The organism is Corynebacterium sp. TUM25020 (assembly GCF_056388495.1).
Window position 1 is genome coordinate 173014 of the sequence record NZ_JBWJFG010000004.1, and the last position, 57671, is coordinate 230684.

Below are 57671 nucleotides of genomic sequence, written 5' to 3' on the forward strand. Positions count from 1 at the left end.
CTCGAGGCGAGACACTGGGTGTGTTCCAGCTGGACTCGGCGGGTATGCAGAAGCTACTGAAGCGCATGCGACCCACCGGCTTTAATGACATCGTCGCCGCATTGGCACTGTACCGACCTGGCCCTATGGGTGTGGACGCGCACTGGGAGTACGCCGACCGCAAGAATGGCCGCAAACCCATCGTGCCGATTCACCCTGAGCTGGAAGATGCGCTAAAGGAAATTCTGGAAGAAACCTATGGCCTGATCGTGTACCAGGAGCAGATCATGAAGATCTCCCAAAAGGTCGCGAACTACACCGCGGGTCAGGCCGATGGCTTCCGTAAGGCCATGGGTAAGAAGAAACCGGAGGTGCTCGAAAAGGAATTCGTCACCTTCGAATCCGGAATGAAGGAAAACGGCTATTCCTCCGATGCGATTAAGACGCTGTGGGATACGATCCTGCCCTTCGCCGGCTATGCGTTTAACAAGTCCCACGCCGCGGGCTATGGTCTCGTTTCCTTCTGGACCGCCTACCTGAAGGCCAACTATGCGCCGGAGTACATGGCCGCACTCTTGACCTCCGTGGCCGACAAGAAAGACAAGTCCGCTATCTACCTGGCCGACTGCCGCCACCTGGGCATTCGAGTGCTGTCCCCCGATGTCAATGACTCGCGTTACACTTTCCAATCCGTCGGCGAGGATATTCGCTTCGGACTGGGTGCCGTGCGCAACGTGGGCGAAGACGTGGTGAACTCCATCATTGCCTCCCGTGAGGAAAAGGGCGCCTTCAAGGACTTCTCTGACTACCTGGACAAGATCGACCTCCCCGCAGCAAATAAGCGCGTGACCGAGTCCCTGATCAAGGCCGGTGCTTTCGATTCCCTGGGGCATCCGCGCAAGGGACTAGTACTGGTGCACGAGGATGCGGTGGACGCCGTAACCGCCACCAAGAAGGCCGCAGCCAAGGGACAATTCGACCTCTTTGCCGGACTTGGCGGCGATGACGATGCAGGTGATGTCTTCCGCGTCGAGGTGCCCGACCAGAAGTGGGAGCGAAAGCACGAACTGGCATTGGAACGCGACATGCTGGGGCTCTACGTCTCTGGCCACCCACTCGATGGCTTCGAGGAAGCCCTGGACGCCCAGATTGATACGCCCCTGACCACTGTCTTGTCCGGGGAAGTTCCGAACAACAAGGATCTCAAGATCGGCGGCATTATTTCGTCCGTGGAACGTCGCATCGACCGCAACGGCAATCCGTGGGCAATCGCCACCGTGGAAGATCAACACGGCGCGCAGGTGGAACTGTTGGTCTTCCCGAAGACCTATCAGATGGTGGCCCCGCAGATCGTCGAGGACAACATCGTCCTAGTGAAGGCGAAGATCAATTATCGAGAAGACGACATGCGGCTGTTCTGTCAGGATCTTAAGTCCGCTGAGCTCACCGTCGGTGCCGGTTCCGGAGTGCCCCTGCGCCTCAACATTCGCGTGGATCAGGCAACCCCCGACAACATGGCCAACCTGCGCCGGGTTCTAAGCCAGAACAAGGGCGATTCGGATGTCTACCTCACCCTTATCGACGGCGAACAGGAGGTGCAGTTCCTGCTGGGGCCGGAAATGCGCGTCAATAAATCCCCATCCTTGATGGGGGCACTCAAAGCGTCGACGTGGGAGGGAATTTTCTCGTAGCTCCTCGCGCCGAGTACGTTGCCGAGCATAAACCCCGCAGAGCTGTCACGATAGAGAAGACACACCTACATGCGCGTCCTCTGGCTCGGCTGCGCATCTTTCCAGGAGATGCCTTTTCATCATGCAGGTCAACAAGCAAGCGGTTCTAGAAACCATCGAGGAACTCCTCGACGACCTCGATAACCAGACATTGCACTGGTACTCAGAGATCCGAGCTACCGCACCCACCCACTTTGTCGGCGCCCGCAACCTCGTGCACTATATGACGCTGCGTGCCCACGACCGCCGAGGGGTGCAAGGCAACTTGGAAAGCCTGGGTGCTACGCGCCTGTCCACCGCGGAGCCTGCGGTGAAGGCACGTCTGCAGGCAGCGCACAACGTGGTCTCTGCCCTGGATGGTTGCTCGCCGCAGTTCGACGAGGAAGATGTAGCCGACGCCATCGTGGGGGCAGATGAACTTCTTGAGCAACACACGGAAGCTCTCTTCGGCCCGCGGGTTTTGCCGGGGGATTCCTCGCGCATCATGGTCACCCTGCCCGCCGAGGCTGCCTTTGACGAAGATCTAGCGGCTCGCCTTGTGAGATCCGGTATGGAGCTCGCGCGCATCAACTGTGCTCACGATGGGCCGGACGTGTGGAAGCGAATGATCGATAACGTCCGCACCGCCGCCAAGGCCGCAGGGCGGGAAATCCCTATCAGCATGGATCTAGCCGGACCGAAAATCCGGACTGGGCGTATCGCGCCGGGGCCTGCGGTGGTGCGTGTACGCGTGCAGCGCGACGACGCGGGCACGGTAATTCACCCCTGCCGGTTGTGGATGATCCCAGAGGATCAGGAGCTGGAACCGGCACCCATGGCGGCCACCACTGAAGGGCGGCCGATCGTGAGCGTGCACGTTTCTCGGGAGTTCTTTGATTCCCTTGCCGTGGACGACGTAATCCATGTCGTTGACGCACGCGGCAAGCGGCGGAAACTCGGCGTCACAAAGAAAGACGGGGCATCCGGCGGCAGCGAAGGGGCGCTGGCAGAGGGACAGCAGAATATCTACCTGCAGCTTGGGGCGGAGCTGCGGACGGACACGGCGACAACCACGGTGCGTTCGGTGCCGCCAACGATTCAGAAGCTTCGCCCGTTGACCGGGGATCGATTGATCCTGACCAGCGCCGATGTGGTCTGTAACCCGCAAGACGGGGGAGTTCCCACTATCAGCTGTACCTTGCCGGAAGCGGTACAGGCCCTCGAGGTGGGCCAGCAGGTGCTCTTCGACGATGGGGCAATTGCGGCGCAGGTCGTGGAGACCCGAGATATGGCTGGCACAGCAGAAGCTGAGTTGGAGATCACCCGTGGCGGAGCAAAACTAGCCGAGTACAAAGGCATCAATCTGCCCGATACGGAATTGCCTTTGCCGAGCCTGACCGAGGAGGACGAGGCCGCGCTGGCCTTCGTCGCAGAGCATGCGGATATCGCGGCAGTGAGCTTCATCCGTACCCGCGAAGACGTCGCATACGTGTTGGAAAAGTTCCGCGACCTGGGGGCCGACGACCTGGGGCTGGTGCTGAAGATTGAAACGATCCCGGCGTTTGAAAACCTAGCGCCCATCTTGCTGGAGGGCATGCGGCACGCGAGGTTCGGTGTGATGCTCGCGCGTGGCGACCTAGCCGTGGAATTGGGATTTTCCCGCATGGCAGAGGTTCCGGGGCAGGTGCTGGCGATGGTGGAGGCAGCGCATGTGCCGCTGATTATCGGCACTCAAGTGCTGGAATCCATGGCGAAGTCGGGCCTACCGACGCGCGCGGAGATCACCGACGTGGCTTTCGCCCTGCGCGCCGAATGCATCATGCTGAACAAGGGGCCACACATACCGGATGCAATTGGAATCCTGCGGGAAATCGGTGCGAAGATGGACCGCTCGCAGCGCAAGAACCGTATGCTGCTGCACCGGGTGCGCAGCTGGCGTTAGCTATTCTGCGGTGTAGCGAGCCTCCCATGGCCCCAGCCCCAGTGCCTCTTGTGGCTCGTCGCTCAAGTTCACGGTGACCTTCACTAGAGACTCCGGTGCTTGGTAAGTCAGCTGGATCCAGCGGCCCTGTGCTTCGGCCGTATCCACGCTGATCGGTGACACTGTCGGGTTTGTTCCCGCCAGCTTCTCTGTCACCGGCTCTTCGGCATCCGCCCACCAGCTCACGTCCAGCAACTCGGCCTCAGCCAGGCGGTGAGTACGCCGGAACTCCAAAAGCTCGGTGTAGCCCCGCAAAACTTCTGCGTGCGGGGCATCGTTGCGCTCGGCCCAGTTCAGTACGCTAGAGCGGAAGGTCTCTTCGGCGGCTGGGTTTGGCACGTCCTTTGGGTTCCAACCGGCACGGGCAAACTCGCGCATTCGGCCTTCCCGAGTCGCCTGGTTTAGTTCCTCATTCTCGTGATCGACGAAGAACGCGAACGGGGTAGAGGCGCCCCACTCTTCGCCCATAAACAGCATCGGGGTGAAAGGACTCGTTAGTACGAGGGTGGCCTTGGCTAGTTGTTGAGAGACGGTGAGGTTCATGCTTGGCCTATCACCCGCGGCGCGGTTACCCGTCTGGTCATGGGTAGTCGTGTATGTCACAAAGCGCCATGTTTGTGGATCCGTCACCGGCCTGCCATGAGTGCGCCCGCGGAAAGAACTAAAGCGGCCGTCGTGCCAAAACACTCGCTGGAACGTAGTAGCCAGTACTTCGAGCGTCCCGAAGTCCGAGTAGTAGGCATGATCCTCGCCGGAGACGACGGTGTGGATCGCATGGTGGATATCATCGTTCCACTGCGCCACCTTGTATCCCTCGGTGTACACGGGATCATTCTGGTCGGTTTCGGCAATGATCCAACTCGGCTCCGCAGCGTCGCGGATCTGCTCGATGATGCTCACCGCGCCCGTGTCGTCCAAAGCGTGCACCGCATCCAGGCGCAGGCCGTCGATGCCGAATTCCTGGGTCCACAGTCGTACGGCCTCTAGGATGTATGCGCGTACCTCGTCGGAATCTCTGCCTTGCAGATTCACCACATCACCCCAGCCGGTGGAACCGCCAGCGGTGTAGGGGCCGAACACTCCGGTGTAGTTCCCGTCCGGGCCGAAGTGGTTGTACACCACGTCGAAAACCACGGCCAGGTCGCGGTCGTGGGCGGCGTCAATAAGCCTTAACAGTCCGTCCGGCCCGCCGTAAACATCCGTGACCGCATGCCACATCACGCCGTCGTAGCCCCAGTTACGCTTGCCACCGAAAGGCTGCACAGGCATGAGCTCGATAGCGGTGACGCCCACAGCTTTGAGCTCATCGAGTTTGTCAATGGCAGCGTCGAACGTACCTGCTTCGGTGAATGTGCCGACGTGCAGCTCGTAGAGAACCTCACCCTGAAGCGGGCGCCCCAGCGGGCGGCGTGGACTATCGATCTGCCACACCTCTGATAAACCGTGGATGCCATCGGGTTGGCGCCTGGAACGCGGGTCGGGGAAGACTGGCGAACCGTCGACGGAAAAGCCATAGCGATCGCCAGCAGCGGCAGGCACATCGGCATGGAACCAGTCATCGGTTCCGCGCGTCATCGGCAATCGCTGTTCGGAATCGTGCTCGGATTCGGTACCTGATTGTGCTGGTCGGAGGACTAGATCTACGTTTTCGGCCAGGGGAGCCCACACGGAATACATGCGTCCTACCCTAGCTGCGATAATGGGAGCATGCTCGCTGATATTGCCTCCCGACCCGAACCCTCGTACGTCCGCCCCCAGGCGGGTAGGTACACCGCAGAAGTGGAGATCAAACGTTCCCGCTTTATCGCGCTTGCCGAGCGATGCACCAGCGAGGACGAAGCCCGCGAGTTTATCGGCGCAATTCGCCGCGAATATCCCGATGCGCGCCACCACTGCAGCGCCTTTGTCGTGCATGTCGACGCGGCACAGCCGATTGAACGTTCCAGCGATGACGGTGAGCCAGCCGGCACCGCAGGCCAGCCGATGCTGGAGGTACTGAAAGGGTGGAGCAGCTCCAAGCCGCTTCAGGATGTAGCTGTAGTGGTGGTGCGATACTTCGGAGGGATAAAGCTAGGCACCGGCGGGCTCGTGCGCGCCTACCAAGATGCCACCCGCGAGGCCTTGCAGCAGGTGCCGTTGACGCTGCGACGTCAGCTGGACCTATACACCTGCGAGGTGCCACATGCGGATGCCGGGCGAGTGGAGGCCGAGGTGCGCGCCGCCGGATATACCGTGGTGGGCGTGGAATACAAGGCTGCGGCGGAACTGGCTATTGCCTGCGAGCCCGGCGCACCGCTGCCGGACTTCCTCGCCAGCATCACCAGCGGGGCGGTAGATCCCCAACTGGAAGGTCAGCGCTGGATTGAAGACGCGCTCTAGAAACCGCGCGAATGCACCAACTCCTAATAACTACACGGCGCTTAACTACACTGTAGAAGCATGAGTAACTACGGCAACCTGCCCGCCCGCCGACCGGGCACCGACCCGATCGCCCAGCGCAAGGCTGAAGTTCGCAAGCACTCCCGGAATATCCAGATCGCCGGTGGCGTGGGTGCGGTAAGCCTCGTCGGTGGCCTGACGATCCTGCCCACCACCTTCTTCGCAGTTATCGTGCCGATTCTGGCTGTGGCTTTCATCGTCTACAGTGGCTTCAAGATCAAAGGCATCGTCGAGCACAAAGATCAGTGGTGACGCACTCCGTTGGCCAACACTCCTTCCAGCAAGGTTCGCATCGACGCATGGGTGTGGGCCGTCCGCCTCTGTAAGACTCGCGCCCAAGCAGCGGAGGCCTGTCGCGCGGGACACGTGAAGATCAACGACGTATCGGTAAAGCCCGCCCAGCCCGTGGTGGTGGGGGATACAGTGCGCGTGTGGATACATCACCGCGAGCACATTGTGGAAGTCACCCAGCTGCTGTCTAAGCGCGTGGGTGCGGAGCTCGCACGCAAAGCCTATATCGACCATTCTCCACCGCCACCCGTAATTCCCGCGATGCCGCGCCGGGATCGGGGAGCAGGCCGTCCGACGAAGCGGGAGCGGCGCCAATTGGAACGCTTCAAACGCGGTGAGCTCTAGGTAGCTCTTGCCGGCTCTAGCCCGTCTTTTGCCCCAGCTGCTGCCACCTATTGCCCAGCCTTCCGGGGCGCGATTGCGCATTGTCGCCGATGTGCACCGTCTTGCGGATGTGCTCGCGCCCGTAGGCGAATAGCAGCATATCGTCGATCAGTCGGACTTGGCCGGGGTAATAGGGGTAGTTCATGGCCTTGCGCAGCGCCTTAAGCCGCTTCGGTGCCAAAAGCTCGCGCAGCTGGGGGATCGTCGTAATGTCGTGGGCCGCCAGCATCTCGATTGCATAGTGGTAGTAATCCACACGAGAGGTGGGGTATTTCTCGCCGACGATGCGAGTGAGTACTCGTGGCAATGAAGCCGCGTCCAGCGCTCCGTCCACATCTGCGTCGGAGCGAGCCGTATCCAGCACAGCGGCAATCTTGTCGAACTGCTCATCCGCCAGCTCGATCAGCCCTGCAGCCAGCGTAAAAGCACGCTGAATCTCCGGCGCGCTCGTTTCCGGATGCTCCTGGTTTTTGTAGCGCACGTCATGCTCGAACTCCGCCCATGCGTGCTGCAGAACGGTACGTAGTTGGATCTCTATGTACTTTGGTGACGCCCCATCCTCCGCTGCCCAAGGTTCATTCTTAGCGGAGACGATAAGGTGCTGGCTGGCGTAACCAAAGCGTCCCTCGCGCGCAGTCTCGGCGGCCTTGTCGATAACTCTCACCACCTCGAAAAGGTCGGAGAGTGCTTCTTTAAGCTGCGGTATCTCCGAGGAATGGAAGGTAATCACGCGCACGCCGATAACGTCGTGGGCGTCGACAAATGAGTTGTACTCGGGGTAGGCCTCGTTGGACAGTTTGCGAGCGAAGCTCATTCGATCCTTGATTCGCACGCTGACCCGATCAAACGTCAGGCCGGCGTCATCAAGAACATCAATAATGCGCGCCTCCAGGGCGCCGGCGACGTTGGGGCGGGACTGGATCCAGGCGTCGTAATCCGCCAAAGCGGGGTGCGCGGACTTTTTCGGCATTAGGCTCCCATGCGCGTGAGGATCGCCTGACCGCGCTCGCTAAACAGGCTGTTGAGTGGCACTTCGCCTTCCCACATGCTGCCGGAGAGACGATCCTCCCACACGCCCTCGGGCAGGGCCACAGTCGTGTCACCCCAGCCATCGCGCAGCACGTCCAGCGGGCGGCGGGTGACCAGCGTGATCACGTCCTCGCCCCGCATAGTTCCCAACAGGTGGCGCTCCATGGTGCCGGTAGCCATGACGGGCAGGTAGCTGGCTGCATCGAGCTCGAATTGGTTGCGGATCTGCAAAGCAGTCGCGATGACGTAGAGGCGCTCGTCGTCGGCGTTGCGGATATCTCCGCGGGAAATGCGATCCAGGGCTTCCAGCCGCTCGGCAAAGTCCACCTTGCGGCGGTTATCCGGATCCACGAGGGAATCCGTAAAGAACTCTGTGCCCTGGTAGATATCCGGAATTCCAGGGCCCATGATCTGCAGCAACTTCTTGGAAATGGAGACCGTGTTGGCCGCCGGGGCGATGTGGTTGACGTAGGAGGTGATGTCCTCGCCGAAGTTGTCGATCGTGGAATCTATCCATGCGTGAATAGAGTTCTCGAAATCCTCATTGACCTCGAACCACGTGGTGTGCACTCCGGCTTCGCGCATGGCCTTTTCGGCGTAGGCATGCAGGCGCTCCCGCAGTTCGTCGGAAACAGTACCGTCGACGGGCCACACGCCAATCATGTTCTGTAGCAGGAAGTGGCAGGTAGCGCCGTCGACGTATTCGATGCTGTCGCAGAGCTCAGCGAAACGCTCGGCGGATTCCGTGATGCAGCCAATACGGCTGCGCACGTCCTCGCCACGCTTTGTGTCATGCGTTGTCAACGCAGTCATGGCCTTGGGCCACAGGCGAGCACGCTCTGCCTGCAGCAGGTGGAACTCGGCGGGGGAGACCCCGAAGCGGCTTGGAGCACCGCCGACTTCCTGCAGGCTCACTAGGCGCGAGCCACGGTAGAAAGCGGTATCTTCCACACCCTTGGCCATCACAGCACCACACACCTGGGCGAAGCGGATATTCGCCTCGCCACGGGAAATCAAAGCAGTGGCGATCAAATCCAGCGCATCGGCGCGCTCCGGATAGCGAATAATCATCTGGGCGATAACGGTGCTGGTTACGCGGGACAGCGACTCATAGTCCGCACGGTATACCGGCATGGCGGCAATAAGATCGATGAGGGCTTCACGCAGTTCCTCATCCGATACTGCCTCGCCAGAGGTGGACCAGTTGTCATTGCGTACCGCGCGGGCCAGGCGACGCACCTCGGCGGCGAGTTCCTGGCGGGCGACCTCGCTTTTGAGCTCGTACTCGGCTTGTTCGAAGGCTGCGGCATCCCACTTGGATCCCGTCATGTCCAGTGCGAGCTCAGCCATGGTGCCGACGGCAGGGCGGTGGACGAACACGCCATCGAGCTCGCGCAATGCGTCGTAGCCCGTAGTGCCATCGACAGCCAGACGCGGATCGAGTGGTTCGGTGACCCCCAGGATCTTCTCCACGAGCAACCAACGCTCGTCGCCGATCAGCTTGCGCAGCTGCTTTAGGTAGTTGAATGGATCTGCGAGGCCATCCGGGTGATCTACGCGCACGCCATCGATGATGTCAGCCGCGATCAGCTGGTTCAGAATGCGGTGGGAGTGTTCAAACACCACTGGGTCTTCCTGCCGCAGGCCAGCCAGACCGTTGATACTAAAGAATCGGCGGTAGTTAATCACTCCGTCGCGCCAGAACATCAGGCGGTAGTGCTGGCGGTCGTGTACCTCCTGCGGGGTGCCGCCCAAGGTGCCCTCGGCAATGGGGAAGCAGTTGTCGTAGTAGCACAACTTAGGCTCGGAGCCCTCGGCGTCATCGCCAGGCTCAATGCGCAGCTCCGCAACGTCATCCTCGCTGCCCAACACCGGCAGCCCCAGCCGCCCGTTTGCGCCATTGTCCTCCGACCAGTCAACGTCGAAGTAGGTGGCGTACTCCGATTCCTTGCCCTTTTTCAGCAGATCCCACCACCACGGGTTGAGCTGTGGATCGTCCACGCCCACATGGTTCGGCACGATGTCCAGCAATAGTTTGATGCCCACCTCGTGCGCCTTATCGGCCAGGGAACGCAGCCCCTCAATACCGCCGAGCTCGGGGTTAATGGTCGCCGGGTCGGTCACGTCGTATCCGTGCGTCGATTCCGCCGGAGCCTGCATTACAGGGGAGAGATAAAGGTGTGAAACACCCAGGCGAGAGAAGTACGGGAGGTGCTTCTCCGCGTCGGCGAAGGTGAATGCTTGGGTGGGGTCGGATCCAGGTCCACGGAGCTGAAGGCGATAGGTCGCTGACATGACTCCTAGGCTACTTGGCTACTTAATAAGCTGCAGAAACTCCTGGAACCCAATGATCTGCAGCTCCTGCCCCGTATCCTGCAACTCCCGTGCCCGCTTCTCCTTGGACGTCATGGAGTGCCATTCGCCGACAATCAACATCGTCGTCTTCTTCGTCACGTTCTTCGCCACCACGCCGCCCCGCGAGGCAATCATGTCCCATACCTCGCCCTTGTCGTAGGGCTCCACGTCGCCGGTCACACACACAGTCTGCCCGTAGATCGGGCCGTCGATATCCGCTTCCTCGTTCGCTTCGGGCACGACGTCCGGTGTGGCCACCTTCGCCCATGGTGCGGGCGAGCGGCGCTGTTTGTTGTCTGATGACGCCCCCTCGTCCCCGTCGCTTGAGGCCTCTGCAGAACTAACCCATTCCTCCGCGGAGATGTCCTCGTGGCCTTCTGTGCTGGCAGGGGAGCTGACCTTAGTGCCTTCCTCCAATGGGTATCCCGCCTGCAGGTTGGTGAGCTGGCTATCCAGCGCGGCGAACTCCTCGGTCTGCGAGGGGGAAAAGTTCACCCGCGGGCGCTCGGCGTCAAAAAGTAATTGGATAAACCCCGGTGAACAGCCCTCGGGAGGCTGCTTGTACCAGCCAATAAGTTCGGAGGCAGGGCGCGTGACGTCCGGGTACAGCGAGGAGCCAAGTGGCGAACGAGTCACTCGAATCTCCTGCTCAGTGAGCGTGACCTCCGCCCCGCGGGCGGGGAAGGTGGAGGAACCAGTCGGCATGTTTAGAGCTTGACCTCCGTGGTGATCGGGCGCTGCAGAATGACGGTGCTGCGGCCAGCGATCTCCAGAGTGTCCCCGCCGGAGAAGCTGCGGGTTTCCTCCGGCACGCCGGTCGGCTCGGCGGTATCGACGACGACGGTCCAGTTTTCCTCGTCACTGGGCTCGACGTGCATCACATTGTGGCGCCGCGGCAGAGTGAACGTGATCGGCTCGTGGTGGGCGTTGAAGCAGAAGATAAAGGAATCGTCCTCGACAGGGCGCCCCTGCGGATCCGGCTCGTCGATTGCCATGCCATTGAGGTGCACCATCAGGGACTTGCCGAAGTCCGCATTCCAATCGGATTCAGACATCAGATCGCCATTTGGAGTGAGCCAGGCGATATCGCGCTTGGCCACATCCTGACCCAGTGGACCGCCGGCCAGGAAACGGCGGCGACGGAAAACCGGGTGCGCCTGGCGCAGGTGAATGAGGTAGCGCGTGAATGCGTGCAGCCCCTCATCCATGTTTTCCCAATCCATCCAGGAAATCTCGTTGTCCTGGCAGTAAACGTTGTTATTTCCGCCCTGGGTGCGGCCGATCTCATCGCCGTGCGAGAGCATCGGGGTGCCCTGGGAGAGCATCAGGGTGGTGAGGAAGTTACGACGCTGCTTGTTGCGCAGCTGCAGGATCTCCTCATCATCCGTCGGGCCTTCCACGCCACAGTTCCAAGAACGGTTGTGGCTCTCACCGTCGCGATTTTCCTCACCGTTGGCATCGTTGTGTTTTTCGTTGTAGCTGACCAGGTCGTTCAGGGTGAAGCCGTCGTGGGCGGTGATGAAGTTGATCGACGCGGTCGGGCGACGGCCTGTGTAGAGATCCGAGGAGCCCGTCAGGCGGGAGGCGAACTCGCCCAGCGTGGAAGGCTCGCCACGCCAGAAGTCACGCACCGTATCGCGGTATTTACCGTTCCACTCGTTCCACAGTGCGGGGAAGTTACCCACCTGGTAGCCGCCCTCGCCGACATCCCAAGGCTCAGCGATGAGCTTGACCTGGCTGACGATCGGATCCTGCTGTACCAGGTCGAAGAATGCGGAAAGGCGATCGACATCGTGGAACTCGCGGGCCAGAGTGGAAGCCAGGTCGAAACGGAAGCCGTCGATGTGCATCTCCGTGACCCAGTAGCGCAGCGAATCCATAATGAGCTGCAGCGTGTGCGGGTGGCGCACATTCAGGGAGTTACCAGTGCCCGTGTAGTCCATGTAGTGGGCCTCGTCACCGTCGACGAGACGGTAGTAAGCGGCGTTATCGATACCGCGGAAGTTCTGAGTCGGGCCCATGTGGTTGCCCTCGCTGGTGTGGTTGTAGACCACATCCAGGATCACCTCAATGCCCGCGTCATGATAGCTGCGCACCATCTGCTTGAACTCTGCGATGGCGCCTTCAGCGCTGGGGGAGGCAGCGTAGTCGCGGTGTGGAGCGAAAAAGCCCAGGGTGTTGTAGCCCCAGTAGTTGCGTAGTCCCAAATCGCGCAGACGATCGTCGTGGACGAACTGGTGCACCGGCATGAGCTCCACGGCAGTGACACCCAGATCCTTGAAGTACTCCACGATGGAGTGGTGACCCAGCCCGGCATAAGTGCCGCGCAAGTGCTCCGGGACATCCGGGTGCGTCATCGTCAAGCCCTTTACATGGGTTTCGTAGATGACAGTCTTGTGCATCTCAATATTCGGACGGCGGTCATGGTTCCAATCAAAGTATGGATTGATGACCACTGAACGCATTGCGTGCGGAGCGGAGTCTTCCTGGTTGCGCTTCTCCGGGTTATCCGGATCGTTGATGTCGTAGCTGAACAGCGAGGCATCGCCATCGAAAGCACCATCGAAGGACTTGCCGTAGGGATCCATGAGAAGTTTCGATGGGTCACAGCGCAGCCCCTTGGCCGGATCCCACGGGCCGTAAACGCGGTAGCCATAACGCTGACCGGGAACGATACCGGGGAGGTAGCAGTGCCAAATGTCTGCGTCGACCTCTTCCATCTTCACCCGGGTTTCCGCACCCTGGCTATCGAAAAGGCAGAGTTCGACGGATTCAGCTACCTCGGTGAATAGGGCAAAATTGGTGCCGTTGCCATCGAAGGTGGCGCCGAGTGGGTAGGGCTTTCCAGGCCAACCGACCAAAGGCTCACCGGGCGCACGCAATCCACTTTTATCTGACAGTCCGAAAGTCATGGGCACCATTCTAACGGCTAAAACCGCGGAGTATTGTTTCTACTCCTATCACTGCTTGTCGGTGCGCATCCTCCCGTGAAACCGCCTCTGATTCGGCCTTCCCCGTAGGCGACCCCAAGTTCTGCAGCACGTTCTGGCGTGCCTGAAGTTCTAAGGCAGAACCGAAGACAAAACGCAGCAGGAGCTTCGCTGCGTCTTCGGCGCTGGAGTGGGCGCCACCGGACTGTAGCTCAGCAGCGAGTTCTGAAGTGAGATCCCTTTCCAACGTGCCGCTGGCCACCGCTGCCAGCGTGATATCAGCCCCGTCGCGCAGGGAGGTGAGGGCGTCAAAAAGTAAAGAACAATACGTCGCCGCGCATCCGGGGCAAGCAGGGACTTCCGCGAGGATTGATTCGGCGATACCTCCCAGAAGCGCTTGCTTATTGGGAAAATGCCAGTACAACGCACCCGGTGCGACATCGAGGGAACGAGCGAGTCGCCGCATCGTGAGATCGGCCAGGCCATACTGCTGCAGGATGTCGACGGCGGTACTCACGATTTTCTTGCGGTTTAGCTGCACGATGTACAAGGGTAGTGGACGCGATTGCCGTAGGGTGTGCCACATGAAGATTCGAAAGACATGCGTGGCTGCCTTGTGCGCGGTGAGCCTTCCCCTCGGTCTGACGGCCTGCGGATCCGACGGCGCAGAAGACGCAGAACAAAACGCGGGTAATAACGCGGACAACGCCGCGCCCAAGGACAATCAAGGCGAACAGGCCGGCGAAGGGGAAATCACGCAGGCTCCGGTGCAGGGGCCGGAGTACAAGACGGCTGCTAGCGAGGAAGATCAACAGCAGATCATTGACCTGCTGCACGGACTGTCCGACGGCGCGCGACCAATGGATGTGTACCTGAACTGGACCATCGACAACACCTGCCGCGCGGATATCGACCAGCAAGGGGGCGAAGAGGCTGCACGTCAGCAGGCTAAAGACTCCGCAGGTCAGGGCAACTTCGACGAACAGCCGGGTAGAACGCCGAATATCACCGACATCAAAGATGTCATGGCCGAGGGCGACAATGCGCACGCGATGGTCACCATCGTTGAGGGGGAGCGCAGCGACACCAATCGCATGTACTTCAAGCGCGAGGATGCGAAATGGAAGTTCTGCCACACCCTAGGAACGCAGGGGTCGCAGGGCTAGGACATTTTAGGACATTGAAGAAAGTAAAAAATGCGCAACGGCACCAGCTGATTCCTCGGCCAATCGGGGAGGCAGCACTCGTTCTTTTCGTCACGCTGGTGGTGTTTATCCTGTTGGGACTGGTGTGGGGGCTCATCCACCCGACCACCCAACTGACCGTGGCAGCGGACGGTGGGGCGGATACCGTCCCGGGTACCGAGGATGCCTCGTTTAAAGCCCTGGCCTATTTTTTGGCCCTGACTGGACTTGGTGGCCTGGCAATTGGGCTGTGGGTCTTTCGCACCCGCATGAGGAGCCTGCTGATGATGCTGTGGGTCGGTGTGGTCACGCTCTGGGGCTCGGTGACGTGCTGGACCGTTGGAACGTGGTTGGCAGAGAAACTGCATGCCGATCCATTGCCTACCGATCCGCACCCAGGGGATCTATTTCACCTGGTAGAGGAAACTAATCCCGGTTCGGGAATGCTCGTAGCCACGGCACTGGCGCTGGTGGTGTACTGGTTGGCGGCGACCTTCGTCGACCCAGAAGATTTCTAAACCTTTAGTGATCTGGGGCCGCGGGGGACTAACGTAGCAGGAATGCTAGACAAGATCTTAGAAAGCATCACCCGCGTAGACGGCCGGTGGGAAATGCCAGATACCATCACCACCGACGAGTGGGCCGCGGAGGTGCAGCGGCTGAAGAAGGAGCGGAACGCGCTGATTCTGGCTCACAACTATCAGCTGCCAGAGATCCAGGACATCGCCGACCACACGGGCGATTCCCTCGCACTATCCCGTATCGCCGCGGAAACGGACGCTGACGTGATCGTTTTCTGCGGAGTGCACTTTATGGCCGAGACTGCGAAGATCCTGTCACCGGAAAAGACGGTGCTTATTCCCGACGCCAATGCGGGGTGCTCCCTAGCCGACTCCCTTACAGCGGAGGAACTGCGTGAGTGGAAGGCCGAGCACCCAGAGGCTGTGGTCGTCAGCTACGTAAACACCACAGCTGATGTGAAGGCGTTGACGGATATCTGCTGCACCAGTTCCAATGCAGTAGACGTCGTGGCGAGTTTGCCGGAGGATCAGGAAGTGCTCTTCGGTCCCGATCAGTTCCTCGGCGCTCACGTGCGCCGCAAGACCGGGAGGGACAATATTCACGTGTGGGCGGGCGAGTGCCATGTGCATGCGGGTATTTCTGGGAAGGACTTAAGCCAGCAGGCGCACGATAACCCGGAGGCCGACCTGTTTATCCACCCGGAGTGTGGTTGTGCCAATTCGGCGATTTACCTCGCAGGCGAGGGGGTTGTGGAGTCCGAGCGGGTGAAAATGCTATCCACTGGTGACATGATCTCGCAGGCGAAGTCCACCAGCCAGTCCACGGTTCTGGTTGCCACCGAGGTGGGCATGCTGCACCAATTGCGCCAGGCCGCCCCCGGCGTTGATTTCCGTGCCGTCAACGACCGCGCGTCCTGCACCTATATGAAGATGATCACCCCAGCCGCGCTACTGCGCTGCCTGGCTTTGGGGGAGGACGAAGTAACGGTGGACGAGCAAACCGCCGCCAAGGCCCGTCGCTCCGTGGAGCGGATGATCGCCATTGGTAACCCGGGAAGTGGGGAATAACGATGGAGACCACCCTTGAGTTGCCTTTCCCCGCCCAACTATCCGACCCCTCCCGCATTCGCGCAGCTTATCTCCGCATGGCAAAGGTCGCATTGGAAGAGGACTTTGGCGACGGTGCGGATGTCAGTACCCTAGCCACCGTCCCTGCCGATGCGACGGGCACGAAGGTGATGCGAGCACGCCAGTCTGGAGTGATCAGCGGACTCGAAGCCCTGACAATCGTCGCGGAGGTTGCCGCCGACCGGCACATCGACATCACCCCGCTAGTCGCCGATGGGGATCGGGTCGATGCCGGCGCGGACATTGCGCGAGTGGAGGGGACGATCCAGCACATCCTCATGCTGGAACGCACCCTTTTGAACATTCTGAGCCATGCTTCGGGCATTGCCACTCAAACACGCGCGTGGGTGGATGTCGTCGCAGCCGCCGCCAGCAGCCCGGGCGGATGCTTGGTGCGTGACTCGCGGAAGACCCTGCCCGGAATGCGCATGCTGGAAAAGCGCGCGGTCGTTCACGGCGGCGGCTACCCGCACCGCTACAATCTGGGCGATCAGGTGATGGTGAAGGACAATCACGTGGAGCTCTCCAACGCCGCCGAAGCCTATGCGCGGGTAAGAGACTTTTTGGGTGATGACGCCACCACGTGGGTAGAGGTCGAAGTGGATACTCTGGAGCAACTCTCCGACCTGCTTGGTGCGGATCGTCCTCATCCGCCTCAGGTGCTACTGGATAACTTCAGCGTGGAGGATACGAAGAAGGCTGTGGAGTTGCGCGATAATCAAGCCCCGGAGGTGCTTTTGGAATCCTCAGGCGGGTTAACTCTCGATGTAGTGGCTGACTATGCAGCCGCGGGCGTGGACTCCGTGGCGGTGGGTGGGCTGACCCACAGTGTGCGTGCCCTCGACATCGGGTTGGACTAACCCTCCCAGCGTTCCAACGCCGCTCGCCTGCGCTTGTCGAGTTCCCAGGCCACCTCTTCGTGGCCAAGCTCCCTGGCAGCCACAAGTGCCATGGTGTAGCCACCGATAGTGCGCTCGTCATCGGCGCTGAACTCGGACCATTCCGCCACCAGGCGGGCATTCGCCAAGGCCTCGTCAAAAAGCCCACAGTTCAAGGCAGCTTCGGCAAGGGCGTAGCGCAGGTTGAGGATCGCGGGGGACAGTGGGCACCCTTCTGCACCTTCCAAGGCAGAACTGGCAAGCTCCCAGGCCTCGCCCTCGCGTCCTTCGCCCAACAGTGCCATTGCCGCTAAACCGGCATTGTGCAGGGCAATTACTCCGGCATCCAGCTTGCGCGCCAGGCGCACGCAGGCCTTCCAATGCTCAGCCACAGCAGCCAGCGAATCCGCGTCTTCGCCCTCCGCTGCCCGGAACATCTCGAAATGCGCCAGCATGTCATGAGCCTCGTACAGGGAAACCGTGCGCGCATCCGTGGTCGCGCCGTCTTCTTCCAACCTGTCGATCAGTGCCGTTACCCGCTCTAAAGCCTCCGTCCGCCGCCCGCGGAACCACGCTTCCTGCGCGAACCACAGCTGGCGATCCGCCGCCGAAGGGGGCTTCGACCCGAACCTCCGTACAAGTTGGGCGAAGATGCTTGCAAAGTCGAAGCCTTCGGCGTCATCCTCGAAAGAACTAGGAAGATTCGTGGCCACCGCGAAGCCTGTCGTGGCCGCGGAAGTTAGGCGCGCAGCGATGGCAGGGGCAATGTCTCGGTGCGTCAGCTCGGGAGTTTCCGCGAGAGTGGGGGAATCCGGATCCGGGCGGAAATCATCAAAACCCTGGGCCAATTGCGCCAGCATTTCTTGCGGTGAATGCAGCTCCGTCAGGGTGCCGGGGCGACCTTCCTGTGTTAGAGCCTGGTGAGCAAGCAGCGCCAAGGCCTCCAGAGCCAGCGCGTGGTCGTTGTTGCTGCGCGCCCACGTGCGCAGATCCTGCAAGGCAGCGATGGTCTCATCGGCGAAACCCAGGTGATCCGCCGCGCTGGCGCGCATGCTGTAAAACTCGCCCACCAGCTCTTGCGGCACCTCATCCGGGGTGGCTAACCAGTACTGCCTGGCGAAGTCGCTGGCCAAGCGCCAGCTCGCCGCTGCAGACGCCCCCGAATGCGCGGCGCGACTGCTGTCCTGGAGCAGTGAAAGGAGTGTCTGGGCCATGGCGTAAACTTTAGCCCAGCATAAGAATGCTCCCAAGAATCACTCGGAAGGATGCGGCGTACACGATGACTAACGCTGAGCTGGACTTTAGCCGGATCGACCTGCGGGGACAGACCCCGACTACAGCTGAGCTGCGCCATCGTCTTCCCCGTGGTGGCACGGACGTGGACTCGGTGATTCCCACCGTCCAGCCGATCGTTACGCAGGTACGCGAGGGCGGGGCTCGCGCGGCTTTGGAGATCGGGCAGCGCTTTGACGGCGTAACCCCGGATTCAGTGCGGGTTCCAGCCGAGGTTATTGACGCCGCCGTGGGGACGTTGGATGACGACGTCATCGCAGCGCTGAAAGAAGCCATTAACCGAGTGCGTGCTTTCCACTCCGCCATCCGCCCAGACGATAAACAGGTGGAGGTCGCGCCGGGCGGCACCGTGACGGAGCGATTCATTCCCGTACAGCGCGTGGGCTTGTACGCACCGGGCGGCAACGCGGTGTACCCGTCGAGCGTGATTATGAACGTTGTGCCTGCTCAGGAAGCTGGGGTGGAATCTCTCGTAGTGGCCTCCCCGCCGCAGGAGGGCGGCTGGCCGCACCCGACCGTGCTGGCTGCTTGTCAGCTGCTGGGCGTGGATGAGGTCTGGGCAGTTGGTGGCGCGCAGGCCGTGGCTCTGTTGGCTTATGGTTCGACAGCCGCAGGTGGTGAGGAGCTGGAGCCGGTGGATATGGTCACCGGTCCGGGCAATATTTTCGTTACCGCAGCCAAGCGACTGTGTCGTTCGGTGGTGGGCATTGACTCCGAGGCAGGCCCCACCGAGATAGCCGTTTTGGCCGATGACACTGCCGATGCGGTGGAGATTGCCTACGACTTGATTAGCCAGGCGGAGCACGACACGATGGCGGCCTCTGTACTCATTACTGACAGTGAAAAGTTGGCCGATGAAGTAGTGGCGGAAATGAATAAGCGCTACCACATCACGCAGAACTCCGCGCGTGTCGCCGAAGCCCTGGAAGGCCAGCAGTCCGGTGTGGTGCTGGTTGACGATATCGCTGCGGGCATCCGCGCTGCCAACGCATATGGGGCGGAGCACTTGGAGATTCACTGCGCGGATTCTCACGCAGTGGCCGCGCAAATCACCAATGCCGGCGCGATCTTCATTGGACGTTTTAGCCCGGTTCCGCTGGGCGATTACGCTGCGGGTTCCAATCACGTACTGCCGACCTCCGGCACGGCACGTCACTCTTCGGGGCTGTCTACCCTGACGTTCCTGAAGTCTGTGCACGTCATCGACTACAACGAGGAAGGGCTGCGCGGCGTGGCGGATACTGTCATCACGCTGTCCAAGTCTGAGGGACTTCCAGCCCACGGCGAGGCCATCAGCGCTCGCACAGGCGGCACTGAGAGGTAGTGAGGAATCATGGCTGAGAACAACAACGCAGCAAACACCAATAAACAGAACATTTCGCTGGCCGACCTGCCGCTGCGCGAGGAGCTGCGCGGTAAGTCCGCCTATGGTGCACCACAGCTGACTGTGGCGAACCAACTCAACACCAATGAAAATCCCTACCCACCGTCGCCGGAGATTGTCGAAGGCATCGCTCGGCGCGTGGCAGAGCTGGGCACCAAACTGAATCGCTATCCCGACCGGGACGCAGTGGGATTGCGTAAGGCCCTTGCGGCTTATGTGAGCCAACAGACGGGTGTGGGCGTCACTAAAGAACAGGTCTGGGCGGCCAACGGTTCCAACGAGGTGCTGCAGCAACTCCTGCAGGCATTCGGTGGGCCCGGGCGCAGCGCGATGGGGTTTGTGCCGAGCTACTCGATGCACCCGATCCTGGCTGCGGGCACACAGACCGAGTTCGTGACCGTTGAGCGAAAGGCCGAGAATCGCTTCGACATTGATGTCGACGAGGCCCTCACTGCCATCGCCGAACAGCAACCCAATGTGGTCTTTATTACGACGCCGAATAACCCCACTGGCAATAGCACTCCACTCGCCGACATTGAGCGCATTGTGCAGGCTGCCCCTGGCATCGTCATCGTGGATGAGGCCTACGCGGAGTTCTCCGATGAGCCGAGTGCAGTGGGACTAGTGGAGCAGTATCCGACGAAGTTGGTCGTCTCCCGCACCATGTCCAAGGCCTTCGACTTTGCGGGCGGGCGCCTGGGCTACTTCGTTGCACACCCGGCGTTTATCGAAGCCGTGATGCTGGTGCGCCTGCCGTACCACCTGGCAACCTTGTCGCAGGCGGCAGCGGAAGTGGCGCTCGAGCATTCCGACGCCACGCTGCAGACGGTGGCGAAGCTGCGTGCAGAACGCGACCGAGTGGTTGCTGGTTTGCGCCAACTGGGCTACGACGTCATCGATTCGCATTCGAACTTCGTATTCTTCGGCAACTTCGACAAGCTGGGGGACGCGCACACGGTGTGGCAGCGTTTCCTGGACCAAGAGGTGCTGATCCGCGACGTTGGCGTGCCCGGCTGGCTGCGCGCAACTGTCGGCCTGCCGGAAGAGAATGATGCTTTTCTTGCCGCCGCTGCGCAGATGATGGACGATTAGACGGACGCTTCAAGAACTTTCAAGAGAACAAGACCAGAGAGGCAGGTGCAAAGCTACTGTGGCAACGAATCCCGCTCCGCGCATCGGGAAGGCCCAGCGAGCCACCAAAGAATCCGATATTAAGGTCGAGTGGAACCTAGACGGAACCGGCAAGACCGATATTGATACCGGCGTGCCGTTTTTCGATCACATGCTGACCGCCCTCGGCGCACACGGCTGCTTTGATCTCACCGTGCATGCCCGTGGCGACGTGGAGATCGACGCACACCACACCGTGGAAGACACAGCCATTGTGATGGGCCAGGCGCTCGCACAGGCATTGGGAGACAAGGCAGGAATCCGCCGCTTCGGCGATGCTTTCATCCCGATGGACGAGACACTGGCACACGCGGCGGTGGACGTATCGGGACGTCCGTACTACGTGGGCGTGGGGGAGCCAGAGCAGATGCTCAGCGCGGTGATCGGCGGGCACTACGCCACCGTCATTAACCAGCACTTCTTTGAGACCCTGGCGCTGAACTCGCGTATTGCGCTGCATGTTCGCTGCCTCTATGGTCGCGATCCGCACCACATCACGGAAGCGGAGTTCAAGGCAGTGGCCCGTGCACTGCGGGCCGCCGTGGAGAACGACCCGCGCGTGGGCGGAGTCCCGTCGACTAAGGGAACGCTGTAGTGGCGCGCCCACAGGCGCTGACCATTGAAGAGCTAGAAAAGATCGATTCCGTGTGGCAGGCTCCCGGCCTGAAAGCCACACTGGTCTCGGTCTTCTGTGCGTTTGGCGGTTGGGCGCTGCTACTGCCGGTCATCCCCCTGGCCGTGATCGATGGGGGCGGGACGGACGGTATCGCCGGTCTATCCACCGGTGTATTTATGGCTGCGACGGTTCTGACGCAGGCTTTCACCCCGCGTCTGCTGCGTGCGGTTGGATATTCGCCCGTCATGCTTGTTGCCGGTTTGCTGTTGGGCTTCCCGGCGCTGGTGTACATCGCCGATATGTCCGCAGTGACGGTGCTGGCCATCGCGGCTGTGCGTGGTGTGGGCTTCGGCGCGGTAACCGTGACGGAAGCCGCGCTGATCGCGGAGCTCGTTCCACCAAGACTGGTGGGACGTTCCTCCGGTGTGTTCGGCGCGACGGTGGGTGTGACCCAGCTAATCAGTTTCCCTTTGGGAATGTGGCTATATGGCAGCTTTGGCCTGGTGAGCGTGTGCTTGGCTGCGGCGGCCTACTCTGCCGTTGGAGCTTTGGCCGCTTTGCAACTGCCGAAGGTTGAGCGCGAAAACTCTCCCGGTGTGGCCTCGGATATTCCGGCTAACGCGACCGCGCAGTCGGATTACACCCCGGCTGCGCCGCGTGCAGCGACGTGGAAGCTGGCAACTGTGCCGGGTCTATCCATCGGCGCAGCTGCTGTGGGCTTCGCCGGGTTTAGCACCTTCTTGGCGCCCGCCGCCGGGGAAATCGACGCGAGCGTGGCGGCCACGATTTCCGGCTTGGCGCTGAGCATCGTGGGGTTGATGCAGATCGGCTCGCGCCTTTTCAGCGGCTGGTATGCCGACCGTGTGGGCGAACCGGGCCGTTTGAACGCACTCGGCTTGGTGCTGTGCGTAGTGGGTTTGGGGTCGGCTGCCGTCATGCTGGCCGTGCACCCGAGCGGTGGGCTATTGCTGATGTGGTCGCTGGCATCGGCTGCTTTCTTCGGCGTGGGTTTTGGCATCAACCAGACAGAGGCGCTGCTGATGCTGTTCGACCGCCTGCCCCGGGCCGAGTCCGCCAAGGCCTCCGCGCTGTGGAACATGACTTTCGATGGCGGTACCGGTGTTGGTGCTGTCTTGCTGGGGTTCGTCGCAGGTGCACTGACGTATCAGGGTGCGTTTATTACTGCTGGCGCGGTCGCTCTGGCGGGCTTTGTCATCGCGGTTCTTGACCGAATCGTAGGGCGTCACCGCCTTACCGATCACGGCAATGTTCGCGAAACACTACGCCGTGTCCGAAAGCGAGAATTGCGCCCAGGTAAGTCCGGCTAAACTAGCTAGCTATGACTTCTTCTCTTTCTTCTCGACGCCCACATGTCGCCCTCTTGGACTATGGCAGCGGAAATGTACGCTCCGCCCAGCGAGCGGTAGAAAGGGCTGGCGCCGAGGTTGAGGTAACCCGCGATCCGGAGACCGTCCAGCGAGCCGACGGGCTTTTGGTGCCGGGGGTAGGGGCATTTAGTGCCTGTATGAAACAGCTGCACAGTGTCCACGGCGACCGCATGATTGGGCAGCGCCTGGCAGGCGGGCGCCCGGTGCTGGGAATCTGTGTCGGCATGCAGATCCTTTTCGAACAGGGAGCCGAGTTCGCCGAAGGTGCAGGCGAAGGATCCGCGGCTTATACCGAAGGCATGGGTGAGTGGCCCGGAACGGTGGGAAAATTGGATGCGGACGTACTACCGCACATGGGGTGGAACACCGTGGAGGTGGGCGACGGTACGTCCGCGAGCGCACTGGGAGCGCCCGCTACTGAAGGATCGAAGATGTTCGCCGGGATCAAGGATTCCGAACGATTCTATTTTGTGCATTCCTATGGCGTGCAGGAGTGGGAGCTCATGACCGACGGGCGGACAGAACCGCCACTGGTGCATTGGGCACGTCATGGGCGCAGCCGCTTCGTTGCTGCAGTGGAAAACGGCCCGCTGTGGGCCACACAGTTCCACCCGGAGAAGTCAGGTGATGCGGGGCTGCACCTGCTGCGGAATTGGGTGGAAACACTCTAGATCTGAAAGTAGTACTTCTTTGACCGATTCGAGCTTCGCTGACCTCTCTACACGTTAGGATTCTTCCTATGGCTTCTACTGAAAACCCCCGTGCTCTAACCCTGCTACCCGCCGTTGATGTGGCCGACGGCCAAGCCGTCCGACTGGTACAGGGTGCCGCAGGCACAGAGACCAGCTATGGAGCGCCGATCGAGGCAGCCCTGGCCTGGCAGAACGCGGGTGCGGAGTGGATTCACCTGGTGGACCTCGACGCAGCCTTTGGCCGAGGCAGCAACTTTGAGCTGCTCAAGGAGGTCACCGGTCAGCTAGATGTGAACGTCGAGCTTTCCGGAGGCATTCGCGATGATGAATCGCTGGAGCGTGCTTTGTCCACCGGTTGCCGCCGAGTGAACATTGGCACCGCAGCGTTGGAAGATCCGGAGTGGTGCGAATCCGTCATCTCTCGTTATGGCGACAAGGTAGCTATTGGCCTGGATACCCGAGAGGTCGACGGTGAATGGCGCTTGCGTGGCCGCGGCTGGACCTCCGATGGAGGCGAGCTGTGGGAGGTACTGGAGCGCCTGGACTCCCAGGGAGTATCGCGCCTCGTCGTCACCGATGTCAGCCGCGACGGCATGCTGGACGGCCCAAACATCGACCTGCTGCGCGAAGTGGCCGCGGCCACCGATGCTCCAGTTGTCGCCTCTGGCGGAATTTCGAGCCTGGACGACATCCGCGCTCTGGCGGCGGTCGTGGACGAGGGCGTGGACTCCGCCATCGTCGGCAAGGCACTATACGCAGGCAAGTTCACCCTGGAGCAGGCTCTGCAGGCAGCTCGAGAAGGCGGTAACTAATGACAGCCTTCCACGGAGTACACCCTGAGGAGTTGGACACGCGGTCGCTGCTGGCCATCGCTGAGGCCGCCGTGGACGAAGCCGAGACGACGTTCACCGCAGCAGTCGGTGCAGAGCCGGAGGTCATTAAGTCTCCTGGCGACTTCGCTACCGAAGCCGATCTGACCGTCGAACGGCAGTTGCGTACACTGCTGACCCAGTACACCGGTCTGCCCGTGCACGGCGAGGAATTCGGTACCGTACGCCCCGGTGAAGTCCCGGGGGAGAACGTCACTGAGCCCAACCCCAGCGACGCCATGGCCGATGGCTTGGATGGTCCTAGGCGTAAGTCCCTCGAAGCTGGCGACCAGGAGCTGCCGGAGACGTTTTGGGTGGTTGACCCTATCGACGGCACCGCTAACTACGCAGTGGGTAATCCCTTCGCCTGCATCCTGGTCTCCCTGGTACACCAGGGGCAGACCATGATTTCCGTTACTGAAATGCCACTGCTGGGTAAGCGCATCACCGCTCGTCGTGGACACGGATTGCTCGTCGATGGGCACCCGTCGCGCGCTATGCCGCCGTCCGACCCAGGTGTCACCCAGATCAGTTTCGGCTCCATCCTCTCGCAGCGTCGCGGAAACCTGCCGATTTCATACCGGCAGGACATGCTCAACGAAATTGGTAAGTCCTACCCGCGCATGCGCGTGACCGGTTCGGTCGGCATCGACCTAGCTTTCACCGCCGCCGGAGTGTTTGGTGGCACGGTGACGTTCAGCCCCAACCTGTGGGACAACGCGGCGGGCATCCTCGCTGTAGAGGAAAACGGTGGTATTGCCACTGACTTTGCAGGAAATCCTTGGCGCCCGGGCGTCTCTGGTCTGGTCGCTGGTGAGCCGGAGGTTCACGCCACCCTTCTGCAGCACATCCAAGCAGTGCCGATCGGCACCGCGGCCCGCAATGCCCAAGAGATCCGCGACCGAGGGGGCATCCGATGAGCGTCACTGTGCGCGTCATCCCTTGTCTAGACGTAGATAACGGCCGGGTAGTGAAAGGCGTGAACTTTGAGGGCCTACGCGATGCAGGAGATCCCGTCGAGCTGGCCAAGCGTTATGACTCGCTGGGTGCTGACGAACTGACGTTCCTGGACGTCTCTGCCTCCAAGGATGGCCGCGGCACCATGCTGGATGTGGTGCGTCGCACCGCAGACCAGGTGTTTATTCCCCTGACCGTCGGCGGGGGAGTACGCAGCGAGGAAGACGTGGATGCATTGCTGCGCGCAGGTGCCGACAAGGTCTCCGTGAACTCTTCCGCCGTCGCTCGCCCCGAGTTGCTCAGGGAGCTCTCACAGCGCTTTGGTGCTCAGTGCATCGTCCTATCTGTAGACGCGCGGCGCGTACAGAACCCAGATGAGGCAGACAAATACCCCTCCGGCTTTGAGGTCACCACCCACGGCGGTACCAAATCCGCTGGAATGGATGCTGTCGAATGGGCCCGCACCGGTGAGGAACTGGGAGTGGGGGAGATCCTGCTGAACTCCATGGACGGCGACGGCACGAAGGCCGGCTTCGACATCGAGATGCTGCAGGCCGTGCGTTCGGCTGTTTCCATCCCCGTCATCGCCTCCGGCGGCGCCGGCGCCCCGGAACACTTCCCACCCGCAGTGGAGGCCGGGGCCGATGCCGTACTAGCCGCCTCCATCTTTCACTTCCGCGAAGTGGAAATCAGCGAGGTCAAGCAGGCACTCGCCGACGCAGGATACGAGGTGCGGCTGTGAGCAGCACCGACCCGGCAACCTTTGAACTAGACCACGCCATTGCCGAGCGGGTGCGCTTCAACGCTGACGGTCTCGTGCCCGCCATCGTGCAGGATGCCACGAACGGGGATGTGCTGATGATGGCGTGGTTGAATGACCACGCCCTGGCGCATACCCTAGCCACCCACAAAGGCACCTATTGGTCCCGATCGCGCCAATCCTATTGGATCAAAGGCGAAACAAGCGGCCACACCCAGCGCGTCGAAGAAGTACGCCTGGACTGCGACGGCGATACGGTGCTGCTGAAAGTCGAGCAGACGGGTGCTGCATGCCATACCGGCGACCGCACTTGTTTCGACGCCGACCGCTTGGCCTAACATGTTTGGCATGGGTGACAACACTTCCAGCCGAGCCACCGGCGACCTGACGAGCCGTGAGATTTTCCGCAGGCTCGCCGCTGACCACCGCGTGGTGCCCGTTGTACGCAAGGTTCTCGCCGATGGAGAAACAGCACTGTCGGCTTATCGCAAGCTCGCCGATGGACGCCCCGGCACTTTCCTGCTGGAGTCCGCCGCCCACGGGCAGTCGTGGGATCGATACTCCTTTATCGGCACTGGCGCCCGTTGCGCCTTGACCGCTAAGAGCTCCGTGGACGACGGTGCCGCCCGCTGGATCGGCCAGCCGCCTGTAGATATTCCAGAGGGAACCGACCCGCTCGACGCGATCCGTAATACCCTTGCCCACCTGCAGACCGCCCCGATGCCAGGCCTGCCGCCGTTAACGAGTGGTCTGGTGGGGTACATGGGTTATGACATGATCCGCTATATCGAGCGCATTCCCGATACCTGCACCGATGATCTGAATATTCCCGATATGGTGCAGCTCCTCGTCGAGGATATGGCCGTCGTGGATCACTACGAGGGCACCATCTGGCTGATCGCCAGTGTGATCAACTGGGATAACTCTGATGCGCGCGTGGACGAGGCATACGACGAGGCAGTGGAACGGCTCGACGCCATGGTGGAACGGCTGGCTAGGGGAGTAGCAGGGGGCGTCACTACCTTTAACGACCCCACGCCCGACTACCGTCGGCAGCGCACCTACGACGACCACCGTCAGCGCATCGGCAAGGTGAAAGAGCATATCAAGGCCGGCGATGCGTTCCAGGTGGTGCTGTCGCAGCGCTTCGAGATGGACACTGACGTCGATGCGATCGATATTTACCGCATGTTGCGCGTATCAAACCCTTCGCCGTACATGTTCTTGCTCAACGTTCCTACCGAGGATTTTGACGCCACAGCATTCCACATCATCGGTTCCTCCCCGGAATCGCTGGTGCAAGTCCGTGACGGAAATGTCACAACGTTCCCCATCGCCGGATCCAGGCCGCGCGGAGAGACAGTGGAGCAGGACTTCGCCTTTGAACGCGAGCTGGTAAACGACGAAAAGGAAAACTCGGAGCACCTCATGCTGGTGGATCTGGGACGTAACGACCTCGGGAAAGTCAGCGAACCCGGCACCGTGGAGGTGCACGACTTCCGTCACGTTGAGCGCTACTCGGCGGTAATGCACTTGGTCTCCGGGGTGTCCGGCAAGTTGGCTGCGGGGCAGACGGCAGTGGATGCGTTCAATGCGACCTTCCCAGCAGGGACGCTATCGGGTGCACCGAAGCCCTCGGCGTTGAAGATTATTGATGAGCTGGAGGACACTCGCCGCGGAGTATACGGCGGAACTGTCGGCTACTTTGATTTCTCCGGAAACACGGACCAATCCATCGCGATCCGCACTGGGCTGTACAAGGATGGCACGGTGTATGTGCAGGCAGGCGGAGGAATCGTCGCGGATTCAGATCCGGAAGCCGAGGATTTGGAAACGCGCAATAAAGCCGCCGCAGTGCTGCGGGCCGTTGCCGCCGCAGAGACCATCGAGAGTGCGAGTGCAGAGGTAGGACAGTGAGCAAGGCGAGCAAGGTAGAGGACAGCAAAGTAGAGGACAACGGCATCACGCAGAAGGCCAAGCGTATCCGGCAAATTGCCCTGCTGTGTGTTGTACTGAGCGCCGCGGGGCTGTGGGGAGCGAGCCGACTGAAGTTCGTGACCGTGGCCATCGATGACGACAAGGCCGGCGCCTCCACCAAGGAGCTCGTGGGTTCCGTGTGGGATCCGGCACTAGTGCCTCTAGCGCTGGCGATGCTTGCTTCGCTGATCCTCTCGATTGCGGTGCAGCCTATGATCCGGCGAGTGCTGGGGGTGGTGATTGTTGCCCTGGCGGCGACGGCCAGCTTCCGGGCAGTGCAGCTGCTGACCAATGATGTGGATCTGGCTAGAGCTAAGAGCATCTTGACCAGTGGAGCGGCAACCCAGAAGCAATCGGATCCGGTGCAGATCTCGGACTGGGCACAAGTAATTAGCGGCGAAGTACATTCGCTGGGAATCGTGCTCGTGCTTCTCGCGGCGGCGGTGGGAGTCGTCGGTGGTGGCATCCTCATCTTGCGCCCCGGTCAGGAGTCCAAGGGACACAGTCGATACGAGACCCCGGAGGTACGTCGCGCCGATGCGGAGGAGGACCTCGCGGAGAATCCAGATTCAGCTCGCGTGCTGTGGGATGCCCTCGATGCGGGGGTGGATCCGACCGAAGAATCCGATTTCTCCCGCACCAAGCGCGGGCGATAAGCTCATAAATGTGACACACATGACTGTTCTCGACCAGATCATCGCCGGGGTGCTAGAAGACCAGGCCGAGCGGGAAGCCAAGATCCCATACAAGGAGATCAAGGCCATGTCCCTGGACGCACCACCGGCGCTCGACGCCCATTCCGCGCTGGCCGCCCCGGGGGTCAGCCTCATTGCCGAGGTAAAGCGCGCCAGTCCTTCCAAAGGGCATCTCGCCGAGATCGCCGAGCCCGAAGTGCTGGCCAAGGCCTACGAGGACAATGGGGCAACAGCCATCAGCTGTCTCACAGAGGAACGACGCTTTAAGGGCTCCCTGGCGGACTTCGATGCAGTTCGGCGCGCGGTGAATATCCCGCTGCTGCGCAAGGACTTCATGATGAACCCCTATCAAATCCACGAGGCTCGGGTACATGGCGCGGACATTATCCTCCTCATCGTCGCAGCCCTTGAACAGCAACGGTTGGAATCTCTGTTGGATCGCAGCGAATCCTTGGGCATGACTGCCTTGGTGGAAGTACACACCGCCGAAGAGGCAGAGCGCGCCGTTGCAGCTGGAGCGAAGGTTATCGGCGTCAACGCGCGAAATCTGAAGACCCTGGAGGTGGATTCGGAGGTGTTCGGCAAGATCGCCCCGACGCTGCCGGATGACGTCGTGAAGATCGCAGAATCGGGCGTCAAGAATAAACACGACCTCAATGCATATGCAGCAGCGGGTGCAGACGCAGTGCTCGTCGGCGAGGGACTCGTTACCGCTGGTAACCCCGCACAGGCGTGCCGGGATCTTGCAGCGGCAGGAAAACACCCCGCTTGCCCACAAAAAATTCCTAGACGATAGCATGTAACACTGTGACTACCGAAAAGAACTCCAAGAATGCCGATGCACAGGGCAAGCCCCTGCCGACGGTAGGCGAGATCCTGGGTACCGCCACCCACCACGAGCCTGACGAGCGTGGGCATTGGGGAGAATTCGGTGGCCGATACATCCCCGAAGCCCTCATGGCCGTGATCGACGAGATCACCGATGCCTGGGCGAAGGCACGTTCCGACCAGGGATACCTCGATCAGCTCGACGAGCTACACCGCACCTACACGGGGCGGCCGTCCCCGCTGTACTACGCGGCACGCTTCTCTGAGGACGTGGGCGCGGAGGTATGGCTGAAGCGCGAGGATCTTAACCACACCGGCTCCCATAAGATCAACAACGTGCTGGGGCAGGTGCTGCTGGCCAAGCGCATGGGTAAGACTCGCGTCATCGCTGAAACCGGTGCAGGCCAGCACGGTGTGGCCACGGCGACGGCCTGTGCGCTACTCGGCATTGATTGCCGTATCTACATGGGGGCTGTCGACGCCGAACGCCAGGCCCTCAACATTGCCCGCATGCGCCTGCTGGGTGCCCAGGTGGAGGTAGTGGAGATTGGCTCCCGCACGCTGAAGGACGCCATCAACGAAGCCATGCGCTTCTGGGTATCCAACGCCGATGACACGTATTACTGCTTCGGCACCGCCGCAGGCCCACACCCATTCCCGCAGATGGTGCGCGACCTGCAGCGAATCATTGGAGTGGAAGCGCGCCAGCAGTTGCTGGCCGAAACCGGCAAGCTACCCGATGCGGTGATTGCCTGCGTGGGTGGCGGTTCGAATGCTATCGGTCTGTTCCACCCGTTCATCGAGGACGAAGGCGTGGACATCGTCGGTGCCGAAGCCGCCGGAGATGGCATGGAAACTGGCCGCCACGCTGCGCCGATCACCCTGGGGCTACAGGGCGTATTCCAGGGTGCGTACGCCGATCTTATGCAAGACGAAGACGGCCAGATCATCGAATCGCACTCCATCTCCGCGGGTCTGGACTACCCGGGCGTGGGGCCGGAGCACTCGCAGCTGCATGCTGAGGGTCGCGCCCGTTACCTACCTATCACCGACGCCGAGGCTATGGACGGCTTTAAACTGCTAACCCGCCTGGAAGGCATTATCCCGGCCATCGAGTCCGCTCACGCTGTGGCCGCCGCGGTGAAGGTCGCGCAGGAAAAGCCGGGTGCGACGCTTATCGTGAACATTTCCGGCCGTGGTGATAAGGACGTCACGACAGCTGCGAAATGGTTCGACATTCTGGATCAGACAAGCGAGAAGGATGGCTAAGGCATGACCTCCCGACTTTCCCAGGTGTTCCTCGACGCCCGCGCCGAGGGGCGGGCTGCGCTGGTGGCCTATTTCCCCGCCGGCTATCCCACGGTGGCTAAATCTAAGGAGCTTGTCACCGAGCTGGCTCGGCACGCCGACCTTATCGAGGTAGGCGTTCCTTTTACCGACCCGATGATGGACGGTCCCACTATCCAGGATGCAGCCAATGAGGCTCTGGCCAATGGTTTCCGAGTGAAGGACACGATGGATGTGGTTCGCACCGTCACCGAGGCCGGTGGCAAGGCCGTCATCATGTCCTATTGGAACCCGATCCTGCAGTACGGCCCCGAGAAATTCGCCGAGGACCTGGCCGCTGCCGGGGGATTGGGGTCCATCATTCCGGATCTTCTACCTGAGGAAGCCGACCGGTGGGCACAGGCCTGCGCCGCGAATGATCTGTCGCCCGTGTACCTCGTAGCTCCCTCCACCACGCCCGAGCGCATGGCTATCACTGTTGACGCCGCCGATGGCTTCATCTACGCCGCATCCCACATGGGAGTAACCGGTGCGCAGGATGAGGTTTCCCACTCTGCAGAGGAACTCGTGGCGCGCGTGCGCGAAGCAACGGAACTGCCGGTGGCAGTGGGGCTGGGTGTGAAGACCGGGGAACATGCCGCAAGCATTGCTGCCTACGCCGATGGCGTGATTGTCGGCTCCGCCCTGATCCAAGCCGCAGCTGCGGGCAACTTAGGTGAGCTAGCGGCTGAGCTGGCACAGGGAGTGCGCGCATGACGGCGGTCATTCCGTCGCCGCCCCAAGGGGTATGGGAGCTAGGCCCCATACCCATCCGCGCCTATGCGCTATGCATCCTCACCGGAGTGGTGGTGGCCTATTTCTGGACACGCCGCCGCTACGCAAAGCTGGGCGGGGATCCAGAAGTTACGGTCGACGCTTTGCTTGTCGCCGTGCCCGCGGGCATTATCGGCGCCCGCTTGTACCACGTCATCACCGATCACCAAAAGTATTTCGGGGAGGGGAAAGACCCGAGCCAGGTGTTTAACATCACCAACGGTGGGTTGGGGATCTGGGGTGGCATCGTCCTCGGTTCCCTGGCAGTGTGGCTGCTCTTTAGAACAAAGAAGCTGCCTTTGGGAACCTTTGCCGCGGCCGTCGCGCCCACGATTCCACTTGCACAGGCGATTGGCCGGTTTGGGAACTGGTTCAACCAAGAGCTTTACGGCGGGCCTAGTGATGCCCCCTGGGCGCTAGAGATCTACCGGCGCGTCGACGAGAATGGGTATTCCGCGCCCGTCACCGGACACTCGACCGGGGAAGTACTGGCTACCGTACAGCCGACGTTCCTCTACGAGCTGCTGTGGAACCTGCTCGTCGTAGTTCTGCTGCTAGTCGCTGAACGCTACTGGCGAGTAAGCGGGGGAAGGTTATTCACCCTTTACGTGATGGGGTACACGTTTGGGCGATTCTTTATCGAAAATATTCGCACCGATGCAGCCACCACCGTCTTCGGCGATATACGTATCAATGTTGTGGTTTCGGCAGTGGTGTTCCTGGCCGCCACGGCGCTTTTCGTGTGGTGGACGCTGAAAGAGCGCAGGGCTAAGGGCGTCACACCCAAGGAGTAGCGAGGACCACGGCGCGGGGCTATTCTCGAACTCGTGAATAGAAGAACCAAGATTGTTTGCACCCTGGGTCCTGCGGTTGCCTCGAAAGAGCAGATCCGCGGGCTCGTAGACGCCGGAATGAATGTTGCGCGCCTGAATTTCTCCCACGGCGAGCACGCTGACCACGAGCAAAACTACAACTGGGTTCGAGAGGCGACCGACGAGTCCGGCAAGGCGGTCGGCGTGCTCGCTGACCTGCAAGGCCCGAAGATTCGACTGGGGCGCTTCGCAGAGGGCGCTACCGTCTGGGCGACCGGTGAAACCGTGCGCATCACCGTTGATGACGTACAGGGCACCCACGACCGCGTGTCCACCACCTACAAGGGACTCGCCCGCGACGCGCGCCCTGGCGACCGCCTGCTCGTCGACGACGGCAAGATCGCCTTGGTGTGTAAAGAAGTCGACGGCAACGATGTCGTGTGTGAGGTCACTGAAGGCGGCCCGGTTTCCAACAACAAGGGTGTCTCCCTGCCAGGCATGAATATCTCGGTGCCTGCGCTGAGCGAAAAGGACACCGAGGATCTGCGCTTCGCTCTGCAGCTGGGCGTGGACTTCATCGCCCTGTCATTCGTGCGCAGCCCCTCTGATGTGGAGCTTGTCCGCGACATCATGGACGAGGTGGGCCGTCGCGTACCGGTGATCGCCAAGCTGGAGAAGCCTGAGGCCGTCGATGCACTGGAGCCCGTCATCTTGGCCTTCGATGCCATCATGGTTGCCCGCGGTGACCTTGGCGTGGAAGTACCGCTGGAAGACGTGCCGCTGGTGCAAAAGCGTGCCATCCAGATCGCCCGCGAGAACGCGAAGCCGGTGATCGTGGCAACGCAGATGCTGGATTCCATGATCGAGAACTCCCGCCCGACGCGCGCGGAGGCCTCCGACGTGGCCAACGCCGTGCTCGACGGTGCGGATGCCGTGATGCTCTCCGGCGAGACCTCCGTCGGCAAGCACCCAATCACGACCGTCGAGACGATGGCGCGAATTGTTGCCGCAGCCGAAGTGGACGGTGAAGTACCGCCGCTGACGCACCGCCCGCGCACCCGCCGCGGCGTGATCTCCTACGCAGCCAAGGACATCGGCGAGCGCCTCAACGCAAAGGCACTCGTTGCCTTCACCTCGTCCGGCGATACCGCTAAGCGTGTTGCGCGCCTGCGCTCCCACTTGCCTCTGCTGGTGTTCACCCCGTCGCAGGCCGTGCGCTCTCAGCTGGCGCTGACGTGGGGCGTGGAGACGTTCCTGATCGAGGACGTGAAGTCCACTGACGAGATGATGGACACCGTCGACCACCACCTGCTGGCTATGCCGCAGTACAAGTACGACGACATGATGGTCGTCGTCGCCGGCTCCCCACCCGGAATCTCCGGCAACACCAACATGATCCAGGTGCACCTACTGGGTCAGGAGCGGAAGAGGTAGCTCAAGGTCGCGGCCAACGCCGCGTCCGTGGAGGTGCCCAGCGCCTCGATACGTGGAGCGAAGCTCCCGTGGTGATTGCCCGGCACTGGCTCGCCGGAGTTCCACAGCTCCGGATCAGTCGTGCCGATCGTCCAAAAAAGATACGGCACATTGAAGTGGCGGGGGATCTCCGAGAAATCTTCGGAGGCCGTCCACGGTTCGGCGTCAATAGAATCCTCGCCGAAAACCGCATCGAAAACCGGGCGCACCTGCTCGAATACGCTAGGGGTGTTATCCGTTAGTTCGCCGTGGGCGGAATAGACAAACTCTGGAGGAACCTCGCACCCCGACGCAGCGCACTCGCCGCGCACGACACGCTCGATCGCGACGTAGGTCTTATCGCGCACATCGGTGTCGTAGAAGCGGCAGTTCAGTACCAGCGTTGCCGTATCGGGGATGGTGTTATTCGTATGCCCCGCAGAAAGCGTGCCGACGGTAATGACCGCGAAGTCAGACGGCGCGACCTCGCGGCCGACGATGCCCTGCAAACGCACGACAATCAGCGCAGCGAGGAACGTTGGGTCGATTGCATCCTGCGGGCTCGAACCGTGTGCGGACTTGCCATGCAGCGTGATGGTGATCGTGTCGCACGCCGCCAGCACAGGCCCGGGCGCGGACATTACCGTGCCCAAACGACCCGGCAGAATATGCTGGCCCAGGCACACGTCCGGGGTCGGGATCTTGTCGGCCAAGCCGTCGTTGATCATATTGCTGGCACCGGCGGTGACTTCCTCCGCAGGCTGGAACAGTGCAATAAAGGTGCCGTGCCACGCATCGCGGCGTTCGTCGAGGACCGCGCACAGTCCCATCAAGGCGGTGGCGTGCATGTCATGGCCACACGCATGCATCACTCCATCGTTCTTCGAGGCATAGGGCAAGCCGGTGGTCTCCTGCACCGGGAGCGCATCGAAATCGGCGCGCATTAGCACTGTTGGCTCGTCTGCCCCTGCGCCGCTTGGGTTACGGAACACTGCGGTGACGCCATGTCCGCCGATACCGGTGGTTACTTCGCAATCCATTTGCGCCAACCGGGCGATGATGTGCTTTGCCGTCTGTTCTTCCTGCAGAGACAACTCGGGATTTTCGTGCATCCACTGGTAAAAGCTGTCCTGCCAGCTCAGATCCACACCGTGGTTCGAGATGAACTCTGCAATATCTGCGTTGCGCATTTACGGGGAAGTCCTTTCTAACGGATGGCCGGGTTGTACTTCAGCATGTTGGGGCGGGTGGCACAGTCTTCGCCGAGGCGGATTCCAGGCGCGAGCTTCCCCTCCTCCTGTGCAGTGAGCAGTGCATTGAGTACGCGTTCCCTGAGATCAGCGGGGGAAATCGTGTTGATGAAGATCTTCGTACCGCCTTCGAAACCAGCCATGGTGGATACACGCCATTTGATCACGATGCGCCAGGGCATGGGCACGTCCACGTCCAAGGGACGGTGAAGCCATTCTTCGTTGCAGGGAATGTGTGGCCCGGCGGCGACGTGGCAGGCGTGAACTAGATCCGAGACAGCATCGCGTTCGGCGTCGGTCATAAGCCACGGCTCAGTCGTCGCGGATTTGGAGAAGACTTCCAGCGTCGGCCAGCGGTGTCCGAAGCCCGCGAAGGCGATGGCATGGTCGTTTTCGGCGAAAACGAGGTTGTGGCGGGCAGCGTAGTCGACGGCCCATTCGTTGTACATGTTTGGGTTCGCGCGGACCTGGGCGATCTCGAGTTCGTTTTGCAGGCCGTGTTCGTCGATAGCGACGAGTTGCTTGTGCAAGTGTTCGAAGCTGGCTCCCGCCGGGGCGAGCCAGTTTTGGAAGGCGGCGACATAGCGCACATAGCGGTTGGCGCGGTACAGGCGGTCCATGCTGTCGACGGTGAAAGCGATGAAGTGGCGGTGGTTTTCCCAACCCAGTGTGCCGCTGGATGCCAGCTGGTCGGTGGATTCTGCACCGGGGACATAGTGGTCGCGGGCGATGATTACGTCGTGACCACCGGCGAATAGTGAGCCGCTTTCTTCGTAGAGGGTCTGTAGACGGCGGTCGGGGGAGAAGAGCTCATCGAGTTCTTCTTGGGTCTTCCCACCGGCGGCCCATTTGGTGCGCAGGATCTGTTCGACGTGATTCTGGCCGGCTTCCTCTGCCAGATAATCGGCCATGTGCTTGGCGGCTGTGGGGTTCATTCGGTAGCCGTAGTTCAACAGCCAGTAGTCGTACGTCAGGATCTCAAACAGGTTCGCGACACGGCGGAACAGTGGTTCGGTGTTCTCTAGCTCGCTGACGGGAAGGCCACGGAGGATGCGTGGCTTACCGTCCTCGTCCAGCACCAGGCGTGCCTTCTCCGGCGGAGTGTCCAGCTTACGGTTGAGCCCGAATGCAGTAGCAGAGTCGCGGTCGGCCACGGTGCGTACTTCTGGTCGGTGCTCTGCGATGGGGCGGTTACCCCGTCCGGGGACTGTCCACACCTCGGTGCCGGAAAATGGGTTGACCTGTTTGATCGTCCCGTCTGGCAGGGTCGTCAGGGGTGGTACGGGCGCGGGGTGCGAAGTATGGGAACCAATCACGGCACACAGTCTAGTCGTTTTGAAGTTCTGTCGATCACACCACTAACCCCACACCGTGCTTGCCGTTCACCGCTGCGTGCTGCCACACTAGGGGAATGCCAAAGATTACTTTTCGGCTGCTGGCTAACCATGAGCAGCTGGCCACAATCGAGCAGGATTTCCGCTCCATGATCGCAGCCCTCGGCGAGGCGTTTGAAGGCACGCTGAATTGCCAGTCCGGGCTTCCCACTGATCCCGAACTGGTCACTACTTGGGTGGAGCTTTTCGGCGAGAGCCCCGACGAAGGATCCGACCCGGCCACCGGCGCCGAACTTACCGTCGACGTCGCCCGTTACGACATCGGCTCTGTTTCTGGGCTAGCCATGCATTTCGCGGAGCTTCTCACTATCCGCGAAAAGGAACCCGCCGAGCCGATCCTGCGCCAGGTCCACGACGATCCCGGTTCGCCCCGCGTGCCGTGGCACGTCACTGTGGCTTCGGTATAACACCCCTTGCGTGCGTGGTGAACTCCTCTCCGTGGTGGTTCACCCACTTGATAGTCCAGCCGCCGTCCTGCGTACTCGCCCTCCACTGGCCATTGGTCTTTAGGTTGTGGTGGGTTCTACAAAGGCATTGCATGTTTCGCACATCCGTCGGTCCGCCTTCCGCAGGCTCCGAGTGGATGTACGGCACAATGTGGTCTTTGTCGCACATCGGCGCCGGGTGTTCGCACCCGGGGAATCGGCATGTCCCGTCCCGACCAACTAGAAATTCTTTCATCTCCCTGCTGGGCGTGTACTGTTCTACCGCCGGCGGCACCGTCACACTCTCCACTCGCGAGGCGAAGCTCTCATAGTAGTCAGCCTGCTCAGTGCTGATCGTGCCAACACCGGGGATGAACCCGGGCCCATGCTCCCACCGGAACACGTGCACGTGCACCACAGCATTGGACTCTTCGCCGCCGATCAGTCCTGCAATCACATCCATCCGTGCCTGTGCCAAGTCACAATCCAGCTCCCCGGCCAGCACTTTCGCCTTCTTGGTCACCGCTTCCCACATCCGCTGCGATTGATCATTTGGCATGTTTAGTGTCCAGCGCGAAAACTCCGCTGCTCCGCCCAGCGTTGCCACCGAACTCCGCGTTGCGGAGCGTTCCTCCGCCGCTGCCTTCTCACCGGTCGCGAAGGGAGCGGGGAAGTCCCGCGCAATCACTTCGCACAGATATTCCCCAAGTTCTTTCGCAGTCGGCCCATCTTCCCGCGCGCTGATGCAATCCACTGCGTGCTTTTCCAGGTAGCGGTTGAGCTGTTCTAGCTCCATGATCGCCCGCCCTGTTTCGTCGGGTTCCGTCAGCGCTGCTGCGTAAGCGTTTCGTACACGCCACACCTGCTCTAGGTGCCGCACGCCAATTATCCCTGCCTTCAGCGCGGCAAGTCCCAATAAATTCATCACTGCGAGTATCTGTGCCGCGTGTGCGAACACTGTCGCATCTGCCGTCCCCGCCTTCCGCTGCGCTTGTATCCGCGCCACGGTTGGGTCGTCGATCACGCTGTACGCATACGCCGCGTCGACCCTATTGCACATTCGCCGCATCTCGTCGGCATCCATTTTTGCCCCCCTTTGTGTCCGAGCGCCGCTTACCTTACACACGGCCCCGGACACCCCCTCTCCCTTCTTATCGACGCCCCCTCGTTTTCGCCCCTAGAGCAGGCTCGATAGGAACTCTTGGGTGCGTTTGTGCTGCGGGTTTCCAATGACCTCCGCGGACGGTCCGTGCTCTACGATCACGCCGCCATCCATGAATGCAACTTCGTCGGCTACTTCGCGAGCGAATCCCATTTCGTGGGTCACTACAAGCATGGTCATGCCGTCATCGGCCAGTCGGCGCATTACCCCCAGTACTTCGCCAACCAGCTCGGGATCCAGCGCACTTGTCGGCTCGTCGAAGAGCATCAGCTTCGGGCGCATTGCCAGCGCACGGGCGATGGCTACGCGCTGCTGCTGGCCGCCAGAAAGTTGCACAGGGTAGGCGTCGGCCTTGTGCGCGAGCCCGACCTGGTCCAGGAGCTTGTGTGCGTGTTCGAGGGCTTCGTCTTTATTTTCACCGCGCACCTGCACCGGGGCTTCGATGATGTTCTCGATAACGGTCCGGTGGGTGAAGAGGTTAAAGTGCTGGAACACCATTCCGATGTCCACGCGTTGTGCTGCCGCTTGCTTTGGCGTCAGCTCGTAGAGGTTGCCGTTCTTTTCGCGGTAGCCGATCAGTTCGCCGTCTACTTCGATCCGTCCGGAGGTCACCTTCTCCAGGTGGTTGACGCAGCGCAGCAGGGTGGACTTGCCAGAGCCGGAGGGGCCGATCAGGCAGGTCACGCCGCCGCGGGGAACGTCGAGGTCGATGCCTTTAAGGACGTCGAGTCGACCGTAGCGCTTCCACACGTTCTTGATGGCGATCATCGGCGCGTTGTTGTCAGACATGGTGGCTCCTAGTCCTTCTTATCGTTCGGCGTGACGGTGACATTGCGCGGGGGCACGCCTTCGGCGTCCGCAAGGGCAGCGAGTTGACGCTGCGTGAGCTGGCGCGACGATCCGCGAGAGAAGTAACGCTCTACGTAGAACTGCGCGATCATCAGCAAGCTAGTGATCACCAGGTACCACGTGGCGGCAACCAGCAGCAGGGGCACGGGCTGGAACAGCGAGTTCGAGATGTCGGTGGCACGACCGTAGAGCTCGGCGGCGTAGGGCACGGCGATGACCAGAGAGGTGGTCTTCAGCAGCGAGATAAATTCGTTGCCCGTCGGCGGGATAATGATGCGCATGGCTTGCGGCATGACGGTGCGGCGCATGTTCTGGCTCCAGGTCATGCCCAGTGCCTTCGACGCTTCGGACTGTCCCTCGGGCACGGCCTGGATGCCGGCGCGCACGATTTCGGCCATGTAGGCCGCCTCGTTCAAACCGAGTCCCAAGACCGCCAGCATAAAGGCATTCTGCAGGATCGTTTCGAGGTTGATCTCGGCGAATCCAACATTGATGGACTGGTACAGGGAGCTCAGCAGACCCCAGAACACCAGCTGTACATACACGGGCGTACCGCGGAAGATCCACAGGAAGAGCCACGCCACGCCCTGAAGCACCGGGTTCGGGGACATACGAAGTACCGCGACGATAGCGCCGATGACCACACCGATGATCATCGCCAGAATCGTCAGCGCAATGGTGTGCATCGCGGCTTTCACGATGCGCGTGTCCAGCAGGTATTGGAAGTAGGTATCCCAGTGGTAGGCCTCGTTCCGCGCCGCGGAGAAGATGAACCATACAACCAGCACCAGCAGAATTGCCGCTGCGATCCAGCGTCCGGGGTGGCGTAGTGGGATCGCTTTGTTTTCGGTCGGGCGCCTACGCTGCGTTTCGGGGGAGGCTTTCGGAGTACTCAATTGGTGCCTTCTTTCGTTTGGAGCGTGCGGGGCAGCTGGTACGGCTTGAGGTTGAACGTCACGGCGTCAAGCCCACCGTCTTCTAGCCCCCACTGCTTCAGGATCGCTTCGTAGGTGCCGTCGTTCATCATGGTTTGCATCGTCGCTGCCAGTGCTTTTCCTAGCGGGTTGTTCTTTTTGACGCCCATACCGAACGGGGCGGTGTCAAAAGGTTCGCCCACTCGCACTAGCTTGCCTTCAGAACGGGCGATGGCGAAGTCGATCACCGGCGAGTCAGAGCTGTACGCCTGCGCTTTTTTCAGGATGGTTGCGGTGGCGGCGGCGTCGGCCTTTTCATAGACGAGCTTTTCGATCGGGGGTTTGCCCTGGGCCTCGCATTCTTCGGATCGTCCCTGCACCTCGTCCGTGTCGGAGTAGGTGCCCTTTTGGACGGCGACCTTCAGGCCGCAGGCGTTGTCGGGGTTGATGGTGTTTTCGTTGCCCGGTTGGGTGGCCCAGGAGATGCCGGCGCTGTAGAAGTCGACGAAGTCGTAGTTTTTTTGTCGTTCTTCGGTGTCTGTGAAGGCGGTAGCTCCGACGTCGACGGATCCTGCGCTGATAGCGGGCAGGATCAAATTGAAGTCCATCTGCTGCACATCAACCTGGAGCCCCATCATGGCGCCGGCGGCGCGGATGAGGTCCATTTCGAAGCCAATGATGTTGCCGTCGGAGTCTTTAAACTCGTTGGGCGCGTAGGGCGGGTTGGTGCCGACGGTGATTTTCCCTTTTGCTTGAATTTCTGGGGGCACAAGGGCGGCTAGCTGGGGGTTCTTTGCTGGGAGGATTTCCTCCCATCCTTCCGGATTGCCGAGTTCTTCGTTGGTCACACACCCCGCCAGCGATGCTGAAAGAAGGATCGCAAGGGTGCCCTTGGCCACTGTACGGGCCAGGGAGCGCGGGTGGCTATGTTTCATACAGTGGATTATATCGGAGTATGTGAATATTCTTTAATGGCTTTCGACCGAAACGGGCTCTTGTTTTTCGCCGTCTAGGTCTGCGGAAATCCGGGGCTTGCTATCGCGCTTGTTTCCTGCACGGAAGTCCAAAGCCCAGGCAAGGACGAAGAGGATGGCACCGCTGACAGCAAATAGGGGAGCGACCACGCTGTATCCACCGAGCAGGACGGCCAATGTCAGCCAGTGCATCCAAGTAAGGGAGCTGAGGTCGACGCGGTTGCCGGTGTTCTTTCCACCGCGGCGACGCCACCACATGATGTAGCCGTACACAACAAGCGCACCAATGCCGAGTGCCAGCAACGCGAGTGCGATCTGGCTGACCAATCCGAACAGTGTGCCCATGTGTAGCTGAATAATCCAGCTGGTCAGCTGTGCTGCAATCGGCCACGACTTAAAGGGCAGGCGGTCAACGACGGCGCCGGTATCTCCGTCTACGGTGATGGCATCGTTGTACATCTTGTATGCCTGGCGTGGTTCGCTGACGGTCCATGCCTGGCCAACCTTGCTCGGAGGCTCCAACTGCAGCGTTCCGGTGAGGCCTTCATTGCGACCAACCTGCAAAACGGTGTCTGCGTTGTCTGTATTGACCGGTGTGGCATCTGCGTCGGTGTGGGCGCTTCCGCCGTGATCACCGTGACCTGCGTGACCTGCGTGGTCGCCATGACCGGAGTCGCCGTCCGCACTTGGCTCGCCACCGATGGTGGTATTGGGCTTGGGAGTCATCCAGTTCAGCTGTTCGCGGACAGTAGCGATGTTATCTCCTGCAAAGTGGGACCACGTGAGGCCAGAGACGCACAGGAAGATCAGGCCTGGGGCTGCGACGAGGCCGATGAGAGTGTGGCGCTTCATGGCTTCACGACGGGACTTCTTTTTGGGCTTGCGTTGGTTCTTCTGCTTGCGCATGATCCACCACATCGCCACGCCAGTGACGGCCATCGGACCCAGCCAGGTAGCTGCGGTTTCGGAGTAGATGCGCCCGGGCTCGTCCAGCCACAGGTTTCGGTGGCCTTCGGAAAGCCAGGAACGGAAAGGTAGGGCAGCGGCGCTTCCGTACTGCACGAGTTCGCCTGTGACATGGAGATCACCCGGGTCGACGAACACCGCGTGGGTGTAGCTTTCGGAGGGGAGTTCCGGGTCGGCAAAGAGCACACGAGTGGTCTTACCTTCCTTGTCGGAGATTTGTACCTTCGCGACGTCCAAGTCCGGATGGATGCGCTTGGCAGCCTCGATCTGCTTAGCTACGGGTTGTGCTGGACTGGTTGAGGTGGCTGTCAGTTCGGCGTCATAGACCCAGCTTTCGATGGTGGGCGCGAGCGCGTAGAAGAAGCCCGATAGCGTGGCTACGAGGATAAGAGGTGCGATAAAGAGTCCGGCGAGAGTGTGGACTCTGCGAATGATTCTGCGAGACATGACTCATTAGTCGAATGTCTACCGGGATCGGTTCCCAATAGGGGCCTGCATTGGGGGAATGCGGGGGTAAAGAAACAAAAACTCCCGCTGCCTTCTGCGAAGAGAGGCGCGGGAGTTTTCCGGCTAAAGCTAAAGCTAAAGCTTATTGCGGGTTCTGCTGACCGAAGTTGTTCTGGTCGAAGCCGTTCTGCTGTGGCTGACCGTAGTTGTTGTTCTGGTCGAAGTTGTTCTGCGGCTGCTGGCCGTAGCCCTGCTGGGACTGACCGTAGCCCTGCTGGGGCTGGCCGTAGCCCTGCTGGGGCTGGCCGAAGCCTGCCTGCTGGACTGCTGGAGAATTCTTCCTGTCGTTAAGCAGCGTCAGAACACCAAAGGCGATGATTGCAATGGAAGCGAGGAGGATCAAAATCAGACCGGCACCCACGCTCACTTGGGCGACGTCCTTGTCCACTTGGCCTGCCTTGGAACCGATATCGGTCCAATCCATTACTGAAATCAGCAGCAGAACGGCACCGATGGCGATCACTGGGATGCCGCGCCACCACATCTTGGTGAGCTTTTCTACAAACAGGTAGGCAGCGATTCCACCGATCAGGATCAGGGAAAGGAACATCGTGAGCATGCCATCGCCGTCAGTACCGGAGACTGTGATGGTTCCATAGAAAGGAACAGTGACTTTACCCCACGGCATGAAGCTGCCAATGAGGCTGATCAGAGCGGCACCGGCTGCGCAGACCATCCACAGCACGGACTTGTTGGAGAAGTCCAGGTACTGCTTGATGTCGAACTGGCCTGCCTGGCCGTTCTGTCCGTTGAATCCCTGCTGGTTCTGGAAGTTGTTCTGGTAGCCGTTCTGGCCGTTCTGCGGGGCGCCGTATGCGTTCTGTCCCTGCTGAGGCGCAGCCTGCTGGTTCCAGTCCTGCTGCGGTGCCTGGTTAGGCTGGCCGTACGGGTTCGGGTTCTGGTTCCAATTGCCCTGCGCCTGCGCCTGAGGCTGCTCGGGCTGCTGTGCGCCGTTGTTGGCGGGGTTCACAGGATCGTTTGAACCGAAGTTCTCTTCCGTCATGGTTCTCCTAGCGTCACAAATAAGGTGCTTAGCGGCCTTTCAGGCAAGGCTGCGAATTTTCTTTGCGATTCATACTAACGGACGCCCGGGGGTCCGGCTTGTTGTGGCCGATTCTCGGAATGTCGGGGGGTGGCTTTTGGGGCGTTGACGCCGATACTTCAGATGCTGAGCCTAGGGACATGAGCGTGGCCACGAACGCGGTATGGATAAGCAAACCCGCTGCCAAGGATTTTCCTCAACAGCGGGTGTCTGGGGGCGGAAAATTCCTTGACCATCCCGAATGCGAAGTAGTTCCAAACCTGGCTATAGCCGGTCCGTGAAAATGTCCTCCACGTAGTGAATACCGTTTCGCACGTCGGTTCGTAACGCCCCTAGCATTGGAGCGGAAACTTTCAATACTGCGGAACTTATTGTCTATCCGGATTCCGTCAGAGCTTCGGTGCTCGCCTGTGGAGCCGATAATCAAAAATGACCGTGGTTCAACCAAGTACGCACCGCCACCGGTCGTGCCACCTTAAGCAACCTTCTCGTACACCCAGCTAGACAGGCTATTTATTGCTGCCCGCACTGTCTCTTGGGCTTGGGCTGCCACCTCTGTAAAAGCGTCGGAGGAATCGAGCTAAAGTTGCATGGTTTCAACGACGTCTCGGCGGTGCTTAAGCTCCTTAATTTCGGCTGACGTGGTGTCCTGCCTCTACCAGTACTCGGATTGTCTCCGGGTCACGGTCATAGATGCGTTGAAGCGCACTTTGGTCGTTGAGTATCAAAGATGGTATCTCGTCGTCGATGCGAGAGATGGTTTGTCCTTCAATTGGTAGCAGGTCAATCTACTTGCAAAGTTCGACCAGCTTCGTAGATCGTTCACGGTTAAGAACAAGGATGTCCTTAAGGCTTTCTTTCGACGGGTCGGGGTGGGCCTCTTGGATTGAGATCTGGCGGACCAACCCGCGCTCCTTGACTCAGTGAATCCTGACCTGTTTGTGGCTTCTGGTTGGGTCGTAGGGGAGCACCACAGTCTGTTCCTCCTCGCCGGTAAAACCCGGTTCTGCCTCATCGTGGAATATCTTGTGAACGAATCTGGAGGGCTCGCCCTTATCACATCCGAACTTCGCGGGAAACTTCTTTGTGGCATGGGTACGGTATTCAATCCGGTGGACAAACGCACTTTTCTCTGTCACCTTAGACTCCGCAGCTACAAGGTCATCGAAGTTGGGCGGGTTCGTCACGTTTGATAGCCTCGTCGCGCTATACGGATCGAGATTACCGGGTCGTGTGGCGCTACGGACGCGCACGCCCGAGGCAGTCGAGGGTCTCCTGTGTGTCCGTGCATGAGGAGCACTACCTCCTCCAAGCATCGTGGGCGTCAACCTCTCCGGTAAAGCCTTCTTCTAGCTGCTTGAACGTGCCTAGCAGTGCGTTGAGTAAGCCAAGTGACACAAACTGTCACTCGAACAGATCACTGACATTTCGCTCACTGCCGGTCTTCCAGCCGTCAACGATGTCATCGAACTGTTTGCTGCTCAACGATCTGCGTTTGGTCACTAATGTCGCTGGCACCATAGCGCTGTAGAGGCGGCGACGCGCTCCTCTTCTTCTGAAGCAAACTCGGTGCTCACCTGCCAGTTCGCGACACGACTCGCAATCCACCTCGGTGGCGATCGTGCGCAAAAGTCTGCGCGCTGGAGCCGGCCCCCCGAACTTACCCCCCGCCTAGATAGCGAAGCTTACTGGTATGTTCACATACATGTCACAGTCCGAAACACCGCGTCGCGCGCTCTTTTGGACGCAGCCGCGTGCAGGCGATATCGTGCTCGCTAGCGTTGGCATAGCTCTCGCATTTTTCTATTCTTTGAATGCTTCTTCAGCCATAGGATTAGCGCAAGCAGCGCTGTCGTGGGCATTCATTCCCGGACTTGTATGGTGGCGCACGCGCCCCACTACCAGTGCAATTTGGCTCACAGTTTGCTTGGCTGGTTGGAGTATAACGTGGCTTCTCGCGCTACCGATCAATACCGGATACTCACCGTGGCTATTAGTTGCTCCTCTGGCGGTTTATGGCACTACCCGGTACAGCACTCGTCACAGAACCGGTATCGTCATGTGCGCAATAATGCTCATTGCTAGCTTTCTCTCGCCCGTAATGTGGAGCATTAATGCCAAAGATTTTTCCTTGCATTACCGCTCAGGGATCCAGTTGCTTTTCGGTATCAGCTTCCATTGGTTGTTACTGGGCACAGTCTTTAGCGCTGCCCGGCATATCCGCCGACGAGAAGAAGAACGATGTGCTCGCGAGGCAGCGGCTCATAGAGAAGAACGTTTACTCATCGCGCGCGAGCTTCACGATGTGCTTGCACATTCACTCACGCTACTCAAGGTACAAGCCAATGCAGGGTTGGTCGCATCAAGGGAGGATCTGCAATCCGCCCGCGAAGCTCTCCTTGGGGTGCGCGATACTGCAGATACAGCGCTCGGCGATGTCCGCGCCATCGTCCATGCACTTCGCAACTCGGAGGACACAGACTCCTCCGCTGGCTGCCATCCCACCCAGCAACTGGATGATCTCCCCGAGCTTGTTTCTAGCTTTAGTGAAGCCGGTTTGTTCATAACAACCGAGATCGCCCCTCCGCCCGTACCCCCGCTACCAGCACTGACACAATTAGCTGTGATACGCATTGTCTCAGAGGGTTTGACCAACGTCTTGCGGCACCAAGGTGCCGAGACTAGGGTTCGACTTCACATCGCCTACACCCCTCAAGTACTCATAGAGATTGACTCCGACACTGCACACCCTGCCACCAGTACTCCGCAAGGCACTGGCACTGGCCTAACGGGCTTACACGAGCGTGCTGAATCTCTTGGCGGCACTGTAACTTCTTCGGGTAATGCCCATCAATTCCGGCTCAGTGCCACACTCCCAACAGGAGCTCTTCCATGACCATCCGAGTTCTCCTTGCTGACGATCAAGAACTACTTGTCACGGCATTGTCGACAATTCTCAATGCGCAACACGGCATCAATGTGGTCAGCACCGCAGAAAATGGCCGCGCCGCTGTGGCAGCCTGCCGTGAGCACAGCATCGACGTTGCAATCCTTGATATCCGGATGCCCGGGGTAGACGGCATTTCAGCCGCACGCTTGATACGGGAAGGCCACCCTCAAATACGGATTATCATGCTTACCACGTTTAGTGATGACACATTGGTCCGTGAAGCACTCGACGCCGGCGTTCATGGCTTCCTCCTCAAAGACACTAACCCTGATCAACTATGTGAATCGGTTCGTTGTGTCGCCCGTGGCGAATCTGTCTTAGCGAGTGCAGTCACGGGCGGGGTGCTTGAAATTTGTAGAGCAGCCATTAGCGAAAGCAATGAGCTCAGCGCGACTCAGCGCCAAGGAATCGCACAAATTACTTCCCGAGAGTTAGACGTCCTCAAACTAGTAGTTACAGGCGCCACAAACAAAGAAATTGCGGAGTCTCTCTTTATCGCCCCTACCACCGTCAAATCACACATTTCGGCACTGATGAACAAGCTAGCCGCCCGAGATCGAGTAGCTCTCGTGCTTACAGCCCAGAAGGCAGGCCTCCTACCGCGGTAGGAAGAAAGATCCTAGTTTTCCCTCCGCCACTCCGATGTGGTCCGCTCCAAGAGAGCGCATCATAAGGCTTATGAGTAACAACACGCCCCTCATTCGTCCTGTCCTATCACTTTCGCATGTGGCTGCAGGGTACGGGTCCACCCCCATTCTCCGTGACATTTCACTCGAGCTGCGCGGCGGCAAAGTCTTTGCCCTGCTCGGTAGAAATGGTGTCGGAAAGTCCACGTTGCTTTCCACTATGGTCGGCATCATCACCCCAGCCACGGGCCGCGTCTCACACACGGGGCATATTGGTGCGAGCATTAATGAGCCTGCTCTGTATGAGCACTTGAGCGCCCTAGATAACCTCCTCGTACATACGCGACTACTTGGACTTTCCCGCGCAGAAGCCGAGCGTGCACTGCAAGTTGTTGGCTTAGACGTGCATAACCGAGCGAAGGTAAAAACGTTTTCCACGGGTATGCGTGCCCGCTTAGCGTTAGCACAAGCAATCCTGGGAGATCCGGAAATCCTCATCTTAGACGAACCACATAATGGGCTTGATCCACAAGGCATAGCGCAGCTACGCAAACTACTACGCTCATGGGCCCGTGATGGACGACTTGTGATCGTAAGTTCACACCAGCTTGGTGAAGTTCTTCACCTTGCTGATGAGGTCGCTATTCTTGCCGCAGGCCGTATCAGTTACTGTGGACCGCTTGAGGAACTGGCTCCAGATGGAAACCTTGAGGAAGAATTTTTCCGCATTTCAACGCTGGAGGGTTCCCATGACTAGAGTCCAGCGACCTTCATCTTCATTTCCCTTCTTTAACTATCTACGAAGCGAGGTTACTCGCGCTCGCCATTCTGCTTTACAATGGCTGCCTCTGCTTGGGGTTCCCCTCGCACTGCTCACTTTTAATCTGGCTCGAGTCACTGGTAACACTTCACAAGAGCGCTCCACTGTCCTCCTATGGCAGGCAATTTTTGTCACTGGGCTGCTCGCCCCTCTTGCAGCAGTATTCGCATCCACTGCGGAAGCACGTGAAAAGTCCGCACGCAATGGTGGCGTCACCTACCGCAGAATCAGCACTAATCGTCTGCGGTTCGCAAGATTCGTAGTAGTTTGCGCATCGATTGGGATGTTTTGCCTTATCAACTTTGGATTGAGTGCTCTGGGGGCCTTTAAAGACGCCCCACTCATCCTCTTGATCGGCGCTTTCTGCTGGTTCGCAATGATCGCTGTGGCTGGCTTCAGTGCTGCAATCGCCCGGCGCTGGGGGACCGTTTCTGCCCTGGTCGTGTCTGTAGTATGGCAAGGATTAAGCATTATCCCCTCCGTTGTAGAAGGCCCTCGGTGGTGGATCCTTCCAATGGCTTGGCCCATGCGCCTTCTTCTACCAATTATTGGAGTACACACCAATGCCACGCCTCTAGAGAACGGCGCGACTTTGTCATCCGCAAGTATGTGGCCCCCACTTGTTCTTTGCGTTCTCCTTGTAATCGGCGCAGGCTGCGTTGCTGTGTTCGTATCGCCCCAGCGCCCGCGCGGATCCCGTAAGGCTACCCTTTCGAAAGTCTCTAGACTATCCCACATTCCCGCTGTACTTCAGCGAAAAGACGCCGGTCCGCGTCGTACCTTTAGGGCTTTGTTTCCTGTTCTGATGCACCCAGGTGTGAGTACTTGTTTGGTACTTTCTACAGTACTAAGTGTCATGATTGCCTGGATTTACCCAGCCGAATATGTTCAGGGATGGTTTGTTTTTGGGCTTTTGCCTTTAGGGGCCTCGCTTCTTGCAGTTCTGATTTGGCCGATACTCCAACCTACTTGGGCTCTCCTGCGTACTGAACAACCACGCATCACGCATTACCTCTTAACATCCTGCGCGCTCATTGTGACAGCGGTGGTTGGTTTGGGATGGCTACTCGGGTTAACTGTAAGAAGCGCAACGCTGGCTCTTGTGACAACACTCCTCGTCTTCCTGGTAGCACTATTGTGTATGGTTCGCTGGGGAACAGCAGTGACGCTTGCGCTTAGCATTATCCTCACGATTTTCTCCGCCACCATTGGCGGTGACGTGCTCGCGGACTCAGCACTGTGGGCAGTCGCTCTACCCGCTTGGCCAGTCATCGCTACCAGCGCAGTGCGCTTCTTTGTGGCCCTACCTCTAGGGATAATTCTTGTAGCTATAGCTTGGATCCAGCTAAGCAGGAGGTTAGAGAAAAATGACCTCTAAGAACGTTTTCCACGCGCTGAAGTGAAGCGTCCTGGGTTTGGTTCCTACCTCAGGTAATGGGACCGTGGTGGTGACGTAGCTCCACGCCCATGAGGTAGGCCATGTCGTGTAAATCATGGATCGAGGTCATGAGTTAGTTCTTTGTGCGTGGGGCTAAGCGTTTACGGTCTTCAATGAGTTGACTGTCGAGTTCTTTCATTCTTTCGATGAATTCAGAGTCGAGCGGTTCTTCTTCTGCCGTGAACCTCTTCTGGTTGTACAGGTCGTAACGTTTGACAGCGAGTTGGTTGGCTCGCTTGCGGGTTATACGCCCGTGGTCCTCGAGTGGTTCGCGCTCGTTGAACTCGATGAACCGGTCAGTCTTGTCCAGCCAATCAGACATGTGCACTACCCGACGGCTTTCAGCCTGCAGTTGTGCGTATTCGAGGAACTGGGAAACCAGAAGATTGAGGTGTTTCAACTCGGGTTCCGTTAGGTAGTTCTTAGCTGTGGTGACATCGCTCCTGCGGACTTTACTGCCCCTCCACGTTGCGAGGCCTAGGTTGTCTGCTTTGGGGTCACAACGGGTCGCGATGATCTCAGATGCGGTGTTGCCGGTGATTGCGTAGTGCAACTTGTCTTGAATGGTTGCGTAGATGTACCGGGTGTGGGGGTTTTCTGGGTTGTAGTCGTCGGCCAGGGCGATGATGTCGCGGAGGTGAAGGTAGAGGCGAGCTTCGCTGGATCGGATGTCCCGGATCCGTGCGAGCAGGTCGTTGAAGTAGTCCGTGCCGCGGGGGTCTTTGAGCTTTTCGTCGTTAAGTACGAAGCCTTTGATGAGGTATTCGGTGAGGACGTCTGTGGCCCATCGGCGGAACTGTGCGCCGCGTGGGCCGCGGATGCGGAAGCCTACGGCCATGATGGCGTCGAGGTTGTAGTGGTCGAGGTGCCTACCTTGTGCTCCTTGGCCTGCCTCCTTTCGGAATTTCCGAACAACCTCTTTGCGGTCTAACTCGCCTGAATTGAATAGGTGTTTGGTGTGTTCGCTGATGCTGGATCGGGAGACATCGAATAGTTCGGCCATTTCGGCTTGAGTCATCCACACAGTTTCGTCGATGAGGCGGAGTTGGACTTCGGTTTTTCCGTCGTCGGTGTTGTAGATGATGAATTCGCCGAGTTTGTCGTGGTGAATTTCTGGTTGAGAGTTCATGCCTATATGTGTTTTCTGGTGTGCTTTGGGTGGTTAAATGGCGTGTTTAGTGTTCGTAGTCATCTGGGGTGCCTCCTACTTCTGGGGAAATGTCGGCTACTGCGTCGTCCGGCATGCCTGAATTGTAGGTATCGCGTTCGACACTGGGGTGTGGATGAAGTTGTCGAACGTTCGATTCTGAAGAGGGGAAAGTGCGGTTCTCTAGTTCGCGTTCGATGAATTCTCGAGCTGCGCCTCCCAGCTCTACTTTGTCGGCGGGGCTGAGTACGTCTTCGGCAAGCCGATAAACAAGCTGTTTGGGGCTAGCTGTGTGGAGTAGTTGGCCGTTGACATCGACGAAATCAAATGCTTCTTCGTGGGTAATCGCGCCTAGCTCGACGAGCGCGTGAATCGGTGAAAGGCTGAGTGCGCGAGAAATCGCGATTAGGTCATCTGCGGATAGCCCAGCTTCTAGGCGGTTGGTGGCGGTCTTCCTGGATACGTCTAGGTGTTGAGCGACTTCGGTGACGGTCACTCGGCGACTTGCCATTGAGCTAAACCATTCGATTTCTTGAGCCATGCCTCAAGCTTACTGGGTAATCTTCTACCCTTCAATGGGTGCCTTTCCTGCTCTTTTGTGAAATATACTTCTTCTAAGTGTGAAATTACTTACTCAATCTTCTGGAAGTGAGTAGATTTATTCGCATAGGGCGCTACAAAAGGGGGTTGATAGGGATTCTTCCTATCGGTCTTGGTGAGATCGATCGTGAGCGCGCGCTAGAGGAAGCGACCGTAAGGCACCTCAAGGGGCGTATCGAGTCGCTGAATTCCCAGGTAGAAGAAGTGTGCGCCGATTTCGACGCGGAGCGAAAGGACGCACGCAGGCGCGAAGCAGCAACCCGCGAAGAATTCGAGGAAGCTAAGGGATATATCGTTTACTCGACTAGCTGGGCGCACCGGGTGAGCCTCATGCACACGGAGTATGGCTGGAAGCTGCCCTCCCTCATGATTCCCGGCACCCCACCTGACCCTCATTAAGGTTGAGCATTTCGCTCCCGTGATAGGGGTCTTTTTGTGTTTGTGTGGAACGTTTTCGCCACGACAATTCCACGACAATAGGGACTAAAACAGGCTTAAATAGGCTTAACTGGCGGGGGTGGTCAAAAAAGTAAAACCCCCGCCTCACCAGGGTTTATGCTGGTCGGAAGCGGGGGTGAATTTGTGCCCCAGGTGAGACTCGAACTCACACTGGACGGGTTTTGAATCCGTTGCCTCTGCCAATTGGGCTACTGGGGCGCGAAGTGCTTACCGGTGCATAATACGCCACGGTGCTCGAGCCAACCAAAACCGCCCTCCGTTAAAGTTGGTCGCATGGCTAAACTCTTACTCCTCGACGGTCATTCGCTGGCTTTCCGCGCCTTCTATGCGCTACCCGCCGCCAACTTCTCCACGGTCGGTGGCCAGCACACAAACGCGGTCTATGGCTTCCTGGGCATGTTCCTTACTCTTATGGATAAGGAGAAGCCCACCCATGTCGCCGCCGCTTTTGACCTGTCCGGGCCGACATTCCGCGAGGAATCCTTCCCGGAGTACAAGGCACAGCGTCCGAGTACGCCGCCGGAGTTCAAAGGTCAGATTGAGCTGATCCGCCGCACTCTTGAAGCGTTGGGCGTCACAACCCTCGATAAAGAGTCCTACGAGGCCGACGATATTATTGCCACCTTGGCTACCGAGGGCGCCAAGGAAGGCATGGAGGTACTGATCTGTACTGGTGACCGTGACTCTTTGCAGTTGGTCACTGAGGATGTGACGGTGCTGTACACGCTGAAGGGCGTCTCCAATCTGCACCGCTTTACTCCGCAGGCCGTGGAGGAAAAATACGGCGTGACCCCCACCCAGTACCCAGATCTCGCGGCGCTGCGCGGTGATACTTCCGACAACATGCCCGGCGTACCTGGAGTCGGCCCGAAGACGGCGCAAAAGTGGATCGCGAAGTACGGCAGTCTGCAGGGCGTGATCGACAACATGGACGACATCGGCGGCAAGGTCGGCACTAGCCTGCGGGAGAACATCGACAATGTGGTGCTGGCGCGCGACATTACGGAAATGGTGCGGGATCTAAAGCTCGTCGATGGTATGGACGCCCTTAGCCCCCGAGACATCGATCCCAACGAAGCGCTGGGCATGTTCGAGGAGCTGCAGTTTGGCACGGGACTTCGCAATAGGACGTTCAAGATCATGGGCGTGGAGTTCGCCGACAGCGCAGCTGTGCCCGTGACTGTGGAGGAACCCAAGGCTGGGAAGCTGGGGGCGTGGCTTAAGAAGCGTGCCCGTGGCACGGTGGTCGATGTTGACGGCGAGCAATTGACTCTGCTGGATCAGGACAACGTTGCAGTGCTCATCGACCTGGCGGACGTGGATCCGAAGGATGAGAAAGCCCTGTCGGAGTGGCTGGCCAATCCGGAGGCCACAAAGTGGCTGCACGATTCCAAGCAAGCCTTCCATACACTCCAAAATCAAGGCTTAAAGCTTGACGGAGTGGAGCATGACACATCACTTGCAGCTTATTTGCTGCGCCCCGACGTGCGCACTCTCGGTCTTGCGGACGTGGTGCAGCGACACGTGGGGCACGAATTATCTGACAATGCCACCGGCACCGACCGAGCCCAGGCCGTGGCGGAACTGGTGAAGGCCCTCACTCCAGAGATCGAAGAGGCCGGACAGTCCGAGTTGTATTTCGACTTGGAGGTTCCCCTGGCGCTGATTCTGGCGAAGATGGAGCACGCAGGCATTGCTGTGGATGACGCAGCGCTGCAAGAACTCTCCGATGACTACGGCACACGCCTGAACGAGGAGGTCGCCGCAGCCCGCGAACTGGCAGGGGAGCCGGAGCTGAACCTTTCCTCCCCGAAGCAGCTGCAGAAGGTCCTCTTCGAGACCTTCGATCTACCGAAAACCAAAAAGACCAAGACTGGCTATTCCACCGCTGCTGCCGAGCTGGAAAAGCTTGCGGTACAGTCGAACCACCCATTCCTGGGGCACTTGATGGCCCACCGCGAATACCAAAAGATGAAGTCCACCATCGACGGGCTGATCGAGGCGGTGGGTGACGACGGGCGCATTCACACCACCTTCAACCAAAAGGGTGCGGCGACCGGTCGACTCTCGTCCTCCGACCCGAACCTGCAGAACATCCCCGTGCGCACAGACGCAGGCCGTAAGATCCGTGCCGCATTCCAAGTCGGGGAGGGCTACGAAACATTGCTGACCGCCGACTATTCCCAGATCGAAATGCGCGTCATGGCGCACCTATCCGAAGATGCGGGGCTCATCGAGGCCTATGCCAGCGGTGAGGATCTGCACAACTACGTCGGCTCGCGCGTGTTCGACGTGCCTGTCGATGAGGTCACCCCGGAACTACGCCGCCGCGTCAAGGCGCTGAGTTACGGCCTGGTCTACGGTCTATCCGCTTTCGGCCTTTCCCAGCAGCTGAAAATCAGCGCAGGGGAGGCGAAGAAGATCATGGATAACTACTTCGAGCGATTCGGCGGTGTAAAGCGCTACCTGGATCACGTGGTGGAGGTCGCCAAGGAAACCGGCTATACGGAAACCCTCTACGGGCGTCGTCGGTATCTGCCGGAGCTCAACTCATCGAACCGGGTGGCTCGTGAGAATGCTGAGCGTGCCGCCCTTAACGCACCGATTCAGGGTACGGCGGCGGACATTATCAAGCTGGCTATGCTGCGTGTGGATCGGGAGATTGCACGGCAGCAGCTGAACTCCCGCGTGCTGCTGCAGGTCCACGACGAACTCGTTGTGGAAGTTGCCCCTGGCGAGCTGGAGCAGATGACCGAGCTCGTGGAGCGGGAAATGGATGCAGCCGCCCAGCTGCGCGTGCCTTTGGATGTCTCTGCCGGCACAGGAGATAACTGGGATCTAGCTGCGCACTAGTTGGCTTCAGCCTTTGCGCCGGCGACCTTCTCGGCTACCAGCATCGCCCCCACGATGGCTGCGCCGAGAACGAACAGCCCGAGGGCTGCGCCCAGGTTCTCGCCGGGTGCCTGCAGGTTGGCGTCGCCATCCTGCCACGGCCAGAGTGCGCGAAGGGAACCAATCATCAGCCCCGTCATCACAAATAGGGTGATGGTGCGGTGAGTGTGCAGTAGGTACTCCAGCAGACGCACAAAGCACGTGATGCCTGTCAGCGCACCGAGGAAGAACACGCCCAGGTACAGCAGGTTTCTATCGTCCACAGCAGCCATAGTCGCGGAGTACAATCCCACTGCCAGCAGGAAGAAAGAACCCGAAACGCCCGGTAGCACCAACGCAGACACCGCGATCGCCGCGGCCACGAACACCCACAAAAGGTTCGGGTCGGACTGCGGCGCGCTGGTTAGGCCGGTCAGGAAGAATGTCGCCACTGCCGCCACAACCATTCCGAGGATCGCCATTGGCAGGCGTCGCCGCACATCCTCCTTATCGGTCATGCCAATCGGGACGGTCAGAGAGATCAGCACCATGCCGAAGAACAGTGCCCGCGCATGGATGGGCTTGTCGGTCACGAAGCTCTCCATTACTCCGGCCAGGGAGAGGACAACGGCGCCCATACCCACCAACATCGGCAGCAAGAGCATCCAATCCAAAGCCTTGTACTGGGCAAACGCAGCCTTCCTATCCTTGAGAAGCTGCTTCGTGGCGTCCAAGAACAAGTTCGCCTGGTGTAAGACGCGCTCGTACACGCCAGTAACTAGTGCAATTGTTCCGCCCGATACGCCGGGCACCAGCTCGGCCATGCCGATCAAACCGCCACGGACCATGTTCACTAATATTTGTATTGCCTTCATCGCGCACCATCGTACTGGACGCCCTCAATAGCTCCCGCCTAACGCGCGGCCAAAACGCCATGTTTGCGCTGTTCACTGTGGTCGTGTAGCGTTATGCGCGTTGTGCGCCCTCTTTTTTAGACTTTGTGACGCCCTAGTGTGAGCGTCTTAGGGGTTCCCGCCAGGTAATTGACGCTGGTGGGGGCGTCGAAAAAGAAGGGTTTGCAGAACTAGAGTAACTGTCCATCTTCTATTTCTATTCGTTCCGAAAGACATTCAACATATGCCCACCAACAACGTCCCTCAGGTAGCCATTAACGACATTGGCTCTGCTGAGGATTTCCTCGCTGCCGTCGACTCCACCATCAAGTACTTCAACGATGGTGACATTGTCGAGGGCACCGTCGTCAAGGTCGATCACGACGAGGTCCTGCTGGACATCGGATACAAGACGGAGGGTGTCATCCCTTCCCGCGAGCTGTCGATCAAGCACGACGTTGACCCGGGTGAGGTTGTTGAGGTCGGCGACGAGATCGACGCTCTGGTTCTCACCAAGGAAGACAAGGAAGGCCGCCTGATCCTGTCCAAGAAGCGTGCACAGTACGAGCGCGCTTGGGGCACGATCGAGGAGCTCAAGAAGAACGAGGAGCCGGTCACCGGTACCGTCATCGAGGTCGTCAAGGGCGGCCTGATCCTGGACATCGGCCTGCGCGGCTTCCTGCCCGCCTCCCTGGTGGAGATGCGTCGTGTTCGCGACCTGCAGCCCTACATCGGCCAGGAGATCGAGGCCAAGATCATCGAGCTGGACAAGCACCGCAACAACGTTGTGCTGTCCCGCCGCGCATGGCTCGAGCAGACCCAGTCCGAGGTTCGCTCCGAGTTCCTGCACCAGCTGCAGAAGGGTCAGGTCCGCAAGGGTGTTGTCTCCTCCATCGTCAACTTCGGCGCCTTCGTCGATCTCGGCGGTGTCGACGGCCTGGTTCACGTCTCCCAGCTGTCCTGGAAGCACATTGACCACCCGTCCGAGGTTGTCGCAGTCGGCGACGAGGTCACCGTCGAGGTTCTGGATGTGGATCTGGACCGCGAGCGCGTGTCCCTGTCCCTGAAGGCAACCCAGGAAGACCCGTGGCGCGTATTTGCACGCACCCACGCTATCGGCCAGATCGTGCCGGGCAAGGTCACCAAGCTGGTTCCGTTCGGCGCATTCGTCCGCGTCGAAGAGGGCATCGAGGGCCTGGTTCACATCTCCGAGCTGGCCGAGCGCCACGTCGAGGTTCCGGATCAGGTTGTAGGCGTTGGCCAGGACGCAATGGTCAAGGTCATCGACATCGACCTGGAGCGTCGCCGCATCTCCCTGTCCCTGAAGCAGGCTGATGAGGACTACACCGAGGAGTTCGACCCGTCCAAGTACGGCATGGCTGACTCCTACGACGAGCAGGGCAACTACATCTTCCCGGAGGGCTTCGACCCGGAGACCAACGAGTGGCTCGAGGGCTACGACGAGCAGCGTCAGGCATGGGAGGCTCGCTACGCAGAGTCCGAGCGTCGCCACCGCCTGCACACCGCCCAGATCGAGCGCAACCGCGCCGCAGCTGCCGAGGCCGCTGCCAACGGCGAGGGTGGCTACTCCTCTGAGACTCAGACCGAGTCCGCACCGGCTTCCTCTGAGGCACCGGCTCAGGACGCAGGCACCCTGGCTTCCGACGAGCAGCTGGCTGCTCTGCGCGAGAAGCTGGCCGGCGGCGAGTAAACCACTCGACACCGCTAGCAGGGACCGCTATTTAACCAGCTAGGTCCGCGCGCTAGGAACGCTTAAAGGCATCCACTTCGGTGGGTGCCTTTTTGTTTTTCGTAGGTGCGCTTTTGGCTACAGCATCTGAATGACAGTGGCGGCGCCGATCGTAACCACAAGCATGATGGCTGCGATAATTGTCGAGCCCATCAGGATTTTGACGGTTCGCGGTGTCACACTCGGCTGATTTTCACCATGCCGGATAGCTTTGCCCGCGATATCCATGCGCAGCTTGTGCGCCTGCACGGCAGCGCGATGGTCCTTCTTTGCTGGCGTGGCGGTAGACGACGAGGGAGAAGCCGCAGGGGCGCTCTGTCCTACGTCGTGCTGTTGGATAGACATGGGGGCTCCTTTCAGCTTGGCGTCTGCCTTAAAGGTATGGCTTCAGCTCTGGTGGGAGTTGGATACGGATCTCTGGTGAATCATTCGCAGGCGGCCTGGGTGCTGGTGCCTTTGGAGCCTTGGGTGCTGGCTTCGCAGGAGGCTTAGAAGGAGGCGGGGCAGTTTCTGTTACCGTCTCTGGCTCCGCAGCTGGGGCCGGCGGGGGAGCCGGCTTGGGAGTTTCAGACTTGGTGCTCGGTGCCGTCACCTCTTCAGGTAGCTCAGGTACTTTGCCCAGTGGTGGTACTTCGTCATTCACAGTCTGCTCTTTGGCATGACCCGGCGATTCGCATGCAGCTAGCGTGCCTGTAAGCGAAATCAAGAGCAGTGCGCTTGCAGTGTGAGTTTTCCTCATTAGCGTGAATACTCCTTGGCCTTTTGGTGCACAGCTTTCAAGAACACTGGGCTGGGGTTGAATTCCGAGACTGCTGTGGTCCATCCTTCTGGGC

General features: G+C 59.8%; 53 protein-coding genes and 1 tRNA gene (2 of these 54 only partly in view). 32 read left to right on the forward strand and 22 right to left on the reverse strand.

Going from position 1 to position 57671, the window contains the following annotated elements:
* Both dnaE and AC05K6_RS06675 read left to right on the forward strand, forming a co-directional pair.
* On the forward strand, positions 1-1670 hold the 3' portion of the coding sequence (dnaE, locus tag AC05K6_RS06670) for a DNA polymerase III subunit alpha (RefSeq protein WP_473963447.1). It extends 1900 nt beyond the left edge of the window; the window shows 1670 of its 3570 coding nt (coding positions 1901-3570); its start codon lies off the left edge, out of view; the stop codon is at positions 1668-1670.
* 121 nt (positions 1671-1791) lie between these two features.
* The gene (locus AC05K6_RS06675) at positions 1792-3630 is read left to right on the forward strand and encodes a pyruvate kinase (protein WP_476728122.1); all 1839 of its coding nucleotides are present in this window, start codon (positions 1792-1794) and stop codon (positions 3628-3630) included.
* Here the strand turns inward: AC05K6_RS06675 and treZ are convergent, their stop codons facing one another.
* A complete protein-coding gene (gene treZ, locus AC05K6_RS06680; protein ID WP_476728123.1) occupies positions 3631-5346 on the reverse strand; it encodes a malto-oligosyltrehalose trehalohydrolase in 1716 nt (571 codons plus the stop codon).
* 30 nt (positions 5347-5376) lie between these two features.
* Here treZ and AC05K6_RS06685 point away from each other — a divergent pair, with 30 nt between their 5' ends.
* From AC05K6_RS06685 to AC05K6_RS06695, 3 genes are read left to right on the forward strand one after another with little or no spacing between them, the layout of a single operon-like run.
* Entirely contained in the window at positions 5377-6048 is a 672-nt protein-coding gene (locus tag AC05K6_RS06685; protein ID WP_476728124.1) for an IMPACT family protein, read from the forward strand.
* A 60-nt stretch (positions 6049-6108) separates the two neighbouring features.
* On the forward strand, positions 6109-6360 hold the full coding sequence (locus AC05K6_RS06690) for a hypothetical protein (protein WP_293791304.1): 252 nt from the start codon (positions 6109-6111) through the stop codon (positions 6358-6360).
* Positions 6361-6369: 9 nt separating this feature from the next.
* Positions 6370-6744 carry an RNA-binding S4 domain-containing protein gene (locus tag AC05K6_RS06695; protein ID WP_293791303.1) on the forward strand — a complete coding sequence of 125 codons (375 nt, stop codon included), beginning with the start codon at positions 6370-6372 and terminating at the stop codon, positions 6742-6744.
* A gap of 16 nt (positions 6745-6760) precedes the next feature.
* On the opposite strand, the gene AC05K6_RS06700 is transcribed toward AC05K6_RS06695, so the two are convergent.
* The 5 genes from AC05K6_RS06700 to AC05K6_RS06720 are packed head-to-tail and all read right to left on the reverse strand — an operon-like array spanning position 6761 to position 13614.
* Positions 6761-7753: a GTP pyrophosphokinase gene (locus tag AC05K6_RS06700; protein ID WP_476728125.1), complete on the reverse strand. Its 993-nt coding sequence runs from the start codon at positions 7751-7753 to the stop codon at positions 6761-6763.
* A complete protein-coding gene (treY, locus tag AC05K6_RS06705; RefSeq protein WP_476728126.1) occupies positions 7753-10107 on the reverse strand; it encodes a malto-oligosyltrehalose synthase in 2355 nt (784 codons plus the stop codon). Before treY ends, AC05K6_RS06700 begins: the two co-directional genes overlap by 1 nt.
* An 18-nt stretch (positions 10108-10125) precedes the next feature.
* The gene (locus AC05K6_RS06710) at positions 10126-10872 is read right to left on the reverse strand and encodes a BRCT domain-containing protein (protein WP_476728127.1); all 747 of its coding nucleotides are present in this window, start codon (positions 10870-10872) and stop codon (positions 10126-10128) included.
* 2 nt (positions 10873-10874) lie between these two features.
* Positions 10875-13079 carry a glycogen debranching protein GlgX gene (glgX, locus tag AC05K6_RS06715; protein WP_476728128.1) on the reverse strand — a complete coding sequence of 735 codons (2205 nt, stop codon included), beginning with the start codon at positions 13077-13079 and terminating at the stop codon, positions 10875-10877.
* Positions 13080-13089: 10 nt separating this feature from the next.
* Positions 13090-13614, reverse strand: a complete 525-nt coding sequence (locus tag AC05K6_RS06720) for a TetR family transcriptional regulator (protein ID WP_476728129.1) — start codon at positions 13612-13614, stop codon at positions 13090-13092.
* Between the two features lie 67 nt (positions 13615-13681).
* Between AC05K6_RS06720 and AC05K6_RS06725 the strand changes: the two genes are divergently transcribed.
* From AC05K6_RS06725 to nadC, 4 genes are all read left to right on the forward strand, one after another.
* Positions 13682-14263, forward strand: a complete 582-nt coding sequence (locus tag AC05K6_RS06725; protein WP_476728130.1) for a hypothetical protein — start codon at positions 13682-13684, stop codon at positions 14261-14263.
* A gap of 14 nt (positions 14264-14277) precedes the next feature.
* Positions 14278-14799, forward strand: a complete 522-nt coding sequence (locus tag AC05K6_RS06730; RefSeq protein WP_476728131.1) for a hypothetical protein — start codon at positions 14278-14280, stop codon at positions 14797-14799.
* Positions 14800-14892: 93 nt separating this feature from the next.
* A complete protein-coding gene (gene nadA / locus AC05K6_RS06735) occupies positions 14893-15870 on the forward strand; it encodes a quinolinate synthase NadA (RefSeq protein WP_293791371.1) in 978 nt (325 codons plus the stop codon).
* A 2-nt stretch (positions 15871-15872) separates the two neighbouring features.
* Positions 15873-16790, forward strand: a complete 918-nt coding sequence (gene nadC, locus AC05K6_RS06740; protein WP_476728132.1) for a carboxylating nicotinate-nucleotide diphosphorylase — start codon at positions 15873-15875, stop codon at positions 16788-16790.
* Here nadC and AC05K6_RS06745 read toward each other — a convergent pair.
* Positions 16787-18022: a hypothetical protein gene (locus AC05K6_RS06745; RefSeq protein ID WP_476728133.1), complete on the reverse strand. Its 1236-nt coding sequence runs from the start codon at positions 18020-18022 to the stop codon at positions 16787-16789. The genes nadC and AC05K6_RS06745 overlap by 4 nt on opposite strands.
* 65 nt (positions 18023-18087) lie before the next feature.
* Between AC05K6_RS06745 and hisD the strand changes: the two genes are divergently transcribed.
* From hisD to pyk, 16 genes are all read left to right on the forward strand, one after another.
* Positions 18088-19425 carry a histidinol dehydrogenase gene (gene hisD / locus AC05K6_RS06750; RefSeq protein ID WP_476728134.1) on the forward strand — a complete coding sequence of 446 codons (1338 nt, stop codon included), beginning with the start codon at positions 18088-18090 and terminating at the stop codon, positions 19423-19425.
* A gap of 9 nt (positions 19426-19434) precedes the next feature.
* Positions 19435-20577: a histidinol-phosphate transaminase gene (locus AC05K6_RS06755; protein ID WP_476728135.1), complete on the forward strand. Its 1143-nt coding sequence runs from the start codon at positions 19435-19437 to the stop codon at positions 20575-20577.
* A 58-nt stretch (positions 20578-20635) separates the two neighbouring features.
* Complete coding sequence (gene hisB / locus AC05K6_RS06760) at positions 20636-21250, forward strand: imidazoleglycerol-phosphate dehydratase HisB (RefSeq protein ID WP_293791291.1); 615 nt, start codon at positions 20636-20638, stop codon at positions 21248-21250.
* Positions 21250-22599, forward strand: a complete 1350-nt coding sequence (locus AC05K6_RS06765) for an MFS transporter (protein ID WP_476728136.1) — start codon at positions 21250-21252, stop codon at positions 22597-22599. Before hisB ends, AC05K6_RS06765 begins: the two co-directional genes overlap by 1 nt.
* A gap of 11 nt (positions 22600-22610) precedes the next feature.
* Positions 22611-23330 carry an imidazole glycerol phosphate synthase subunit HisH gene (gene hisH / locus AC05K6_RS06770; protein ID WP_476728137.1) on the forward strand — a complete coding sequence of 240 codons (720 nt, stop codon included), beginning with the start codon at positions 22611-22613 and terminating at the stop codon, positions 23328-23330.
* A gap of 68 nt (positions 23331-23398) precedes the next feature.
* On the forward strand, positions 23399-24163 hold the full coding sequence (gene priA / locus AC05K6_RS06775) for a bifunctional 1-(5-phosphoribosyl)-5-((5-phosphoribosylamino)methylideneamino)imidazole-4-carboxamide isomerase/phosphoribosylanthranilate isomerase PriA (protein WP_476728138.1): 765 nt from the start codon (positions 23399-23401) through the stop codon (positions 24161-24163).
* Positions 24163-25140, forward strand: coding sequence for an inositol monophosphatase family protein (locus AC05K6_RS06780; protein ID WP_434816956.1), 978 nt, complete (start codon positions 24163-24165; stop codon positions 25138-25140). The genes priA and AC05K6_RS06780 overlap by 1 nt, the downstream gene beginning before the upstream one ends.
* Positions 25137-25919, forward strand: coding sequence for an imidazole glycerol phosphate synthase subunit HisF (gene hisF / locus AC05K6_RS06785; RefSeq protein ID WP_476728139.1), 783 nt, complete (start codon positions 25137-25139; stop codon positions 25917-25919). Before AC05K6_RS06780 ends, hisF begins: the two co-directional genes overlap by 4 nt.
* Entirely contained in the window at positions 25916-26275 is a 360-nt protein-coding gene (gene hisI / locus AC05K6_RS06790; protein WP_476728140.1) for a phosphoribosyl-AMP cyclohydrolase, read from the forward strand. The genes hisF and hisI overlap by 4 nt, the downstream gene beginning before the upstream one ends.
* Before the next feature lies 1 nt (position 26276).
* Positions 26277-27854 (forward strand): anthranilate synthase component I, encoded by a 1578-nt coding sequence (locus AC05K6_RS06795; RefSeq protein WP_476728141.1) that lies wholly within the window; start codon positions 26277-26279, stop codon positions 27852-27854.
* A complete protein-coding gene (locus AC05K6_RS06800; RefSeq protein WP_476728142.1) occupies positions 27851-28570 on the forward strand; it encodes a TIGR02234 family membrane protein in 720 nt (239 codons plus the stop codon). Before AC05K6_RS06795 ends, AC05K6_RS06800 begins: the two co-directional genes overlap by 4 nt.
* A 19-nt stretch (positions 28571-28589) precedes the next feature.
* Positions 28590-29405, forward strand: coding sequence for an indole-3-glycerol phosphate synthase TrpC (gene trpC / locus AC05K6_RS06805; RefSeq protein ID WP_476728143.1), 816 nt, complete (start codon positions 28590-28592; stop codon positions 29403-29405).
* A gap of 11 nt (positions 29406-29416) precedes the next feature.
* Complete coding sequence (trpB, locus tag AC05K6_RS06810) at positions 29417-30706, forward strand: tryptophan synthase subunit beta (RefSeq protein WP_476728144.1); 1290 nt, start codon at positions 29417-29419, stop codon at positions 30704-30706.
* A gap of 3 nt (positions 30707-30709) precedes the next feature.
* The gene (trpA, locus tag AC05K6_RS06815) at positions 30710-31480 is read left to right on the forward strand and encodes a tryptophan synthase subunit alpha (protein WP_476728145.1); all 771 of its coding nucleotides are present in this window, start codon (positions 30710-30712) and stop codon (positions 31478-31480) included.
* The gene (lgt, locus tag AC05K6_RS06820) at positions 31477-32331 is read left to right on the forward strand and encodes a prolipoprotein diacylglyceryl transferase (RefSeq protein WP_476728146.1); all 855 of its coding nucleotides are present in this window, start codon (positions 31477-31479) and stop codon (positions 32329-32331) included. The genes trpA and lgt overlap by 4 nt, the downstream gene beginning before the upstream one ends.
* Before the next feature lie 33 nt (positions 32332-32364).
* Positions 32365-33783 (forward strand): pyruvate kinase, encoded by a 1419-nt coding sequence (pyk, locus tag AC05K6_RS06825; RefSeq protein WP_293791278.1) that lies wholly within the window; start codon positions 32365-32367, stop codon positions 33781-33783.
* Here the strand turns inward: pyk and AC05K6_RS06830 are convergent.
* Positions 33765-34991 (reverse strand): amidohydrolase, encoded by a 1227-nt coding sequence (locus AC05K6_RS06830; RefSeq protein ID WP_476728147.1) that lies wholly within the window; start codon positions 34989-34991, stop codon positions 33765-33767. The genes pyk and AC05K6_RS06830 overlap by 19 nt on opposite strands.
* Before the next feature lie 17 nt (positions 34992-35008).
* Positions 35009-36367 (reverse strand): DUF4921 family protein, encoded by a 1359-nt coding sequence (locus tag AC05K6_RS06835; protein WP_448308071.1) that lies wholly within the window; start codon positions 36365-36367, stop codon positions 35009-35011.
* Positions 36368-36462: 95 nt separating this feature from the next.
* Between AC05K6_RS06835 and AC05K6_RS06840 the strand changes: the two genes are divergently transcribed.
* On the forward strand, positions 36463-36852 hold the full coding sequence (locus tag AC05K6_RS06840; RefSeq protein WP_476728148.1) for a hypothetical protein: 390 nt from the start codon (positions 36463-36465) through the stop codon (positions 36850-36852).
* Here AC05K6_RS06840 and AC05K6_RS06845 read toward each other — a convergent pair.
* The 7 genes from AC05K6_RS06845 to AC05K6_RS06875 all read right to left on the reverse strand — a co-directional run bounded on the left by AC05K6_RS06845 (position 36833) and on the right by AC05K6_RS06875 (position 44471).
* Complete coding sequence (locus AC05K6_RS06845; protein ID WP_476728149.1) at positions 36833-37954, reverse strand: HNH endonuclease signature motif containing protein; 1122 nt, start codon at positions 37952-37954, stop codon at positions 36833-36835. The two genes, AC05K6_RS06840 and AC05K6_RS06845, sit on opposite strands and share 20 nt — an antisense overlap.
* A 93-nt stretch (positions 37955-38047) precedes the next feature.
* Positions 38048-38821, reverse strand: coding sequence for an amino acid ABC transporter ATP-binding protein (locus tag AC05K6_RS06850; protein ID WP_434816944.1), 774 nt, complete (start codon positions 38819-38821; stop codon positions 38048-38050).
* An 8-nt stretch (positions 38822-38829) separates the two neighbouring features.
* Entirely contained in the window at positions 38830-39777 is a 948-nt protein-coding gene (locus AC05K6_RS06855; RefSeq protein WP_476728150.1) for an amino acid ABC transporter permease, read from the reverse strand.
* Positions 39774-40730: an ABC transporter substrate-binding protein gene (locus tag AC05K6_RS06860; RefSeq protein ID WP_448308066.1), complete on the reverse strand. Its 957-nt coding sequence runs from the start codon at positions 40728-40730 to the stop codon at positions 39774-39776. The genes AC05K6_RS06855 and AC05K6_RS06860 overlap by 4 nt, the downstream gene beginning before the upstream one ends.
* 33 nt (positions 40731-40763) lie before the next feature.
* On the reverse strand, positions 40764-42182 hold the full coding sequence (locus AC05K6_RS06865; RefSeq protein WP_476728151.1) for a PepSY-associated TM helix domain-containing protein: 1419 nt from the start codon (positions 42180-42182) through the stop codon (positions 40764-40766).
* 142 nt (positions 42183-42324) lie between these two features.
* Positions 42325-43245, reverse strand: a complete 921-nt coding sequence (locus AC05K6_RS06870) for an ECF transporter S component (RefSeq protein WP_293791268.1) — start codon at positions 43243-43245, stop codon at positions 42325-42327.
* A 959-nt stretch (positions 43246-44204) separates the two neighbouring features.
* Positions 44205-44471, reverse strand: coding sequence for a hypothetical protein (locus tag AC05K6_RS06875; RefSeq protein WP_293791267.1), 267 nt, complete (start codon positions 44469-44471; stop codon positions 44205-44207).
* A 914-nt stretch (positions 44472-45385) separates the two neighbouring features.
* On the opposite strand from AC05K6_RS06875, the gene AC05K6_RS06880 reads away from it, so the two are divergent.
* The 3 genes from AC05K6_RS06880 (at position 45386) to AC05K6_RS06890 (ending at position 47617) form a co-directional block, all read left to right on the forward strand.
* Positions 45386-46180: a sensor histidine kinase gene (locus AC05K6_RS06880; protein WP_293791266.1), complete on the forward strand. Its 795-nt coding sequence runs from the start codon at positions 45386-45388 to the stop codon at positions 46178-46180.
* A complete protein-coding gene (locus tag AC05K6_RS06885) occupies positions 46177-46842 on the forward strand; it encodes a response regulator transcription factor (RefSeq protein WP_293791265.1) in 666 nt (221 codons plus the stop codon). The genes AC05K6_RS06880 and AC05K6_RS06885 overlap by 4 nt, the downstream gene beginning before the upstream one ends.
* A gap of 91 nt (positions 46843-46933) precedes the next feature.
* The gene (locus tag AC05K6_RS06890) at positions 46934-47617 is read left to right on the forward strand and encodes an ATP-binding cassette domain-containing protein (protein ID WP_476728164.1); all 684 of its coding nucleotides are present in this window, start codon (positions 46934-46936) and stop codon (positions 47615-47617) included.
* 1574 nt (positions 47618-49191) lie between these two features.
* On the opposite strand, the gene rhuM is transcribed toward AC05K6_RS06890, so the two are convergent.
* Together rhuM and AC05K6_RS06900 are read right to left on the reverse strand one after the other, a co-directional pair.
* Entirely contained in the window at positions 49192-50247 is a 1056-nt protein-coding gene (gene rhuM / locus AC05K6_RS06895) for a RhuM family protein (RefSeq protein ID WP_293792360.1), read from the reverse strand.
* 46 nt (positions 50248-50293) lie between these two features.
* Positions 50294-50806, reverse strand: coding sequence for a helix-turn-helix domain-containing protein (locus AC05K6_RS06900; RefSeq protein ID WP_293792361.1), 513 nt, complete (start codon positions 50804-50806; stop codon positions 50294-50296).
* Positions 50807-50952: 146 nt separating this feature from the next.
* Here AC05K6_RS06900 and AC05K6_RS06905 point away from each other — a divergent pair, with 146 nt between their 5' ends.
* Complete coding sequence (locus tag AC05K6_RS06905) at positions 50953-51264, forward strand: hypothetical protein (RefSeq protein WP_293792362.1); 312 nt, start codon at positions 50953-50955, stop codon at positions 51262-51264.
* 184 nt (positions 51265-51448) lie between these two features.
* On the opposite strand, the gene AC05K6_RS06910 is transcribed toward AC05K6_RS06905, so the two are convergent.
* Positions 51449-51522 (reverse strand) — tRNA-Leu (locus AC05K6_RS06910).
* A gap of 75 nt (positions 51523-51597) precedes the next feature.
* On the opposite strand from AC05K6_RS06910, the gene polA reads away from it, so the two are divergent.
* A complete protein-coding gene (gene polA / locus AC05K6_RS06915) occupies positions 51598-54177 on the forward strand; it encodes a DNA polymerase I (RefSeq protein ID WP_476728152.1) in 2580 nt (859 codons plus the stop codon).
* Here polA and AC05K6_RS06920 read toward each other — a convergent pair.
* Positions 54174-55070, reverse strand: coding sequence for a DUF368 domain-containing protein (locus AC05K6_RS06920; RefSeq protein ID WP_476728153.1), 897 nt, complete (start codon positions 55068-55070; stop codon positions 54174-54176). The genes polA and AC05K6_RS06920 overlap by 4 nt on opposite strands.
* Before the next feature lie 262 nt (positions 55071-55332).
* Between AC05K6_RS06920 and rpsA the strand changes: the two genes are divergently transcribed.
* Positions 55333-56799 (forward strand): 30S ribosomal protein S1, encoded by a 1467-nt coding sequence (gene rpsA / locus AC05K6_RS06925; protein WP_034969922.1) that lies wholly within the window; start codon positions 55333-55335, stop codon positions 56797-56799.
* 117 nt (positions 56800-56916) lie between these two features.
* Here rpsA and AC05K6_RS06930 read toward each other — a convergent pair whose 3' ends face one another.
* Both AC05K6_RS06930 and AC05K6_RS06935 read right to left on the reverse strand, forming a co-directional pair.
* A complete protein-coding gene (locus AC05K6_RS06930) occupies positions 56917-57183 on the reverse strand; it encodes a hypothetical protein (protein WP_293792331.1) in 267 nt (88 codons plus the stop codon).
* A 393-nt stretch (positions 57184-57576) separates the two neighbouring features.
* A protein-coding gene (locus AC05K6_RS06935; protein ID WP_476728154.1) for a lysozyme family protein crosses the window boundary here: on the reverse strand, positions 57577-57671 show its 3' portion. 577 nt of this gene lie beyond the right edge of the window; 95 of the gene's 672 nt are visible here — the last part of the coding sequence; its start codon lies off the right edge, out of view — the gene reads right to left on this strand; the stop codon is at positions 57577-57579.

Coding starts and splice junctions, on each gene's coding strand:
- AC05K6_RS06745 (WP_476728133.1), bottom strand. CDS start 18,022: ATGGCCCAGACACTCCTTTCACTGCTCCAGGACAGCAGTCGCGCCGCG.
- AC05K6_RS06920 (WP_476728153.1), bottom strand. CDS start 55,070: ATGAAGGCAATACAAATATTAGTGAACATGGTCCGTGGCGGTTTGATC.
- rpsA (WP_034969922.1), top strand. CDS start 55,333: ATGCCCACCAACAACGTCCCTCAGGTAGCCATTAACGACATTGGCTCT.
- AC05K6_RS06710 (WP_476728127.1), bottom strand. CDS start 10,872: ATGCCGACTGGTTCCTCCACCTTCCCCGCCCGCGGGGCGGAGGTCACG.
- treY (WP_476728126.1), bottom strand. CDS start 10,107: ATGTCAGCGACCTATCGCCTTCAGCTCCGTGGACCTGGATCCGACCCC.
- AC05K6_RS06900 (WP_293792361.1), bottom strand. CDS start 50,806: ATGGCTCAAGAAATCGAATGGTTTAGCTCAATGGCAAGTCGCCGAGTG.
- lgt (WP_476728146.1), top strand. CDS start 31,477: ATGACGGCGGTCATTCCGTCGCCGCCCCAAGGGGTATGGGAGCTAGGC.
- glgX (WP_476728128.1), bottom strand. CDS start 13,079: ATGACTTTCGGACTGTCAGATAAAAGTGGATTGCGTGCGCCCGGTGAG.
- polA (WP_476728152.1), top strand. CDS start 51,598: ATGGCTAAACTCTTACTCCTCGACGGTCATTCGCTGGCTTTCCGCGCC.
- AC05K6_RS06795 (WP_476728141.1), top strand. CDS start 26,277: ATGTTTGGCATGGGTGACAACACTTCCAGCCGAGCCACCGGCGACCTG.
- hisH (WP_476728137.1), top strand. CDS start 22,611: ATGACTTCTTCTCTTTCTTCTCGACGCCCACATGTCGCCCTCTTGGAC.
- AC05K6_RS06755 (WP_476728135.1), top strand. CDS start 19,435: ATGGCTGAGAACAACAACGCAGCAAACACCAATAAACAGAACATTTCG.
- AC05K6_RS06840 (WP_476728148.1), top strand. CDS start 36,463: ATGCCAAAGATTACTTTTCGGCTGCTGGCTAACCATGAGCAGCTGGCC.
- trpA (WP_476728145.1), top strand. CDS start 30,710: ATGACCTCCCGACTTTCCCAGGTGTTCCTCGACGCCCGCGCCGAGGGG.
- hisF (WP_476728139.1), top strand. CDS start 25,137: ATGAGCGTCACTGTGCGCGTCATCCCTTGTCTAGACGTAGATAACGGC.
- trpC (WP_476728143.1), top strand. CDS start 28,590: ATGACTGTTCTCGACCAGATCATCGCCGGGGTGCTAGAAGACCAGGCC.
- nadC (WP_476728132.1), top strand. CDS start 15,873: ATGGAGACCACCCTTGAGTTGCCTTTCCCCGCCCAACTATCCGACCCC.
- AC05K6_RS06780 (WP_434816956.1), top strand. CDS start 24,163: ATGACAGCCTTCCACGGAGTACACCCTGAGGAGTTGGACACGCGGTCG.
- AC05K6_RS06685 (WP_476728124.1), top strand. CDS start 5,377: ATGCTCGCTGATATTGCCTCCCGACCCGAACCCTCGTACGTCCGCCCC.
- AC05K6_RS06675 (WP_476728122.1), top strand. CDS start 1,792: ATGCAGGTCAACAAGCAAGCGGTTCTAGAAACCATCGAGGAACTCCTC.
- AC05K6_RS06865 (WP_476728151.1), bottom strand. CDS start 42,182: ATGTCTCGCAGAATCATTCGCAGAGTCCACACTCTCGCCGGACTCTTT.
- AC05K6_RS06870 (WP_293791268.1), bottom strand. CDS start 43,245: ATGACGGAAGAGAACTTCGGTTCAAACGATCCTGTGAACCCCGCCAAC.
- AC05K6_RS06850 (WP_434816944.1), bottom strand. CDS start 38,821: ATGTCTGACAACAACGCGCCGATGATCGCCATCAAGAACGTGTGGAAG.
- priA (WP_476728138.1), top strand. CDS start 23,399: ATGGCTTCTACTGAAAACCCCCGTGCTCTAACCCTGCTACCCGCCGTT.
- AC05K6_RS06725 (WP_476728130.1), top strand. CDS start 13,682: ATGAAGATTCGAAAGACATGCGTGGCTGCCTTGTGCGCGGTGAGCCTT.
- AC05K6_RS06690 (WP_293791304.1), top strand. CDS start 6,109: ATGAGTAACTACGGCAACCTGCCCGCCCGCCGACCGGGCACCGACCCG.
- hisD (WP_476728134.1), top strand. CDS start 18,088: ATGACTAACGCTGAGCTGGACTTTAGCCGGATCGACCTGCGGGGACAG.
- treZ (WP_476728123.1), bottom strand. CDS start 5,346: ATGTATTCCGTGTGGGCTCCCCTGGCCGAAAACGTAGATCTAGTCCTC.
- AC05K6_RS06845 (WP_476728149.1), bottom strand. CDS start 37,954: ATGGATGCCGACGAGATGCGGCGAATGTGCAATAGGGTCGACGCGGCG.
- nadA (WP_293791371.1), top strand. CDS start 14,893: ATGCCAGATACCATCACCACCGACGAGTGGGCCGCGGAGGTGCAGCGG.
- AC05K6_RS06885 (WP_293791265.1), top strand. CDS start 46,177: ATGACCATCCGAGTTCTCCTTGCTGACGATCAAGAACTACTTGTCACG.
- AC05K6_RS06700 (WP_476728125.1), bottom strand. CDS start 7,753: ATGCCGAAAAAGTCCGCGCACCCCGCTTTGGCGGATTACGACGCCTGG.
- AC05K6_RS06930 (WP_293792331.1), bottom strand. CDS start 57,183: ATGTCTATCCAACAGCACGACGTAGGACAGAGCGCCCCTGCGGCTTCT.
- AC05K6_RS06880 (WP_293791266.1), top strand. CDS start 45,386: ATGTGGAGCATTAATGCCAAAGATTTTTCCTTGCATTACCGCTCAGGG.
- AC05K6_RS06860 (WP_448308066.1), bottom strand. CDS start 40,730: ATGAAACATAGCCACCCGCGCTCCCTGGCCCGTACAGTGGCCAAGGGC.
- rhuM (WP_293792360.1), bottom strand. CDS start 50,247: ATGAACTCTCAACCAGAAATTCACCACGACAAACTCGGCGAATTCATC.
- AC05K6_RS06830 (WP_476728147.1), bottom strand. CDS start 34,991: ATGCGCAACGCAGATATTGCAGAGTTCATCTCGAACCACGGTGTGGAT.